Origin of the sequence: Arthrobacter silviterrae (genome assembly GCF_011045165.1) — a bacterium.
Taxonomy (GTDB): Bacteria; Actinomycetota; Actinomycetes; order Actinomycetales; family Micrococcaceae; genus Specibacter; species Specibacter silviterrae.
The window spans coordinates 169,037-225,735 of record NZ_JAAKZI010000001.1 but is presented as its reverse complement, the minus strand read 5'-3'; the positions used below and the strand labels follow the sequence as shown (position 1 = coordinate 225,735).

Genomic DNA, 56,699 nt, shown 5'->3' with positions numbered 1-56,699 from the left:
GGCCTATGACCAGTACCTGGACATTGACCCCTACAAACCGGTCGAAGGTGACTGGGAACAGGACTGGGATGAGTTCCGCAAGGACGGCGACTACCAGGCGGCCTTCGGCGAGCTGCCTGACAGGACCGTCCACCGCGCCCGGGCCGGCTATTACGGCCTGATGGCCCAGATTGACCTGCAGATCAACCGGATCAGGGAATCCCTCGCGGACTTCGGCCTCGCCGAGGACACCATCATCGCCTTTACCTCCGACCATGGCGAAATGATGGGCGACCACCACATGTTCCGCAAGGCGCTGCCCTATGAAGGCTCGGCGCGCGTCCCCTTCATCATCGCCGATGCACCGTCCGCCAAGGACTCGGCCCGGGGCGCCGTCATGGACGACGTCGTTGAGCTCCGGGACATCATGCCCACCCTGCTTGACTTGGCCGGCGTGGACATTCCGGATTCGGTGGACGGCAAGTCGCTCGCGCCGCACGTTCGCGGCGAAGCGGCCGCCGGCCCGGTCAGGGACTGGCTGCACGGCGAGCACATTTATTTTTCCCAGAACATCCACTGGCTGACGGACGGCAGGATCAAATATGTGTGGGGTTCCGCCAAGGGCGTGGAGCAGCTCTTTGACCTGACAACGGATCCCGATGAATGCCGCAACCTGGCCCATGACGAGGCCTCTTCGCCGTTGCTGGAGCTTTGGCGGGCCAGAATGGTGGAGACCCTTGACGGCCGTGAGGAGGGCTTTGTGCAGGACGGAGAGCTGGTGACAGGCCGGCCTGTTGTCTCGATTCTGGCGCGCACGCGAGAGCGGATTGCCGCCGGGAAATAGCCGCCGTCGTGCTTGGTTTAGGCCAGGGCGCCCGTGGGGTCCCATGCCGGCAGCACGATGGGATTGGCCTGCAGCGCCTCCTGCAGCTCAGCAGACAACCGTGACTTGTCCACAACCACCTCGAAGACGTACTCATCGAACCAGTTGTCAGCCATGGTGTAGAAACCCTGGTCGCCGTTCTCGTCGCCCCAGCTGTTCTCGACCCGCCAGCGCCGGGCTTCGCCGTCGAGCACGTCAACGCCCGTCAGCAGCATGGCATGAGTCATGGCCGACTCACCAAAGCGGACCCGGGTCTCCTTGTCCATGGCCAGCTCGGCGCCGTACAGGCCCGCGTAGTCGTACAGCCGGGCATCCCAGATGCCGTCCTTGCGGACCATCTGCGGTCCCACATCGCAGCCAAACCAGACCGGCTGCCCGTCAAGGATGGCCTCCTTGGCCAGCCGCTTGGCCAGGGCGATGTCCACATTGAGGTACAGCACGGGCGCGGCGCCGACCACGTTGCCCAGGTGCTCCACCGTCAGAGTGCTGCCCTTGGGGTGCTCCGCGCGGGGATCGTCCACCAGGCAGACGTAGTCGTCCAGCGTGATGGTGGTGTACTTGGCGAGGAATTCCTGCGGAGTCAGCACGCCCTCGCGGTGAAAGGCCTTCTTGTCATCGGTGTACTCCCACTCAAAGGACGACGGCGGCGTGCCCAGGTGGAGCGTGAGGATCCGGTGCACTTCGGCGATGATCCGCTCCCGGGCCTGCCCTTCCGCGGCGGTGTCGCCGGCGCTGCGGAGGGCCCGCAGCTCATGGGCACCCCGCCGCAGCAGGGAGCAGAGCACGGCGTTCATCCGGCCCGTGTTGGAGGAAGATTCGGTCTCCGGCATGGCGGCCTTGGGTACGGCGCCGTACTTGCGGAAAACGTTGACGGCCATGTCCCACTGGCCGCCGTCGCCCATCAAGGTCTGCAACAGGTAGGAGACCAGCCGGTCGTCCTCGGGGCGTTCGGCCGTGTCCAGGATGGACTGCAGGAAGTAGTTGGCCCGCTCCAGCTTGTCGAAGTACATGGCGTAGTTCTGCGAAAACTCGAACTCCTTGACGTCCAGCACTTCCTTGGCGCCTGCGCGCAGCAGGTTCAGTGCCGCAAAGAGCCAGCAGCGCCCGGACTTCTTCTGGTTCGTCACCTTCCAGTCGTCAATGCGGTTCGAGACGGTGGTGGACAGTGCCGTGGCGAGCTGGTGGTCGATGGCGAGCTCGTCAACGCTGACCCTCGCGATGGCGTTTTGGGTGCGCTTCAAGACAGGGTCGGCGGCGAACGCGCTGTTCATGCCGGCCAGCTGTTCGGCGGTCAGGGGGACAGTGGGCACTTGTGTGATGGTGGTCATGTATTCCGTTTTATCCCGAATCGGGGAGCGTGGCAAACAGTGGATAAAAATGACCCAAAACAATCACGAACACTCAGCGAGCCAGCTCTGCCATGACCTGCTGCAGGGCCTGCGCCACCAGCGTGACCGAGGCGCGCTTGAGGTTTTCCGGCCGGACCAGCAGGTCGATCCGGCGGCGGGTACTGATGCCCGTCAGGGGCCGCAGCACCACGCCCGGGTTCAGGGCAGGGCTGGCCGTATAGCGGGGGAGCAGGCCGATCACGTCACCTGTGGACACCAGCGCCGCCGCCGTCGAATAGTCGTTGATCCGGTGGACCACGTTGACGGGCCGGCTGGCGACGGCGCCGATGGCCGTCAGCACGTCCGCCGGCGAGTACCCGCTGCGGCTGGCCACCCACGGGTACGCCACCACGTCCTCGGGGGACAGGGAGGCCTTGGCTGCCAGCGGGTGGCCCGCGGCCACGGCAATGTCCAGCGGCTCGTGGGCCAGCGGGATGACGCGCACCCGAGACTCCGGCCAGGCCGGGCTGTGGTCCATGCGGTGGGCCAGGACCAGGTCGTAGCGCGCGGTCAACGCGGGGAAGTCGTGCTGGGCCACGTCCTCATCCGACAGCCGGACCCGGGGAACGCCGACGGCGGCACCCGCCCAACCCGGCCCACCCGTCAAACCGATTCCGCCCGCCAAACCCGCCGAACCCGCTAGGCCCGCGCCCAAGCCGGGACCGCCCGCCAGACCTTGCCCGCCGCCGTCGTCCGCCAGGGGCGTTTCCCGCATGCCAGCGTCGCGGCGCAGGGAAGCCAGCCGGCGGACCAGCGGGGCGAAGAGCGCCTGACCGGCGCTGTGGAAGCCGCTGACGGTGACGGTGCCGCGGGCGTCGTGCTGGTAGGCGCCGATGGCGGCCTTCGCCGTGGCCATGGCGTTGATGACCTCCGCGCCGGCATCGGCCAGCACCTGCCCGGCCTCCGTGAGCACCAGGTTCCGGCCGTCCTTGCGCGTGAGCGGGGTGTCCACCTGGCGCTGGAGCAGGGAAATCTGCTGGGACACGGCGGAGGGCGTCACGGACAGGGTTTCCGCCACTGCCTTGACGCTGCCAAGCTCGCCGAGCTCGCGCAGCATCTGCAGTTGATGTAATTCCACGCCGCCAGCGTACCATTTAGCGTTCACTAAATCGATGATGGAGCAAAATTCGATTGTGCTAAATGGTTGCCGGGGCTGTAATGGATACAGTCAACCACCAAAACAGGAAAGTCGCCCATGAAAGCTCTGTACAAGTCCGGCGCGCACGCAGGATTCGAACTCGTCGACCGCCCCGAGCCGGAAACCGGCATCCGCGAGGTCAAAATCAAGGTGGCCGCCACGGGCCTGTGCGGCACCGACCTGCACATCCTGGCATGGGACGCCTGGGCTGCAGCCAACATCGAGGCCCCGCTCATTGCAGGCCACGAATTCTACGGCGAAGTGGTGGAAGTGGGCGCGGACGTCCATGACGTCAAGGTGGGCGACAAGGTCTCCGGCGAGGGCCACGTGGTCTGCGGCATGTGCCGGAACTGCCGCGCCGGCCGCCGCCACATGTGCATCAACACCATCTCCGTCGGCGTGCAGCGGGACGGCGCCTTCGCCGAATACGTGGTGATCCCCGAATCCAACGTCTGGGTCCACCACGACCCCTCCATCACCCCCGAATTGGGCGCCATCTTCGATCCCCTCGGCAACGCCGTCCACACCGCCCTCAGCTACGGCCTGGTCGGGGAGGACGTGCTCATCACCGGAGCCGGACCCATCGGCCTCATGGCCGTGGCCGTTGCCCGCCACGCCGGCGCCCGCAAGATCGCCATCACCGACATCTCCGAGCCGCGCCTGGCCATGGCCGCCTCCATGGGCGCCGACCTGGCCGTCAACGTCGCCACCACCCGCCTCAAGGACGCCCAGCGCGAGCTCGGCATGCGCGAGGGGTTCGACGTCGGCCTGGAAATGTCCGGCCACCGCACCGCCCTGCCGGAAATGATCGACAACATGAACCACGGTGGCCGCATCGCCATGTTGGGCCTGCCGAGCGAGTCCATCGACATCAACTGGGGCAAAGTGGTCACGCACATGCTCACGCTCAAGGGCATCTACGGCCGCGAAATGTTCGAGACCTGGTACGCCATGTCCGCCATGCTCTCCTCCAACCCCGTGCTGCGCACCGCCGTGGCCTCCGTGGTCACCGACCGCCTGCCCGCCACCGAATGGGAACAGGCCTTTGAGATCGCCAAGTCCGGCCGCGGTGGCAAAGTGGTCCTTGACTGGTCCGTCTTTTCCTAGCCACCCGCCTTTCTAGCCACCCGGCGAGGACGACGGCGGAACCCGCCTTCCGCCGTCGTCCTCCTTCCGCCCCTCCCACCCACCAGGAGTCCCGATGTACACCTCCATGAAGGGCCAGCTCGCCGCCGAGCTCGCCGACATCCGCACCGCCGGGCTGTTCAAGACCGAACGCCGGATCACCTCCGCCCAGTCCAGCCACGTGACGGCCGGCCCCCTGGATGGCGCAGCGGCCCCCGTGCTGAACTTTTGCGCCAACAACTACCTGGGCCTGGCCGACCACCCCCAGATCATCGCGGCCGCCAAGTCCGCCATGGACAGCCACGGCTTCGGCATGGCCAGCGTCCGGTTCATCTGCGGCACGCAGGACCTGCACCTGGAACTGGAGGCTGCGGTCTCGATATTCCTCGGCACGGAGGACACCATCCTGTTCTCCTCCTGCTTCGACGCGAACGGCGGCGTGTTTGAATCGCTGTTCGGCGCGGAGGACGCCATCATTTCCGACGCCCTGAACCACGCCTCCATCATTGACGGCATCCGCCTGTCCAAGGCCGCGCGCTTCCGCTACGCCAACCAGGACATGGCGGACCTTGAGGTCCAGCTGCAGGCTGCCGCTGCCATGAACGACGGCGGCGGGGCCCGTCGGACCATCATCGTCACCGACGGCGTGTTCTCCATGGACGGCTTCCTGGCGCCCTTGGAAGCCATCTGCGACCTCGCCGACAAGTACGGCGCGCTGGTCATGGTCGACGACTCGCACGCAGTGGGATTCATGGGAGCCACGGGGGCCGGAACCCCGGAGCATGCCGGCGTCTCCGACCGTGTCGACATCTACACCGGCACCTTCGGCAAGGCCCTGGGCGGCGCGTCCGGCGGCTACGTCTCCGGCCGCGGCGAAATCGTTGCCATGCTGCGCCAAAAGGCACGCCCGTACCTGTTCTCCAATTCGCTGGCCCCGGCCATAGTCGCCGCCACGCTCAAGGCCCTGGAGCTGGTGGCCGGCTCCGCCGAACTGCGCACGCGCCTGTTCGAGAACGCCGCGCTGTTCCGCCGCCGCATGTCCGAGGAAGGCTTCGAGCTGCTCCCCGGAGAGCACGCCATAGTCCCCGTCATGTTCGGCGACGCCATGGAGGCAGCCCGCGTGGCCGACTCCATGCTGGCGCACGGCGTGTACGTCACGGCCTTCAGCTTCCCCGTGGTGCCGCGCGGCGCCGCCCGGATCCGGGTCCAGCTCTCCGCCGCCCACAGCGCGGACGACGTCGAAGCGTGCGTCAGCGCGTTCGTTGCCGCCCGCGGCGGGGCCAGCTAGCCGCTTCCACCGGGGCGTCGCTTGAATCCGGGGTGAATCCGGCCTGACTTCAGTTGACTTCACCTCACTCCGCCCGTGCTCCGGCTATGCGCGGGCGTCGGGAGTCCCCACCGGGCAGTTAAGCTGGAACCCATGGAGATCAGGCAGTGCACGGACAAGGACTGGCCCGCCATTTTCGGGTTCTACAGTGCCACCATGAAGGATGGCCGCAGCTACGCCTTTCCCGAGGGCCAGGGGCTCGAGGAGGCCCGGCCATGGTGGATGGAGCAACCGCCCGGGCAGACGGTGGCGGCCGTCGCCGCAGGGGAGATCGTCGGCTCGGCCAAAATGGGCCCCAACCGGCCAGGGCGCGGAGGGCACATTGCCACGGCCTCCTTCCTGGTGGATCCACGGCACCAGGACCAGGGTGTGGGACGGGCCCTGGGCGAGTATGTGCTCGGCTGGGCGCGCAGCGAGGGCTACCGTGGCATCCAGTTCAATGCCGTTGTTGAGACCAACCTGCCGGCCGTCCACTTGTGGCAGTCAATCGGCTTCCAAATCATCGGGACGGTCCCAGGCGCCTTTGACCATCCGGAACACGGACTAGTGGGCCTGCACGTGATGTTCCAGGAACTCTAGCGACGGTCCCGCCGCAAGGGAGATCGCAGTAGTTGGACGGAAATCGTCGCTTTTGCCTGGACTCGGTCCAACTGCTGCGCCATCGATCCGGGGCCCCATTTTTGTGCACGGACGCTGCTGTGCCACGATGGCGCTATGGATTGTGACGTACTCATAGTTGGCGGCGGCGTTGCCGGGCTCTCCCTTGCCTGGCGGCTGTCCCCGTCCCGTTCGGTGGTGCTGGTGGAGGCGGAGGGTTCATTGGCGTACCACACCTCATCGCGCTCGGCCCGCCAGATGCAGCCCAGCTACGGACCGGCGGCCATCCAGGAGCTGACCCGCCGGAGCATTGCCATGGTGGAGGGAATCTCCGAACGGCTCCCTGCGCCCATCATGGTGCCGCGTGCCATGCTGACGCTGGGAACCGAAACGGAGGTGGCCGCCCTGGTTGCGGCCAATGCGAACCTGGAATCGCTCACGCATAGCGAAACCATGGAGCGCAGCCCCGACCTGCGCCCCGAAACGTTTGAGGCGTCGGCGCTGGACGGCACGGCCATGGAAGTGGACGTGCCCGCGCTGCTGGAGTTTTACCGCCGGCAGGCTATCGGCACGGGCGCCATGGTGCTGACCGGTGCGCCTGTCACCGCCGTCGAAGTGGTTGCCTCCGAGCCGGCCGGGGGGACGGACGCGGAGGGCGCCGGCGCGGAAGACCTGCCCACCCGCTTCCACGTCACCGCGGGCCGGCACTCCATCACGGCCGGGACCGTGGTGGACGCCGCCGGCGCCTGGGCGGACGTGGTGGCAGCCCAGTTCGGCGCCCGCCCGCGGGGATTGCAGCCGCACCGGCGCAGCGTGGCCATCGTTTCCACGGAACACCCGGTGGACCCGTCCGGGCCCATGGTGGAGCCGGCGGACGAATCGTTCTACTACCGCCCCGACGGCACCCACCTGCTCATCTCGCCCTGCGAGTCCGTCCCCGCTGAGCCAGGTGATGCGCAGGTGGTGGATGAGGACATCGCCGAGCTCATCCACCGCATCGGCGAGGTCACCACGGTGGGGATCACCGGCGTCGAACGGTCCTGGACGGGACTGCGCACCCAGCCGGCGGACGGCCTGCCCGTGGTGGGCTTCGACGCGGACGTGCCCAACCTTTTCTGGCTGGCCGGGCAGGGCGGCTACGGCATCCAGACCTCCGCGGCCCTCGCCACGCTGGCCGCCGGGCTGCTGACCGGAACACTGCCGGACGACGACGGCTGGCTGGCCGGCGCGCTCAGCCCCCAGCGTGCGGGGCTGGGATAGCGGCAGTTCCGTTGCTTGGGTTCTGAGGGCTGTTCTCCCTGCCGTGGTGCTGATGCGCCGCGAAGACTACGCTTTGGGGCATGGGACGGTCGACGGAGTTTGGCAACTACACCGACAGGGCTGTGCGGGTTGTGGTCCTGGCTCAGGAGAATGCAAGGTTTATGTGTGACCGGTACATCGGTCCCGAGCATCTATTATTGGGGCTTTTGCACGCTGAACCGGACGCGGTGCAGACAGTGCTGGGGGTCTGGCCCGATGACGTGCGTGAGGCGATAATGCGTTTCGCCGCCCCTGGTCCGCTGGACACCTCAGCATCATTCCCGTTCACCCCCGGGGCTTTGGACGCCCTCAAGGCCGCGCAGCGCGCCTCGCGGGAGTTTCATTCGGAACACGTCGGGATCAAGCACCTGTTGTTCGGGGTGCTGAGTGTCCATGGCGACCGCCTGGATCAGGCGCTGGCCGATGCAGGTGCGGATCGGGGCAGTGCGCAAACGCGTGTAATGGCGGCGCTTACGCGGGGGCGATCGGCTGGTCAAGGCGGGGCAACAGGCAGCGATACCCCGCCGACGCCCGGCTGAGCTGATCACGATGGGCCCCGAGCTACCCGAGATGGTCGCCGCCGGCTGCGCGGCCGGCAGCCCGAACTCCAGCCCCGCTCAGCTGGCGGCACCGGAGACCATGACGCCCACGCCGAGGGCCGTGATGATGCCGCTGCTGGCCCGTTCCAGGCCGGTTTTGACCTTGGGCCGGCGCAGCCACTTCATGGCCTTGTACGCGACGGCGGCCACGGCTGCGAGGTAGGCGAAGGCGATGGCTGCCTCCAGCACGCCCAGGACCATGGCCGTGGCTAGTGTGTTTCCGCCGTGCGGGATGAACTGGGGCACCACGGCAAGGTAGAACAAGCCAACTTTGGGGTTGAGCAGGGTGGACAGGGCGCCCGCCGCAAAGCCGGCCCAGCGGCTGTAGGGGCGTTCCGGCGCAGGTGCCTCGGGCCCTTCCGCCAGGCCCGCCTTCGCGGCCTTCCGGGTTTTCAGGAAGGAGGAGACGCCCAGGTAGACCAGGTAGATGCCACCGGCAATTTTCACCCAGCGGAACACTTCGGCAGACTGCTCCACGATGGCCGCGAGCCCCACGCCCACCAGGGCGGCCCAGGCCACGGAAGCTGCTGCGGAACCCGCCGCGGCGGCGACACCCGCACTGGCACGGCCCAGGGCAATGCGCAGCACCAGGAAGGTGTCCGGCCCGGGCGTGACGGAAAGCAGCAGGCACAGGCCTGCGAACGCCAGCAGCGAAAGAATGGTCATGGGTGCAATTCTCCGGCACCCCGGGTCGCGCGTGCAACGGGGAGCAGCAAGCTGTTCGCCGCAGGGCCCGGCCGCCGGTGCGGCGCTGCCGTTGCGTCAGCATTACCCCAGCGTTGCCCCAGCGTTTCGAAGGCTCGTTGCGCTGGCTCGTTGCGCCCGTCTAGCTGGTGGCCCCGGAGGCAGCCACGCCCACGCCCAGCACTGCCAGCACGGCGCTGCTGCCGCGCTCAATGGCCTTGTTGACCTTGGGCTTGCGCAGCCACTTCATGGCCTTGTAGGACAGGATGGCAATGGTGGTCAGGTACAGCGTCCCGATAATGCACAGGGTGACGCCCAGGATCATCGCCATGCCCAGTGTGTTGCCGTTGTGCGGGATGAACTGGGGCACCACGGCCAGGTAAAACAGGCCCACCTTGGGATTGAGCAGGGTGGACAGCAGGCCCGAGCCGTAGGCTGCCCGCTTGGAATACGGCAGCGGTTCCTGACCGCCGTCGGCCGCCATGCCTTCCTTGGCGGCCTTGCGGGCCTTCAAAAATGAAGAGACGCCCAGGTACAGCAGGTAAAGCCCGCCGGCAATCTTGATCCAGCGGAACACCTCGGCGGACTGCTCCAAAATGGCGGCCAGGCCCAGGCCCACCAGGGCGGCCCAGACCAGCGTGCCCGTGCCCGAGCCAAGCCCGGCGGCGATTCCAGAGCGGACATTGCTGAGGGAAATGCGCAGTACCAAGAAGGTGTCCGGGCCGGGGATGAGGGCCAGCATGAGGCAGAGGCCAGCAAAGCCAATGAGGGAAACCAGGGTCATGGATTCCATTCTCCGGCATCGCCGGGGTGCGCGCGAACACGGGGAGCCGAGCGAAAGCTTTGTTGTCTGCGATGCCAGACGCGGCCCGCCGGACTCAAGCGCAGGCCGGCCAGCCGCCGTCGTACGCTAAGGGCATGAGCGAACTAATCACCAACATCGGCGAACTGATGACCCAGGACGGAGAACTCGGCACGCTGCGCAATGCCGCCGTGGTGCTGGAGGGGGAGCGGATCGCCTGGATTGGCGACGCCGGGAACGCGCCCGCCGCCGACACCGCCACCGACGCGCAGGGCCGGGCCGTGCTGCCGGGGTGGGTGGACTCGCACACGCACCTGATTTTTGCGGGCGACCGCACTGCCGAGTTTGAGGCGCGGATGGCCGGGGAGAGCTACAGCGCCGGCGGGATCGCGGTGTCCATGAATGCCACGCGGGCCGCGAGCGACTACGAGCTCACGCGGATGGCGCTGGGCCGGGTGTCGGAGGCGGCGTCGCAGGGCACCACCTATCTGGAGACCAAGACAGGATACGGGCTGGACGTGGAGCATGAGGCCCGCAGCGCCCGCATCGCCTCCACCGTGGCCGACGAGGTCACCTACCTCGGCGCCCACCTGGTCCCGGCCGGCATGGACGCCGGTGCCTACACGGAGCTGGTCTGCGGGGAGATGCTGGGCGCTGTGCGGCCATATGTGTCCTGGGCCGACGTTTTTTGCGAGACCGGCGCGTTCACGCCGGAGCAGTCCCGGGCCGTGCTTACGGCGTGCCGCGAGGCCGGGCTGGGCCTGCGCGTGCACGGCAACCAGCTGGGCCCTGGCGCAGGGACGGCGCTCGCCGTGGAGTTTGGCGCGGCCAGCGTGGACCACGTGAACTTTCTGGCGGACAGCGACTTTGACCTCCTGGCGCAGTCGTGGTCCGGCTGGGACGGCGGTGCGGGTGAGCGGGGGACCGTTGCCACGGTGCTGCCGGCATGCGACCTGTCCACGCGCCAGCCCCTGGCCCCCGCTCGGCGGCTGCTGGATGCCGGCGTGCAGCTGGCCATTGCCTCCAACTGCAATCCGGGCACCTCCTACACTTCGTCCGTTGCGTTCTGCGTGACCACGGCGGTGCTGCAGATGGGGCTCTCCGTGCACGAGGCTGTCCGGGCGGCGACCTGGGGCGGCGCGCTGGCCTTGGGCCGCGAAACGGGCACCGACGAGGACGGAAAGCGGGCGGTGGGGTCCATCGCCGTCGGGCACCGCGCCGACCTCCACATGCTCAACGCGCCCTCCGCCACCCATCTGGCGTACCGCCCGGGCATGCCGCTCACGCACCAGGTGTGGCGCGCCGGAGTCGTCGTCTAACCCCTTCGTTGAGATTCGAGATCACCACGCCTCCCCCCCGTTGAGATTCGAGATAACCACCGCTCATCCGCCATGGCGGAGGTGGTGATCTCCAACCTCAACGGCCGGGGAGGTGGTGATCTCCAACCTCGACGGCGAAGGCCCCGGCGGTTGGCCTGTCGAGTTCCGTAAAAACCGGGTTTCGACAAGCCAACCGCCGGGGCCTTGTGGGCTCGACGAGCGGGTCAGGCTACGGTGTGCACGCCGTGTCTGCCGGGCGCGTGGCCGGTGCGAAGCCGGTCAGCGCGGAGCCGCCGGTGCCATAGACGCGCATCTCGGCGGCCGAAGCGAACTGCAATCCGTTGAGGGCGCTGTTGGCTTGGAACTTCACAAACTTGGCCTGGACAGCCGGGAACGCGATGAACTGCATTCCCGTCGCGTCCACCAGATTGCCCGTGGCCGCCTGGGTCCACGTGGCGCCGTCCATCGAGGTGAAGATGGTGTAGTTCTTCACCTTGCCATTCTGCCCGCCGGACTGGCGGTCCTGGTAGCCGAAGCCGCTGACGGTGTATTCACCGTGGAGGTCCAGCTGCACCCAGTGCGGGTAGTTCGTGATGGTTGGATTCCATTCGGTGTGCCAGATGGTGCTGGCATCGCCGTCCAGGACGTTGGCGACGGGCCCTGCGCCAGGTCCAGTCGTCATGTTTTCCGAGTCCGCAGTCGCCGTCATACTCGATGTCGGCACCATCGCCCGGGTGGCGACGGCCAGGTTGGAATCCGAATCCACTGTCTTCGTGACGCAGTCATTGAAGTACGTTGCCGAAGGGTGGATTGCCGCCGTTGTGCCCGCGGCGCCGGCCGGCGTGGTGATGATCCACGTGGTCGTGGCCGTGGCGCCCGGCTTGACGGTGCCCACCAGGTTTCCGCCAGCGGTGGCCACCTGGGCGCTCCAGCCGGCGGGCAGCGTGCCCAGCGACATGGCGACGTTCGTGGCATCCGTGGTCTCGTTGTTGGTGAACGTTGTCACGAAGCTGTTCGTGGTGCCGGGATTCAGGTCCGCGTTGGCGGGCCCTGCCACGGAAGCGCAGGCGGCGCCGCCGCTGACGGCGCCGAGGTCCGTGACGGTGAAGTCGTCCAGGATGAAGTCGGTGCCGTTGGCCCCGCCGGTCTTGCGCAGGCCCACCCAGTTGTCGCCGCAGCCTGCCGTGAACGTCCGCGAGTACGTTGCGGTGTCCAGGGCCGGGGCCATGGTTTCGTCCTTGAGGTCCTTGGACGTCAGTTTGCCGTTGGCAACGGTGTCCGCGCCCGTGACCCACTGCCACTGCCCGGCCACGTTCGTCTGGTACTTGAACGATACCGTATAGGAATGCCCGGCCGTGAACGGCACCGTGGCCGGCACCGTGCGGTACACCAGGCCGGTGTTTTCCTCGTGCGCCTTCAGCGAGTGGTCCCCGTTCAGCACGTCATCGACGGCCTGCCCGTTCAGTGAACCGGAGTTGTACGGGCTGTACGTGTTCTTCCAGGTCTTCTGCGTGTACGGTGCATGGAGGTCGCTGATGCTGGTGCGCGGGTCTGTCGATCCGCCGGCGTCGCCCTTCACAAACGGGCCCCAGCCGGGCTGGTTGCCCTCAAAGTTGGCGCTGGCCACCAGCGTGCCCGGGCTGCCCGGAGGCACGGCCACCGGCGTGGTGGTGTCCTCCATGATGCGCACGTCGTCCAAGGTCACGGCCGCGGCACCGGCCACGGCGCTGATGGACACGTCCACCTTGTGGTTGACGGGTGCGGTGAACTGCACCGAGGCCCGCTGCGAGTACGTGCCCTGCTTGGCATCGGCCGCCACCATGTTCTGCTGCGGGGTGATGTCAAAGGTGTTGGCGGCGCTCAGGCCGGTCCCGGCCACCCCCAGCGTGACGGCGCGGCGGCTGCCCGCGGCGATCTCCACGTTGGCGCTCAGCGTGTACTTCTTGCCCGCCTCCAGCTTCTTCACGGACTGGGAGATGGACGACGCCGAGTTCCCCAGCACCGCAACATTGTCACCTGTCGCTGTGCGTGCGGTGGCGGCGCCGCCGGTCGGGTTCCAGGCATCGAGGTTGCCGGCGTTGAAGCCCGGGTCAACCAGCAGGGAGCCGTCGCCGTAGTTGGCGGTCTTGTTCACGGGCTGGTCGCCGTTCGGGGCAAGGATGTACGGGACGCCCTTGTCTCCGGTGAGCGTCACGGTGCCGTTGCTGTTGATGACGTCGGCCACCTTGGTGCGGCCCTGGTCGGTGAGCTTGTACAGCGTGAAGTTGCGCTTGTTCGCGAACTGGCTGGTCAGCGTGAACGTGGTGGTGCCGCCGGCTGCCGAGTAGAAGTACATCTTGTCGGCGTGCAGTGGCGAGGTGGTCTGGCTGTTGTCCACGGCGTCCTGCCACGGCAGCAGGTAGGTGCCGCCGTCGAGCACCACGGCGTTGCCCATGGTGATCTGGCGCTGGCCGTTGACCATCTTGATGGCGACCCCGTCAGTGAGCGTGGCGGACTTGCCAAAGTCCCAGTTGGTCACGTCAAAGTGCTGGATGAACTTGGTGGGCAGGTTGTTCACAAAGATGTTGTTGTAGAAGTTGTTCCAGTTGTCCTGGCCCGTCCAGCCCTCAAAGTCCTTCAGCTGCGCGCCGCCCAGCAGCGGGTCCGTGTTCCAGACATCGCGCTGGGTGTTGGCAATGAAGCGGACAATGTTGGAGTTGATGCCCTTGTTCGTGGCACCGCCGTAGTTCTTGTCATTGGCCCAGTGCGACCAGATGGAGTTGCCCTCGAACTTGTACGCCCATTCCGTGGCCACCTCGAAGCCCATCTTGTGCAGCTGCGTGGCGAGCTGGTCAGAGAGCCATCCGCTGGAGTAGTAGGCGTCAATGTAGACGGTCTTGATGCCGGGGGCTTCCTTGCGGAGCTCGGCGAAGCGGTCCAGGATGGCGCCCGTGCCAAGGTCGTTGCGCTGGTCGATGTGGTACGACTGGTTCAGCCAGTCCCAGCCGTTGACCTGGCCGGAAATCATGCCGGAGCTGAAGCTCTTGGCCTGCGGGTACGCTTCCGTGACGTTAACGTGCACGGCCATGTCGGCGTTGTACGCGGCGCCGGAGGAGGCGAGCGTGTTCAGGTCCGCGAGGCCGCCGGCCCGGGTGTTGTAGTCTCCGCCGTAGTCCGGGTGGCCGGAGTCGTGGCCTTCATTGGCGTAGCCCTTTTCCAGGACCCACTGGCCCAGGTCGTCGGTGGACTGGGAAATCCGCTTGACGTTGTCCAGGGTCTTCAGGAAGGGGTTGGTGGCCTGCGAGGCAAAGTTGAACGGGATGTGCTGGACCACGCGCTCGGGGACGCGGGCGGCGCCGGCCGGTGCGGTCATCGCGTTGCGGTAGGCAATGGCGCCGTCCTCCCACGTGACATTGCCGTCATTGTTGGCATCCGCGGAAAGCACCACTGTGGTCTTGGGCAGCGTGTAGAACTGCACGCGCGGATCGGTGGCGCCCTTGGCTGCGTAGGTGTAGTTACCCACGGAGAGTTCGGCCCGCTTGGCGCCGTTGCCGGCGTCGATAATCCGTGACTGCAGGCGGGTGTTCCAGTTGGTGCCGGAATCCTGGGCGGCATCGTCCGTGGCGTTCGTCATCAGTCCGGCGGAGAGCTGGGAGTTGCTGACAAAGCCGTAGGGGGTGCCGACGTCGGACTTGTCCGCCTTGGTGGCGGCGGTGACGGCGGTGAACTGGTCGGCCGTGGTGGTGGAGTCGGTGGAGATCTTCGTCCGGGCCAGCTGGGAGTGCGGGTCGCCGGAGTCCACGGACACGAGCGACTGGTTGGGGATGGCGAGCTGGTCCACGGTGGCCGCGGCGCTGCCGGAAATCTTGGTGACAGCGAATTCCACGGTGTTCGCCGCGGTGGCGGTCAGCGAGGACTCAATGGTCAGGTTGGGGAAGTCAGCAAACGTTGAACTGTACGTGGCCGTGGCCCCGCTGGCCGTCATGGTGGTGGTGGCCGCGTAGTTCTTGCCGTTCAGGGAAAAATTGCTGAGCTTGTCCGCCTGGCCGGCCAGCGACTTCCCGTCCAGCGAGTAGGAGATGACCTGGGGGAATTCCTTCCCGACGGCGACGTCCAGCCCCTTGCCATTGCTGATGGTGACGGGCGTGGCCGGATCCGCGGGCGGGGCCGGGGGCACAGGCGCAGGGGTGGTGTCCCCCGTGGCCCTGACGCGCAGCTCCGAGGCGGAGACATTGTTGCTGCCGTTGATGGTGCTGTCCGCCTCAAACTTTACGTAGCGGGCCTTGACCGGGCTGTCGAAGAGGATGGTCTGGACCTGGGTGTTGGAGGTGGGCTGGACCAGGGAGCCCTTGGCCACGGGAGCGCCCCAGTTGCCGGCCGGGTTGTTGGCCACGGCGGCGTCATTCGTGGCGAAGACCTGGTAGTTCTTGACGGGGCCGTTGGACTGGTTCTTGACGGAGTAGTCGAGGCCCGTCAGGGTGAAGGAGCCGCCCACGTCCCAGGAGATCCAGTGGGGCAGCGGGGCGGCCACGCCCACGCCGTTGACCACCGTGTAGGCCACCGTCCACTGCGAGGAGTAGTCGTTGTCGAACGCGCCGGCGGCGGTCCCGTCCAGTGCCGGCGGGGCCGGGTAGGCGGGGGACTGGGAATCAGCGCCGATCAGCGTGTACTGGGAGGGGGAAATGGGCACGCCGGAGCTGTCCGGGGCGGCCTGGGCGGCGGCCCCAATGCCGACGCTCAGGGAAGCCAGCAGTGCCAGCGTGGCCGCGGCGGCGGTGGCGCGGTGCAGCGTCAGGCGAAGATGCGGCGGCGGGGCCGTCGTCTTGCAGGGTTGCGGGGATTTCACGTGGTTGTCCTTTGCGGGAAGGTAATTGCAAGGGTGCCCCGGACTGCTGCCTGGGACGGGGTGCCCGGGCTGCCATCCTGGCCGGGGTTGCCGGTCCGGGTGGCAGCCCGAAGCATTGTTATGCATAACAGCGTCGAGTATTCCACGGTTGTGGCGTGGATTACAAGATCGGGATTTTCGCGCCGTGACGCTTGCGGGGCAGTGTTTCCTCACGATCCCATGGCGTTAACATGATTGTTTATCTATTGTTTTAATCATCAATGATCATTTCATGGTAGGCTGGGGAGCATACAATGCATCTAGCGGGCAAGTCCGGGGCCGCCCATTGCCTCCGGGGCCCGCCACTTCAAGGAGTACGCAGAACATGAGTGAAAACACCGCCCTTGGCCCGTTCATGGAAGCCGAACTGACCAGCCAGCCGGAGGTTTGGGTCAGGGCCATCGCGCAGGCCCAGACGGAAACGCTGCTGCCCGCGGACGGCGAGCGCGTTGCCGTGATTGGCTGCGGCACCTCCTGGTTTATGGCACAAAGTTACGCTGCCGCCCGGGAAACTGCCGGCAAGGGCGTCACGGATGCCTTCGCCGCCTCGGAGGCCTTCCTCGGTGAAGCCCGCGGCTACGACGCCGTCATTGCGATCACCCGCTCCGGCACCACCACCGAGGTGCTGGAAATCCTGACGGCCATCAAGGGCACCATCCGCACCGTGGCACTGGTGGGCGACACCACCTCGCCGATCATGACGCTGGCCGACGCCGTCGTCGAGCTTCCCTACGCCGATGAGAAGTCCGTGGTGCAGACCCGCTTCGCCACCACCGCCCTGGCCTACCTGCTCACCAGCGTCGGCGTGGACCTCACCGCCGCCATCGAGGACGCCAAGACGGCCGTAACGGCCCCCGTGGAGCAGGAGCTCATCGACGCCGAGCAGTTCACCTTCCTCGGCACCAACTGGACTGTGGGCCTGGCCCATGAGGCCGGTCTGAAAATGCGGGAGGCTGTGCAGGGCTGGACGGAATCCTACCCCGCCAAGGAATACCGCCACGGACCCATCTCCATTGCCGCCCCGAACCGTGTCACCTGGATGTTTGGAGAGCAGCCCGAGGGCCTGGATGCGGACATGGCCAAGACCGGTGCGCTGTACCTCAACCGCAGCGTGCACCCGCTGGCGGAGCTGGCCCGCGTGCACCGCGTCACCCTGGAACGTGCCCGTGCCCGCGGCATGAACCCCGACCTGCCGCGCAACCTGACCCGCTCCGTCATCCTGTCCGGGCAGGCCTAAGGCCTTGGTGCGGGGACCGGGGGCCGGGGGCCGGGCGGGTACCGTCCCGGCCAGCGCCGTGCTGGCCTTTGACGTGGGCGGCACTGACATGAAGGTGGGCCTGGTGCGCGGGGAACCGGGCATCTCCAACCACGACGTCGAAGACCTCCAGCGCCACCCCACCCCGCTCGACGGCGGCCGGTCAGGTGAGACCGTGTGCGCCCGGATCGTGGAACTGGTGGGCCAGTATCGGGCGGCCCATCCGGAAACGGCCATCGCTGCCGTGGGCGTCACGGTGCCCGGCATCGTGGATGAGGCAGCGGGCGTGGGGGTGTATTCAGCCAACCTCGGCTGGCGGGACTTCCCGTTCACGGCCACCCTCACGGCTGCGCTTGGTCTGCCCGTGGCCTTTGGCCACGACGTGGGCATGGCCGGGGAAGCCGAATTCCGGATCGGTGCCGCCGCCGGCAAGGCCAACGTGGCCGTGCTGGTCATCGGAACAGGCATTGCGGGTGCGTTTTCCTGCGACGGACGCCGCATCCAGGGCGCCGGCTACGCCGGGGAAATTGGCCATGCCCTGGTCCCCGCCGCCGACGGCACCCTGCGGATCCTCGAATCCCAGGCCTCGGCCGGCGCCATCGCCCGCCGCTACACGGAGGCCACTTCCACCCCCGTGGATGGCGCCCGCGAGGTGCTCAAGCGCGCCGGCGCCGGGGATGAAACAGCGCGCCGCATCTGGAGCGAGGCGGTGGACGCCCTGGCGTTCAGCGTGGCCCAGTGCGTGGCCATGCTGGGCACCGACACCGTGGTGCTGGGCGGCGGGCTGTCCATGGCAGGGGATGCCCTGTTCACGCCGCTGGCCAGCAAGGTGGATGCACTGCTCACCTTCCAACCCCGCCCCGCCTACCTGCACGCAGCCCTGGGCGAGAACGCCGGCCTCATCGGCTCCGCACTCAAGGCCCGCACCCTGCTGACGGCGGGGGAGCGATGAACGCCCCCGGCCTGGACAGCCCCGGCCTCAACGCCCCCGGCCCGCTGGTGCTGACAGTCACACCCAATGCCGCCGTCGACCTCACGTACACCGTTGCGGGCGTGGAACTCGGCGCCTCGCACCGCGTCCCCGCGCCCCTCCACCGCGCGGGCGGCAAAGGCCTGAACGTGTCCCGCGTGGCACACCAGCTGGGCTTTCCCACCCTCGCCATCGCCACCGCCGGCGGCGCCACGGGGGCGCAACTCCGGGCAGATCTCGACGCTTCGGGCATCGCACACCACCTGGTCCCCGTGGTAGCGGAAACCCGGCGCACCATTGCCCTGGTGGACACTGCGGCCGGGCAGACCAGCATCTTCAACGAGGCCGGCCCCGCACTGACGGAGGCGGAATGGCAAGCCCTGAGCGCCGCCGTCGTCCGTCAGCTGGCAGGCGCCCTGCCGGACGGGAGTGGCAAGGCCGGCTTTCACCCGGACGACGCCGGTGCCCGCCCGGGCGTGCTGGTGGGCTCAGGCTCCCTCCCGGAGCAGGCGCCGGAGGATTTCTACCCGGGGCTGGTGGCGCTGGCACACAACGCAGGCGTCCCCGCCATCATTGACACCTCCGGCGCCGGGATCCTCGCCGCGGCGCGGGCAGGTGCGGACCTGCTCAAGCCCAACAACCACGAGCTCATGGACGCCGTGGGTGAGACGGACCTGGTGGCGGCCGCCCGCAAGCTCATGGACCTGGGCGCCCGGCGCGTCCTGGTCAGCGTGGGGGAGGAGGGCATGCTCGCCTTCGAAGCCGGCCGGCCCGGCTACCTGCAGGCCAGGCTGCCTGCACCCCTATCCGGGAACCCCACGGGGGCCGGGGACGCGGCGGTGAGCGCGGCCGCCGTCGCACTCGCCAACGGCGTCACGGAACTGCGGGAGATCCTGGCCCGCGCCACGGCCTGGAGCGCCGCCGCCGTGCTCATGCCCGGTGCCGGGGAAATTTCCCCCCGGCACGCCGAGCTGGCCGCACAACTCATCATCACCGACCACTGACGCGCAAGGACTTATTTCATGGCATTGACCAACACGCGCACCATCATGGACCAGGCCGCCGCGGCAGGTTCCGGGCAGGGCGCCTTCAACGTCATCCACCTCGAGACGCTCGAGGGGCTGATTGGCGGCGCCGAGGCTGCCGGGCTGCCGGTGATTTTGCAGATTTCCGAAAACTGCGCCACGTTCCACGGCGGGCTGGAGCCCGTGGCGCTGGCCTCCCTGGCCGCCGCCCGCAAGGCGTCCGTGCCCGTGGCCGTGCACCTGGACCACGCCGAATCCGAGACGCTGGCCATGCAGGCCGTGGACCTGGGCTTCGGGTCCATCATGTACGACGGCGCCCACCTGGAGTACGGTGCCAACGTCGAGTCCACGGCGCGGGTGGCCGCCTACGCACACGAACGAGGCGTATACGTTGAGGCCGAGCTCGGCAAGGTGGGCGGCAAGGACGGCGCCCACGCACCCGGCGTGCTGACCGACCCGGCCGAAGCAGCCGCTTTCGTGGCCGCCACCGGAGTGGACGCGCTCGCCGTGGCGGTGGGGTCCTCCCACGCCATGACGGAGCGCTCCGCCGCGCTGAATTTGGATCGGATTGCGGAGCTTTCGGCGGCGCTGGACGTGCCCCTGGTGCTGCACGGCTCCTCCGGGGTGTCGGATGCGAACATCGTCGCCGCCATTGCCGCGGGCATGACGAAGATCAACGTCTCCACGCACCTGAACGGCTTCTTCACCCGTGCCGTGCGCGAGTACCTGGACGCCAATCCGGCCGTGGTGGACTCGCGCAAATACCTGGGCGCCGGCCGTGCCGCATTGGTGCCCGAAGTGGCCCGACTGCTAGCTTTGTTTGCGGGCGCCGCGCGGCACTAGCCTGGCGCAACTCCAGCCGGCTGGAACCGGCCGCGGCCGCCCGGCCAGGCACCGCCGTCGTCCGCGGCCTTTGTTTTTCCAGGCATTCTCCAAGGGAGGCGTTTCATGAACCGCACCGAACGGCTGACAGCAATCCTGGACATCCTCGCTGCCGACGGACAGGTGGAAGTCGACGAGATTGTGGGCAAGCTCGGCGTTTCCCCGGCCACGGCCCGGCGGGACCTGGACTCGCTGGCCAACGAGCGCCTGCTGACCCGGACCCGCGGGGGAGCGACCTCCGGCTCCGTCTCCTACGACCTGCCCGGCCGCTACAACAGGGACGACCACGCGGCGCAGAAGCACAGCATTGCCCTGGCCGCCAGCGCGCTGATCCAGAAGGGCGCTGTCATCGGCCTGTGCGGGGGGACCACCAGCACCGCGCTGGCCCAGGTCCTCTCGACCCGCGAGGACCTCATGGAGCAGTCCAACCGGCCCACGCTGACGGTGGTCACGAACGCCATCAACATCGCCGCGCAGCTGGCCATCCGGCCCAACTTCAAGATCATGGTCACCGGAGGCGTCCTCAACCCCCGCTCCTACGAACTGGTGGGCCCGTACGCCGATTCCATCCTGCAAAAGGTGGCCCTGGACATTGCGTTCATCGGCGTGAACGGCATTGAACCCGGCACCGGTCCCACCATCAACGACGAAGGCGAGGCGTCGGTGAATTCGCGCATGGCCCGCCGCGCGTCGGTGGCCTACATGCTGGCGGATTCGTCCAAGATCGGCCAGCGCGCCTTTGCCACCATGGAGGACCACCGCTTCCACAAGCTCATCACCGACTCCGGCATCACGGACGCGCAGCTGGCGGCCTTCCAGGATGCGGGCACTGAAGTCATCGTGGGTCCGGACGCGTAAGTTGGTGCGCTGGCGGCCGGGCCGGCCGGGGATTAGAGCGAGTCCAGCACCGTGGTGCCTGGTTCGGCCGTGGTCCACTGCTCAAAAGGCGTGTCCAGCAGGTAGCTGCCGCCGCTGCCGACCAGGGCCCGCACCTCGGCATTGCCCGGGTTGTTCAGCGACTCGAAATACTCCACGGACCAGTGGAACCAGCGCATGCAAAACAGCCGCATGGTGAGCCCGTGCGTCACCAGCAGCGTGTTGGGGGCATAGTCCGGCTTGGACCAGTGGCGGTACAGGGTTTCCATGAAGGAGGAGACCCTGTCGTAGACGTCCGAGCCCGATTCCCCCTCGCGGAAGCGGTAGAAGAAATGGCCGTACGCGTTGCGCAGCTCCTTCTGGTCCGCAATTTCCGCAGGATTTTGAAAGTTGGCCCAGTCCTGTTCACGCAGCCGCGGCTCCTCCATGGTGCGCTCCACCAGGTCCCCGAGCTTGAGCGCCTCCAGGGTTTGGTAGGCGCGCAGGTACGGGGAAACGTACACGCACACCTTCTGCCCGTCCAGGCGCCGGCGGATCTGTTCGCCGGCAGCGGCAGCCTCCGCCAGGCCCTGCTCGGTCAGGGGGATCCGGTAATCGGGGATCCTGTTGTAAATGGACTGGTCGAAATTGGCGGCCGACTGTCCGTGGCGGACCATGATGATCTGGCGTGGGGCGCTCATACCCCGAGCCTAGCCCGGCCGCCGAGAAATCCCGCCGCAGGCAGGGCATGATGGAGGGCATGAGTGAAAATCGGCCGGACCCGGGAGGCGTCGGCGTCGTACTGGCGAAACGGGACAGGCGCCGCCTGGTGTTTGAGGTGCTGCTGGTGCTGGGGCTCTCGCTCGGGCAGTCGGCGGTGTACTCGGTGGTGCAGCTGCTGGACAAGATGTCCCGGGCGCCCATTGCCCAGGGCACGTCCACGTTGAATGTGGTGCGCAGCAACCGCGAATTTTTTGACCTGACGTACCAGATCCTGGATATTTTCTTTGCCCTGGTGCCGGTGTTTTTGGTGTTTTATCTGCTCGCCGAGCCCGGAAAATCGGTGTTCCGCCGGATAGGGCTGGACTTTCGGCGCCCCGTCCGGGACGGGCTCGGCGCCCTGGGTTTGCTGGTGGTGATTGGCGTGCCGTCGCTGGGGCTGTACGCGGCGGGGCGGGCGCTGGGGATCACCACGGAGATCATCCCGAGTGCGCTGAACCAGTACTGGTGGACGGTGCCGGTGCTGGTGCTCTCCGCCATCCACAACGGCCTGCTGGAGGAAGTGGTCATGGTGGGCTGGCTGCTGGACCGGCTGGAGCGGATCGGCTTCACGCCCCTTGTTGCCGTCCTGGCCAGCTCCCTGATCCGCGGCAGCTACCACCTGTACCAGGGCTTCGGGCCGTTTGTGGGCAACTTTGCGATGGGGTTGCTGTTTTGCTGGCTGTACAAAAAGTATGGGCGCGTCATGCCGCTGGTGGTGGCGCACTCCCTGGTGGACATTGCCGCATTCACGCTGGGCCCGGCCCTCGGATTCGGCTGAGCGGGGCTGAAATGTCCGCAGGCGGCCCTGACTGCGGTCAGTATGCAGCGATGGCGACTTAGCCCGGGTCTTAGTCGCCATCCCTGCTGACTCGAGGGCGGGCCGTTGACGAGGGTGCGCATCTCGTCGCCGAGTGTACGGATGGGGTGGGTCGGGGCCAGGAATCCTCGCCGAGAGTACGGATGGGGTGGGTCGGGGCGGCCGCGGCCCGCCGAATATGTACACTCGGCGCCCAGGCAACATAGCGTGTCGCCGAATCTGTACACTCGGCGCCCAGGCAACATAGCGTGTCGCCGAATCTGTACACTCGGGTCCCCATGACGCACCCGCGCGGCGGTGCCCCCGGATTCGGCTGATTGCGGCTGAAACGTCCCCATGCGGCACCGACCGTCCGGCCAGTATGCAGCGATGGCGGCTTAGCGCGGGTCTAAGCCGCCATCGCTGCTGACTCGAGGGCGGGCCGTGGTCGGGACACACGAAAGCGGCACCCTCCCGCAATGGGTGGGTGCCGCCGTCGGGCCCGCCGAAATGGCTTCGTAAAGGCTAGATCGTGACCAGGCCGTGCGCCGTGTCAAAGGTGACGGACATGATGCCCGGCGTGCCGCGGGGCGCGATCCACTCCACGGCCACATCCTCCAGCGGCTGCTCCACGGGCTCGCCCAGCCACTCCGTGAGGCGTTCGGCGCTGCCCGCAATGGTCAGCGAGGACAGCCGGACAGTGGACGGGCGGGCCAGGGACGGGTGCAGGGACGGGTCGCCCTCCCACTTGAGCATGTAGGGCACCTGGGGGTCGGCAATGAGGCCCTTGATGCCGATCTGCTGCCAGACCAGTTCGCGGCCGTCGGGGAATTTGCGGTTGCCGGGGACGGCACTGCGGCCCAGGCGTTCCTCGAAGGGGGTGAGATCATCCACGGCGACGCACCAGCCCATCCAGCCGCCGCCGGCCTGGGAGCGGGCCCGGACGGCCTGGCCAAACGGCGCCTTGTCCGAGGCGGGGTGGTCAAGCACCTCCACGACCTCCAGGTAGTGGTGGTCCAGGAGGGGAATGATCATATTGCGGGTGCCGAAGCGCGGGTGGACTCCGCCACGCACTGCATCGACCCCGAGGGCGGTGGCGATTCGCTCCGTGGTGGCAGCCAATCCATCTGATTCACAGGCGTAAGAAACATGATCCATTCGCATGCGTTCATCTTGGCACTTTGTGATCGGCCGCTCGACTTAGCGTGTCCTAAGCCACATGGGATGTCTGACGGCCACGGCGCGGCCAGGGCGCGGCCACGGCGCGGACGCGGCGCGGCCACGGCGCGAACGCGGCGCGAACGCGGCCGCCGTCGTGGGGCAGAATTGGAGGGTGACTGATTCCCAAGCTCCCCTGTCCCTGCCCGACGCCGCCGCCCAGGAGGCCCGCATTGCCGCCGCGATTGCCGCCGAACTGGGCGTGCGGGCCGCGCAGGTCCGCGCCGCCGTGGCCCTGATGGACGACGGCGCCAGCGTCCCGTTCATTGCCCGGTACAGGAAGGAAGCCACGGGGACCCTGGACGACGCCCAGCTGCGCACCTTGGAGGAGCGGCTGCGGTACCTGCGGGAGCTCGAGGCCCGGCGGCGCACCGTGCTGGAGACCATTCACGGGTTGGGAAAGCTAACGCCGGAACTTCGTGTCGCCGTTGAGGCTGCTGCGAGCAAGTCCGACCTTGAGGACCTCTACCTCCCTTACAAGTCCACGCGGAAAACCAAGGCCGACGCCGCCCGCGAAGCCGGGCTGGAGCCCCTGCTGGACTCCCTGTTGGCGAACGCGGCGCTGGCCCCGGCCGTCACCGCGGACGGTTTCCTGAACGCCGGGCACGGCATTGCCACCGCCGACGACGCCCTGGCCGGCGCCCGGGCCATCCTGATCGAGCGCGCCGGGCAGGACGCCGCCCTGGTGGGTGAATTGCGCGAACGGTTGTGGAAAACCGGCCGGCTGCGCTCCTCCGTCAAGGCCGGGAAGGCGTCGGAAGGCGAAAAGTTCAAGGACTACTTTGACTTTGCCCAGCCACCGCACACGCTGCCCAGCCACCGCGTGCTGGCGCTGCTGCGCGGCGAAAAGGAGGGCGTGCTGACCCTGGACCTGGCGGAAACGGACACGCGCGACGCCGACGCTCACGCAGCCGCCCGCGCCCGTTATGAAAGTGCCGTGGCCCACTCCCTGGGCATTGCCGAATCCGGCCGTGCCGCGGACGCCTGGCTCATGACCGGTGCCCGGCTCGCCTGGCGCACCCGCATTCTGACCCGCCTTTCCGTTGACCTGCGCGTGCGCCTGTTCCAAAGCGCCGAAGAGGAATCCGTGCGCGTGTTTGCGGCGAACCTGCGGGACGTGCTGCTGGCGGCACCCGCCGGAAACAAGGCAACCCTCGGCCTGGACCCGGGCCTGCGGACAGGCACCAAGGTGGCCGTGGTGGACGGCACCGGCAAGGTCACCGCCACCGACACCGTTTACCCGCACGCCCCCGCGAAGCGCTGGAACGAGGCCCTGGCAACGCTGGCGGGCCTGGCGGAAAAGCACCAGGTGGAGCTGATCGCCATCGGCAACGGCACGGCCAGCCGGGAAACCGACAAGCTGGCGGCCGAACTAGTTGCCGAATTGAAGCGCCGGAATCCGGGGCGCAAGGTCACCAAGCTAGTGGTGTCCGAGGCCGGCGCCTCCGTCTACTCCGCGTCCGCCCTGGCCGGCGCCGAACTGCCCGGCATGGACGTCTCGCTGCGCGGCGCCGTGTCCATCGCCCGGCGCCTGCAGGACCCCCTCGCCGAGCTGGTGAAGATCGACCCGAAATCCATTGGCGTGGGCCAGTACCAGCACGACCTCACCCCGGCCAAGCTGGAACGCTCGCTGGACGCCGTCGTGGAGGACTGCGTCAACGCCGTGGGCGTGGACCTGAACACGGCGTCGCCCGCGCTCCTGGCGAGGGTGGCCGGCGTCGGGCCCCTGCTCAGTGAAAACATCGTGGCGCACCGCAATGAAAACGGGCCCTTCAGCAAGCGCTCGGAACTGAAAAAGGTGGCGCGGCTGGGCCCCAAGGCCTTTGAGCAGTGTGCCGGATTCCTGCGGATCACCGGGGGAGCGGAGCCCCTGGACGCCTCCAGCGTGCACCCCGAGGCCTACGGCGTGGCGCGCAAAATCCTTGCCGCCGTGGGCGCCGGCAAGGCCGAAATCTCCGGCGGGGTGCCCGCCGTCGCGGCCGTGAACCCGGCGGACTTCGTGGACGGCGCCTTCGGCCTGCCCACCGTGGCGGACATCGTGGCGGAGCTGCAAAAGCCCGGCCGCGACCCCCGCCCCCGCTTCGAAACTGCCACCTTTGCCGACGGCGTTGAAAAGATCACCGATTTGCGCCCCGGCATGATCCTGGAAGGGACGGTGTCCAATGTGGCGGCGTTCGGCGCGTTTGTGGACATCGGCGTGCACCAGGACGGGCTGGTCCACGTCTCCGCCATGAGCAACAGTTTCGTCTCCGACCCCCGGACCGTGGTCAAGTCCGGCCAGGTGGTCCGCGTCAAGGTCCTGGAGGTAGAACCGGAACGCAAGCGGATCTCCCTCACCCTGCGCCTGGATGACCAGCCGGGGGACGCTGCCGCCGGGAAGGGGAAGAACGACGCCGGCTCCCGGACCCCGGCGCGCACCTCGCCGGCCGCCGGGGGCGGCTCCCGCCAGGGTCGGGCAGCGGGGGCCAAGGGCGCGCCGTCACGCACTGCCCCAGCCGCCGCGGCCAAGTCAGCGGCCCCGGCCCCGGCCAACACGGCCATGGCAGAGGCGCTGCGCCGTGCGGGGCTGAAGCCGTAGCGTCATCCACTCATTCAGCGCATGGCACCATTTGCGTGATTTGTCCAGCACTTGTTCGGCATAAGTCACAAACCAGTCATATTGTTGCGCCGTGAAGCGCCGGTCTCGCACACTGGATACAGGTCATGAGCGCCAGCGACAAGCCCCGGCTCGCTGGCCGGCAACCCTCCTTCCGCGGTGGGGTGCCCCGGGTGAAGACCAGGTACCGAACCACCCGGTTTCGGTGCAAGCGCGGGCCGCACAATTCCTTCGGCCCATCACGGCGTCCCTGTGGCGCGGATGGGCCGCACTTATTGCAGGCCTCTAGTGTTTAAGGAGCTCCCATGAGCAATGGTTGGTCATTTGAAACCCGTCAGATCCACGTAGGCCAGGAGCCGGACGCCACCACAGGTGCACGCGCCCTCCCCATCTACCAGACCACGTCCTTCGTGTTCCCGTCCACGGAAAGCGCCGCAGCCCGCTTTGCGCTGGCCGAGCTGGAGCCCATCTACACCCGCATCGGCAACCCCACAACCGACGCCGTCGAGCAGCGCGTTGCCAGCCTGGAAGGCGGCGTTGCCGCCCTGCTGCTGTCCTCGGGCCAGGCGGCCACCACCTTCGCCATCCTCAACTTGGCCCAGGCCGGGGACCACATCGTCTCCAGCCCCAGCGTCTACGGCGGCACGTTCAACCTGCTGGCCCACTCGCTGAAGAAGCTCGGCATCGAGGTCACCTTTGTCTCCGACCCCGACAACCTGGACGAATGGCGTGCGGCCGTCAAGCCCAACACCAAGGCCTTCTTCGGCGAGACCGTCTCCAACCCCCGCCAGGACGTGCTGAACCTCGAGGAGATCAGCACCATCGCCCACGAGGCTGGCGTGCCTCTGATCGTGGACAACACGCTCGCCACCCCGTACCTGATCCGCCCCCTCGAGTGGGGTGCCGACATCGTCATCCATTCCGCCACCAAGTACCTCGGCGGCCACGGCACGGCCATCGGCGGCGTGATTGTCGACGGCGGCAAGTTTGACTTCGCCGCGGATCCGGAAAAGTTCCCCGGCTTCAACACCCCTGACGAGACCTACAATGGGCTGGTCTACGCCCGCGACCTCGGCGTCGGCAGCGCCCTGGGCGCCAACCTGGCCTACATCCTCAAGGCCCGCGTGCAGCTGCTGCGCGACCTCGGTTCGGCCATCTCGCCGTTCAATGCCTTCCTCATCGCCCAGGGCATCGAGACGCTGAGCCTGCGCGTGGAGCGCCACGTCAGCAACGCCGTCAAGGTCGCACAGTGGCTGGAAGCGAATGAAAACGTGGAGGCCGTTGCGTACTCAGGCATCCCGTCCAGCCCCTGGTTTGAGCGCGGACGCAAGTACGGCCCCAAGGGGACCGGCGCCATCGTCTCCTTCGACATCAAGGGCGGGCTGGAGGCCGGCAAGCGCTTCGTTGACGGCCTGGAACTGCACTCGCACGTTGCCAACCTCGGAGATGTGCGTTCGCTGGTGATCCACCCTGCCTCCACCACCCACGCCCAGCTCAGCGAGGAACAGCGGCTCGCAGCCGGCGTCCGCCCGGGGCTGGTGCGCCTGTCCGTGGGGCTGGAGGGTGTGGACGACATTATTGCCGACCTTGAAGCAGGTTTCCGCGCAGCAAAATCGTCCGTGAACTAAGTGGCCCATGTGAGTCCAGGTGCAGCGGAGCGGAACGTGTTTACCCCTGACATCGAAACCGGCGAATCCGGACCATCGGACAGTTCCTGGCAGGCCGCCGTCGGCCAGGGCGGCGGCCTCCTGCGCTCGGTCGGCATCGGTTCACTGGAACTGGAGGCCGGAGGGTCACTGCCCTCGGTCACCATGGCCTATGAATGCTGGGGGACGCTGAACGCGGCCGGCAGCAATGCGGTGCTCATCCAGCACGCGCTGACGGGCAGCACACACGTCAGCCGCGGGGATTCGGAAGAGAACGGCTGGTGGGAGGGCCTGGTCGGCCCCGGCGAGGTGATCGACACCGATCAGTATTTCGTGGTGTGCGCCAACATGCTGGGCGGCTGCTACGGCACCACCGGCCCCTCCAGCATTGCCGGCGACGGCGCCCCGTACGGCTCCCGCTTCCCGTTCGTCACCATCCGCGACTCGGTCCACGCGGAGGCCCGGCTGGCGGACCAGCTGGGCATCACCTCCTGGCACGCCGTCATTGGCGGGTCCATGGGAGGCGCCAGGGCCCTGGAGTGGGCGGTGACGTTCCCGGAACGGGTCCGGCGGTGCGCCGTGGTGGCGGCCTGTGCCGCCAGCACGGCCGAGCAAATCGCGTTCGCCCAGGCCCAGGTCCTTGCCATCCGCCAGGACCCCAACTTCGCCAACGGGGACTACTACGACGGCGCGGCGCCCACCTTGGGCCTGGGCCTGGCACGGCGCATTGCCCACATCACCTACCGTTCCGAGGCGGAGATGGGGACGCGGTTTGGCCGCAATTCCCAGGCCGGGGAAAACCCCATCAGCCACGGCCGCCTGCGCATTGACGGCGGGAGCCCGGTGCAGGAGCGGTACCAGGTGGAAAGCTACCTGGACCACCAGGCACGCAAGCTGGTGGGCCGCTTCGACGCCAACAGCTACATTGTCATCACCGAGGCACTCATGAGCCACGACGTCGGGCGCGGGCGCGGCACGCTGGAGGAGGCGCTGGCCCGGACGGCCGGCGTCGAATTCCTGGTGGCCGCCGTCAACAGCGACAGGCTGTATTTCCCGGCCCAATCCGAGGAACTGGCGGCGGCGCTGCCCGGCAGCGTTGAAGTGCGCCGGATCGACTCGGCCATTGGCCACGACGGCTTCCTCACCGAGGTGGGGGCCGTGGGCGAATTGCTGCGGGAGCAGTTCTTCACCGATTAGCGTTCCAGTGCCGCTGCGCCTCGGGGCCGTCGATCAGAAGTTGCGGAAAATGGCTTCCCGGTGGGCGGCGTACTGTTCGGCGGTCACCTGGCCGGCCCGGCGGGCGGTGTCAAGGGCGTCAAGCTGCCGCTTGAGCTCGGCCTCGGCCTTCATGCGCTCGTTGGCGAAACCGGTGGTCTGCTGGCCGTGCGCGGCGTCGTAGTTCTTCATGGGCACCCCGTTGAGCAGCGTGCCAACATAAGCGGCCGGCGCCGCCTGGTGGGCGATGCCCTGCTGCCCGGGGCGGCTAGACTGCCCGGGGCGTCCGGCCTGCGCCGGGCGGACGGGTTGGGCTGCATAGGGTGAGGCGTTCCGGGCGCGCTTCTTGCGGCTGGCAGCCTTGGCAAAATTGGCCAGCAGCACTACGGCGATGATGACGAAAACAAGGAAGGGCTGCAGGGAAAAGGATCCGGACTGCGAAGCGGCCACGTCTCCGGCCACCACTGGGTCGAGCAATGTCAGCACAACGCACCTCTTCACGAAGACAGGGCGCGGAATATTCGCGCTTCCATCCATCCTAGTCGGCTTGCCTGCCGTCATACCGGGCAATGCCGCCGAGGGTTCCCTGGCCCGGCCAGCATCACTGTCTTGGTCCGGGATGGGGCAGAGTGCGCGGCGCGGGGTGGTTTCGGGGCGGCTTCGCCGGGCGGTTCGCAAACTTGCCTGTGGGGCAGAAGCCAGGCTGAGTTTGGCCCCCGGTGCACCCGGGGCAAAACTCAGCATGGGTTCTGCCCCAGCGAGAAGTCCATCATGGCCAGTGCTGGGCGGGTGCAGCGTGGCCAGCGCAGGCGGGTGGAGCATTGCCAGTGGGGGGCGGGTGGAGCATTGCCAGTGCGGGGGGCGGTCAAGCACATCACGCGCAGAGGACTGTGCTTCGCCCGGCCCAGCACCGAGTGACGCTCCATCACCTTTCGGGGTGTTTTTGCCAACCCTCCCTCATCAACTGCGGGACGGTGCGCAGGAGGTGCCCCGGTTGGAACCGAGCGTCAGGGAAAAGACCGCAGAAAGTGATGCCGCGTCGGGGAAAAGACCGCAAAAAGTGATGGAGCGTCGGGGGAAAAAATTCAACGGGGATTCGGAGGGAGTTCGGACCCGGCACCCAACGGCACCGCTTAATGTGGCCCATGTCGCAGGTCCAGGCACCTCAGCCGGCTGGGGACAGCGTCCTGCGGTCGACCCCGCCGTTGGTGGACGCTGACCATAGTGGACCCGGCCCAACTCATGGTTGCCCTGGACTCTACCGTCGCCAACATCGCACTCCCGTCCGCCCAGCACGACCTCGGCTTTTCCAGCGGCGAACGGCAGTGGGTCATCACCGCGTACTCGCCTGCCTTCGGCAGCCCGCTGCTGCTCGGCGGCCAGCTCTCGGACGTCGTGGGTCCTAAACGCACATTCATGGCCGGGCTGCTCTTCCGGCGCCGGGGCCCGCAATCAGGCCTAAGCCCCGGCCCCGCCCGGCATTCCGGGCCCGAACACCGGGCCGGGCGTGGGCCGTTTCGGTGAGATGCCATCGCCGGATGACTGGTGGCGCAGGCGGCGCAGCACCCAGGGAACCAGGTATTCGCGGGCCCAGACCAGGTCCTCGGCACGGGCCGCCTGCCACTTTTGCGTGGGGAGGGGTTCCGGGCGCTGGGGCAGCAGCTGGTGGGGAACGTTCAGAGCGTCCAGGGCCATGATGGCGATGGTGTGATGGCCCAGCGGGGCGAAGTGAAGTCGGTCCGCGGACCACATTTGCGGGTTCGTGAGGGCCCGCAGGGACCACATGTCCGCGATCACGGCGTCGTGCCGGGCGGCGACGGTGCGCAGGTTTTCGTTATAGATGGCCACCCGGCCGCGCACCATGCCCAGTACAGGGGTGTCGCGGATGTCGGGCCCGTTGAAGAGCAGCACGGTGGCCCCGGCTGCGGACATCGCACCGACGGCGGCGTCGAGCTTTTCGGCCAGGGCGTCCGGATCGGAACCTGGCCGGATAAGGTCGTTGCCGCCGGCGGAAATGCTGATCAAATCCGGCTTGAGGGCCAGGGCCGGCTCCAGTTGTTCGGCCAGGATCTGGGTCAGGAGGCGCCCGCGAATGGCCAGGTTGGCGTAGCGGAAATCGTCCCTGTCCCGGCTCAATTCCTCCGCGAGCCTGTCCGCCCAGCCGCGATGCCCGCCGGGGCTGTGGGGCTCGGGATCGCCGATGCCCTCGGTAAAGGAGTCGCCCATGGCCACATAGCGGTTCCAGGGGTGGCGGGCGATGACTGCCGTGCCCGCAGCTTCGATATTTTCAGATGCCGTTGAATCACTCACCCTCCCATCCTGCACTTTGACCACGTGGTTGCGCCACCTTGCGCCACCTTGCGGTTCCGCCAAGCCGGTTCGAAAGGGGCCGGGCCGGCATGGAAAGATGGGGCGCATGATTGATTCCCCCACCGTCATTTGGTCCCGCCTCGCCGATCAGCGCGCCGGAACGCCCCTCCTTGTCATGTTTCACGGCTACGGCGCCGATGAGGAGGACCTTTTTGGCCTGTCCGCCCAGCTTCCGGCAGAATTCACGGTGGCCTCCGTCCGCGCCACGCAGCAGGCCGGACCGGGCTACGCCTGGTTCCCGCTGAGCAATGACCTCTCCTACACCCTGGACGGCGTCACCGAAGCGGCTGCGGAGGTCGAGCAGTGGCTGGATTCGGTGCGCCAGGAGCATTCCTCCGTCACCCTGCTGGGCTTTTCGCAGGGCATGTGCATGGCCACCAGCCTCCTGCGGCACCGGCCCGCAGACTACGCCGCCGTCGTCGGGCTTTCTGGTTTTGTAGTGGAAGCGGACGGGAATCCGTGGTTTGACGATGCCGCCACGGCTGCTGCCAGGCCCGAGATCTTTTGGGGGCGCGACCAGGCCGACCCCGTCATTCCGCAGACGTCCGTTGAATACACCAACACGTGGCTGCGCGCCCACACCAAGCTCACAAAGGTGCTCTACACGGGGATTTGGCACGGCATCAACGCCCAGGAAATGGCGCACGTGGGCGAGTTCCTCCAGCTGAAGGTGCTCAACGCCGGGTAAGCACGACGCCGGCACCCGGCCTGCGCGCTCGGCTTCCCTTGCGCTGTGGCAGGGTTGGGCGGGACGGGTTGCTCAGGCCCCGGTAGTGATGCGGACGGTTTCGCCGTTGACGCTCACGGTGTCTCCGTGGTGCAGCTGGCGCCCGCGGCGCTCATCGATCTCGCCGTTGACCTTGACCAGGCCGTTCTTGATGAGCTCGGCTGCCTCCACGCCGTCCTCCACCAGGCTGGCCAGCTTGAGGAGCTGTCCCAGGCGGATCATGTCGTCGCGGATGGGGATGTCAATGATCTCGTGTGAACTCATGGGTCAATTGTGCCGCACTGACTGGCTGCCGCAGACACGGCCGGAACCGAGCCAGACCATCGGCCAAATTCCGGCAGGGTTTTGGAACGTCGAGGGGCGCAATCAAGTGCTGCGGCGCTACGGTTGAAAGCAAGACAGCAGCGACATTAATACCCGAGGAGTGCCACCCATGCCGACAACCGGCGCATTGATTGTCAGCGGCTACACCGAGGCGGGCTACGGAGCCGGGCCCGGCGTGCAGCGCTTTGCCCTGCAGGACGACGGTACCGTGGGGGAGCGGACCGCGGAGGCAGCCGGAGTCCGCAATGCGTCATTCCTGGCCGGCGCCGGCGGGGTGCTGCTTGCCGTCGAGGAGCTGAAAGACGGCACGGTCGCCGCCCTTGATCCCGAAACGCTTGCGGTCCTGGGGCGGGCATCCACCGGTGGGGCCGACCCCTGCCACGTGATCCACCTGGGCGGGAGTGTCTGGGTGGCCAACTATTCGTCCGGGACGGCTGCGGTGCTGCCGCTGGCCGCGGTGCTGGAAGGGGCCCAGCCAGGCACTGAGCCCGGCAGTGAGGCCGGCACCGCACGGCCGGAGCTGCTCAGCCACCCTGGTTCCGGGCCCGTCACCGGACGGCAGGGGGAGTCCCACGCGCACCAGGTGACGGCCACGCCGTGGGGCACAGTGCTCGTGTCGGACCTGGGGGCCGACAGGGTGGACGTCTACTTTGCGGATTCGCGCGTGCTGGCTGACTCTGCGGAACTGCCGCCGGGCACGGGGCCCCGCCACGTGTCGCTGAAGCGCGGATTCATGTTCGTGGCGGGTGAACTGGACGGACACCTGCACGTGCTCCGACGTGCGGAAATGGCACCGGGCAAGGGGACGGGACACTTCTGGCGGTGGCTGTTCAAGGTGCCCCTTGCGCCGACCGAAGGGGAGATTGGGCTGGCCAAGGAGTTCTTCCCTTCCCACATCCAGCTCTCGGAGGACGGCACCAAGCTCTACGCCGCCGTCCGCGGGCCCAACACGCTGGTGGTGCTGGACGTTTCGGGCGTGGAAGGGGATTCGCCCCGGCCGCCGGTATTTCTCAACCTCGTGCCCTCAGGCGGCAACTGGCCCCGTCACTTCGCCGTGGCGAACCACAAGATCTACGTGGCCAACCAGCTCTCCAACAATGTTGCCGTCTTCGACCTCGACGAAAACGGCCTGCCCGGTACCGAACCGGTCCAAACAGTGGCATTCGGCAGCCCTACCTGCGTCGTGCTTGCCTGACCCCTGCCCAAGGTGAGCAGGCGGCGCAAGCCGGGGGCCGGCGTCGTACATCATCCGCCGGCCAACTTCTCTGTGGGGCAAAACCCGCGGTGGGTTGTGCCCCGGGTGCACCGGGGGCAAAACTCGGGCTGGGTTTGGCCCCAGGGAGAAGTGCAGGCGCGGGACTCAAGCCGGGTTCACCGCCCGCCGGAGCAATTCCTGCCCCGCGCCACGGACCGGTAGGCTAGTCCACGGACGGACCGCACCCAGCGGCCTCGTAATTATTAGGAGTACTCTGTGGCCCCCCAATCCAAGCTTGACCAGGTCATTTCCCTCGCGAAGCGCCGCGGCTTTGTGTTCCAGGCCGGTGAGATTTACGGTGGATCGCGGTCGGCCTGGGATTACGGCCCCCTCGGCGTGGAGCTGAAGGAAAACATCAAGCGCGAATGGTGGCAGTCGTTTGTGCGGGGCCGCGAGGACATGGTGGGCCTGGACTCCTCCATCATCCTGCCCAAGGCCGTGTGGGAGGCATCCGGCCACGTGGAAACCTTCACCGACCCGCTGGTGGAGTGCACCCAGTGCCACAAGCGCCACCGCCAGGACCACCTCATCGAGGCGTATGAGGCAAAGAAGAAGCGCCCGCCCGAGAACGGCATGGATGACATTGTGTGCCCCGACTGCGGCACCAAGGGCCAGTGGACCGAACCCCAGCTGTTCTCCGGCCTGGTCAAGACGTACCTTGGCCCGGTGGATGCCGCCGCAGGGCTGTTCTACCTGCGGCCGGAAACCGCCCAGGGCATTTTCGTGAACTTCAACAACGTGCTCACCACCTCCCGGAAGAAGCCGCCGTTCGGGATCGGCCAGATCGGCAAGGCGTTCCGGAACGAGATCACCCCCGGGAACTTCATCTTCCGCACGCGTGAATTTGAGCAGATGGAAATTGAGTTCTTTGTGCCCGGCGAGGACGCTGATAAGTGGTTCAAGGAATGGGTCGAGCTGTGCTGGGACTGGTTCGTGGACCTGGGGATCAACCCGGAAAACATGCGCCGCTTCGACGTCCCCGAGGACGAGCGCGCCCACTACTCCGCCGGCACCATTGACTTTGAATACCAGTTCGGCTTCAAGGGCTCCGGCTGGGGCGAGCTCATGGGTGTTGCAAACCGCACCGACTATGACCTGAGCTCCCACACGAAGGGTTCCGGCACCGAGCTGAACTACTTCAACCAGGCCACGGGCGAACGTTTCACTCCCTACGTCATTGAGCCTTCCTTCGGCCTCACCCGCTCCATGATGGCCTTCCTGGTGGATGCCTATGTTGAGGACGAGGCCCCCAATGCCAAGGGTGGCGTGGACAAGCGCACCGTGCTCAAGCTGGACCCGCGCCTGGCCCCCGTCAAGGCCGCAGTGCTCCCGCTCTCCCGCAACGAGGAGCTCTCACCCAAGGCCAAGGACCTCGCCAACCAGCTGCGCAAGCACTGGAACATCGAGTTTGACGACGCCGGCGCCATCGGCCGCCGCTACCGCCGCCAGGACGAGATCGGCACGCCGTTCTGTATCACCGTTGACTTCGACACGCTCGAAGACAACGCCGTGACCATCCGCGAGCGCGACACCATGAGCCAGGAGCGTGTCTCCCTCGACAAGGTCCAGGCGTACCTCGCTTCCCGCCTCCTGGGTGCCTAGGAATGGCTGAACTTTCCTTCCGGCCGTGGCGCGACGGCGACGACCTGGCCCTGCGGGAAATCTGGGGCGACGCCGAGTCCGCTGCGGCCGGGGCGTTCCGCGCCGCGCTGGCACCGGAATCCGACCGTGGCCCGTGGCGGCGCACCATTGTGGCCGAGGACCAGGGCATCCCGGTTGCGGCAGCGGTGGTGTATTCCACCACGCTGCACCCGGCGCGCCTGTGGGCCTACGTGGAAGTTGCCACGGACCACCGCCGCGCCGGCGTGGGCGCCACCCTGCTGACCATGCTGCGCGCTGAAGCGGCCGCCGCTGTTGCCTCCGGCCTGGCAGGCACGACGGCGTTGCGCACCAAGGTTGCCCCCGGCACCTCAGGCGCCGGCTTTGCGTCGGCGATGGGGTTGGCTGTGCTGCAGCGGAACAGGGTGGTGGAGGTGGGCCCCGGCGCGCTGAAGCTGCCGGTGTTCGGCTCCGGCACCGAAGAGGAGGCCACCGCACGAGTGCAGGATTTGGCCACCGGTTCGGTGGAGCTGACCGACATTGTGGGCCGCTACTACGAGGCAGTGAACCAGTGGGACCCCACCGGCACGCTGTCCCCGGGCACGGTGCAGCGGATGTTCCTGGACGACCTCACGGGCGCCCACGGGGCCCTGGTGCTCCGCGCCGAACCGGCCAGCGCGTTCGGTTCCGATGTGCAGCCCAGCAGGAAGGGGCGCATCGAGGCGTTTGCCGTCAGCTACTCCCAGGGGCATGTGGTGCCCGGGGAGCCTGATGCACCGGCCCAGGCGTCCGAGGTTTTTCTCGGCGTGGAGCCCTCGCTGGGTCATGACGCTGCAGTCCAGGCCGTCTACGACCTGCTGGCGCTGATCACCCACCAGTACCCGGTACTGCTGGAGCTGGACGACTCCATGGAGGCACTGGCCGCCGTGGTCAACCCCATGATCGAGGTGGGAGCAGCCAAGGTTCGCGGTGACGAAACGTTCGTCGTCGGGGAGTAGCCCGCCCCCGTTGAGGAGTGATAACACTACCTCCCCCTGCCTAGCCGAAGGATCTTGACAGCCATGGGCCACACCCATTCGCACGGTGACGACTCCCTGTTGAACCGCTCCGAGCTGCGGCGGCGCCAGGTGGTCCGCCGTCGGGCCGTAGTGCTGCTGGGGTGGATCCTCATCCCGCTGGCAGTCCTGACAGTGGCCGCAATGGTGATGCTGTGGCCCGGCGGCGGCACCTCCGCGCCCTCGGCAGGAAATCCTTATGCGGCGGCGCCCGGCGCCTCGTTCGCCACCGGCACGGTGCAGCGGACCGTTGCGGAAGACTGCCCGGGCGCAGCGGGCCAAAAGTGCCTGACGGCGTACGCGGCCGTCAAGGGCGGTGCCGCGGTCCCCGTCATGGTCACCCCGGACATTGTCCAAGCCCGCGGCGTGAAGGCGGGCGAGGACATCCGGTACCTCAAGCTGCCCCAAGCCTCTGCGGGCGTGGCGCCCATGGGCCCGCAATATGTGTTCATCGACTTTGTCCGCACGGTGCCACTGGGCCTGCTGGCCTTCCTCTACGCCGTGGTGGTGGTGGCTGTGGCCAGGTGGCGGGGGCTCCGGGCCATGCTGGGGCTGGGCGGCGCCTTTGCCGTGCTGGCGTGGTTCATCCTGCCGGCCCTGGCTGAAGGGAAACCTCCCCTCCTGATTGCAGTGGTCGGGTCGTCCGCGATCATGTTTGGCGTGCTGTACTTCGCCCACGGCTTTTCCGCCCGCACGTCCACGGCCCTTTTGGGCACCCTATTCGGTTTAGGGGCGACGGCGGCACTGGCCGGCTGGGCCGTTGATGCGGCCGCGCTGACCGGAACCAAGGGCGACAACGCCTACCAGCTGTTGAGCCTGACGAACGGCATGTCGCTCTCGGGAATGATCCTGTGCGGGCTCATCATCTCGGGGCTGGGCGTGCTCAACGACGTCACCATCACCCAGTCGTCCGCAGTGTGGGAACTGTACGAACTGGCCCCACGGACTGGCGCGCGGGAATTGTTCACCTCCGCCATGCGCATTGGCCGGGACCACATCGCCTCCACCGTCTACACCATCGCGTTTGCCTATGCGGGCGGGGCGCTGCCGGTGCTGCTGATTGTTTCCCTGTATGACCGCCCGCTCATCGACACACTCACCAGTGCGGAACTGGCCGAGGAAGTGGTCCGCATCCTGGTCGGTTCCATTGGCCTGGTCCTGGCCATTCCGGTCACGACGGCGGTGGCGGTCGCCGTCGTCAAGGCCACTGGCAGAAGCACCGAACCCCACCCCGCTTAAACCGACGCTCGGTTGCAATCGGGGCACTTTTACGGAACGCTTCCGCACAATTGCAACCGAGGGTCGGGGAAAACACCCCTGTTTGCAACCGAGGGTCGGAGAAAACACCCCCGTTTGGAACCGAGGGTCGGTGGGAGGGGCCGGTGGTTGGGGGCTGCTGGCGCCGCCGGGCACTCCTCGCCTCGCTGGGCATATTCCGGGTATTCCCTGTGAAAATCCTGGAATGGCGTCTGAGGCCGGAACGGGCATGGGACGATCGAATCCTGGCCCCCTTGCGTCCGGGGCCCTGAGGAGACTTGCATGGAACCCAACAAGAACATCGATGCCGCACGCCAAAAGGCCGCGGGAGTACTTGCCGCACAGAAGGCCAGGGAACGGCGCAACCGCATCCTGACCTGGTCCGGTGTTGGAGTTGGCGTGATCGCGGTGGCCGTTGTGGTGGGGGTCGTGGCCGGCACCAGCGGCGGTGGAAATGCCCAGGCAGCCGCCAGCAAGAGCGCAACCACGGCCGTTTCAGCGGCCCAGGGATCCACACAGGCACCGCCGTGGGCCGCTCCGGCCGACGCCTCGGCCCGGGCCCAGGCGGCCGGGCTGTCCATGCTGACGGCCGAAGGCACGGCCGAACACATCCACACCCATCTCAGCATCACCGCCGACGGCAAGGCAGTCACGGTGCCGGCCGACATCGGCATAGACCTCAACGCCCAACTGATCTCGCCCCTCCACACACACGACACCACCGGCATCATCCACGTGGAATCGCCCGTGGTGAAGCCCTTCAACCTGGGCGAAGTGTTCACGGAATGGAATGTGGCGCTCTCCGCCGGCCAGGTGGGCTCCTACGGCACCTCCGGCGGCTACACCATCACCACGTTCGTGAACGGCAAGCAGCGCGCGGGCGACCCCGCCTCGATCCAACTCGCCAACCACGAGGATGTTGACATCGTCATCACCAAGGGAACAGCCACGGCCTCCGCGCCCGCCGCGTTCACCTGGCCCGCCGGGTACTGACCCCGACGGCCCCCGTCCGCCAGCCGAAGCCCCGCCGCCTACTGCATGGTGAAACGGCGGGCCACGGCGTTGTTCAGCCCGGGATTCCGCAGAGCCCAGGCCACGGCCGCGTTGCGCACTGACAGGAACGACGCCGGCTGGGGGCGTCCCAGCGCCATGTTCAGTCCCGCCAGGCGCGAGGCCCGCCGCGCAGCGGCCATCCTGCCCTGCTGGTACCTTTCCAACAGGCGGCCCGTGGGCCGGCCGGCCAGGGCAGCCGCCATGATCGGCGCGAGGGCAGCAGCGTCCAGCCAGCCCAGGTTCATGCCCTGGCCCCCGATGGGGCTGATCTGGTGCGCGGCGTCGCCCACCAGCACCACCCTGCCCTGCACCAGCCGAACGGCCAGCCGGGACCGCACACCAAACGCACTGAGCATGCTATTGGCGCCCGGATCCACGGCAACGCCCGTCCGCCGGAACACATGCCCGGCCAGGCAGTCCGCGGTGGCGCCGTCAAGGAGAACATCCGTGTGCACCACCCACCGGCGCAGCCCGCCCGGCAGCGGGAAGGACTCCACAATTCCTGCCGGCTCCAAATAAAGTACGGCCGTGGCGCCGTCCGCGCCCGAGTCGGGGAAGTCGCCCATGAGGTACGTGTCGGGGTAGTCGCGGCCCCTGGTGGGGATGCCCAGTTCCCGGCGGACGGTGGAGTGCGCGCCGTCGGCCCCCACCGCCAGCCGGGCCCGCGTGACTCCGCAGTCACCCGCACCGCTGCCAACCGCATGGCTGCCACCCGCCTCTCCCGCCCCGGCGGAAGGCGAGGTGTGCAGCGTGACGTGACTTCCGGCGTCGTGCACGGAATCGACCCGGACACCGCGCCGGAGGGCGCCGGGGGCCAGGCTGCGGAGACGCGCCTCGAGAATGGCCTCCGTGCGGGCCTGCTTGAGGGTCAGGATGAACGGGCTCGACGGCGACGCCGCGGCGAAGGACACTCCCTGGACCAGGCGTCCCCGGCTCCGCGCAATGCCGTTGCGGATGGGCAGGCCCTCGGCCGTCAGCGCCCCCGCCACGCCGGCCTCCCGGAGTGCGGAGAGCGCCGGCGGGTGGATCCCGATGGCGCGGGAATGCGGACTCGGGCTGCTGCGCTGTTCCAGGATGGTCACGTCCAGGCCCTGCTGAAGCAGCAGAATCCCCAGGTACAGGCCCACGGGCCCTGCTCCGACAATGGCGACGTCGGCCATGGCAGCTCCCGCAGGGCCCCGGGCGTCAGCCATGAGCGCCGCCGGGACGGAAGGTCAGCAGGTTGCGGTACGGGCGTTCGGGCTGCACGTCCCAGCCAGGCCGGGCGGCGGCGAGCAACTCGGCGCCCGTGTAGCTGCGCCGAATGGAGGCGAGGCCGTCGCGGCGGATGAACGATCCCGGGAAGAATGGCAGCGTCCCGGCCCAAAACAGGGCGTACGCGGCGGGGCTGCGGGCAATATCGCAGTGGATTGCGGCCCGCCGGGCCAGCATTTCGGAATCTGCCAGCAGGCCCTGGAGTTCGGCGGGCGAGAGGTGGTGGAGCATGTGGTTGGAAATCACCAGGTCAAAGGTGGCCCCTTCGCGGACCAGCCCGGAGCTGTACGCCTTTCGGTACGTGACCCCGGTGCCTGGCTGCGCTGTGGCAAAGTCCAGGGCACGCTGGTCCGGGTCGATCGCTGTGACCTCGAGCAGCAGCGCATCGCGTTCCGCCCATCCGGCCAGCTTCCGGGCGATGTCCCCGCCGCCGCAGCCAATGTCCAGGATCGTGGTGGGCGCATCGGGGGACAGGAGTGGGCGGATCCGGTGCCGGTACACGCCGTGCCAGCCGGACACCACAGCATTGACCAGCTTGAACTGTGCGTAGGTGCGTGCCAGCCGGACAGGGTCGCAGTCCGGCCGGTCCATTTCCTCCACGGCGTCCGGGTCCCGCTCCGACAGGAAGCGCAAGGCGTCAGGCCCGGGCGGCGCTGCGGGCCGCCGCGCCAGCCGCCGCGCCAGCCGCCGCGCCAGCCGCCGCGCTGGCTGTCTCGGCGCCCAGCCCGGGGGACACCTTGGTGAACAGCCCCGTTTCCACCGTAAGCCCCGGGCCAAAGGCCATGGCGCAGATGCTTTCCGACTCGGCGGTGGCGGCCTGGTCCAGGATGTGCTTGAGGACGAACATCACGGTGGCGCTGCTCATGTTGCCGTAGTTGCGCAACGTTTCCCGCGAGGGCACCAGCTGATCGGGGGTGAGCTGCAGCTTGGCCTCCACCTTGTCCAGGATGCTGCGCCCGCCGGGATGGATGGCCCAGTGCCGGATCTCGCTGTACGGCAAGGCCGCCAGGCCGGGCTCATGGGCCAGCAGGGGTTCCAGCGCCCCCACAATGTGCTCATCAATGATGCGCGGCACGTAACTGTCCAGGACCATCTCAAAACCCTGGTCGCCAATGTTCCACGCCATGGAATCCTCACCCACCGGCGTAAGCACGGTCTCAAAGTGGTCCAGCACCACCACCGGCCGTGTGGCCGGAAGCTCGCGTGCCGTCACGACGGCGGCCGCCGCCCCGTCGGCAAACAGCGACGAGCCCATGATGGTGTCCGGGTTGTTGGAGGTCCGCACGTGCAGGGAACACAGTTCGGCCGACACCACCAGCACCACGGCACGGGGATCCGCCTCGCAAAACGCCTTGGCCGCCCGCAGGGCCGGGAATGCCGCGTAGCATCCCATGAACCCGAGGTGGTAGCGCTGCACCGAAGCGTCAAGACCCAGCGCACGGACGATCTTGTAATCCGGCCCCGGGTTGAAAAAGCCTGTGCAGGAGACGGTGATGACATGCGTGACATCGGCCGGGGACACGCCGTCGCACTTTTCCACGGCCCGGGATGCGGCCTCGATGAACAACGCGGTGGCCTCCACGGTGAACAGCTCGTTGCGCTCCCTGGTACTGGGGGTGAGCAGGAGTCCTTGGCCGGCGTCGAAGAACACGGGCGCGCCGTCCCCCTGGTAATCCAGCGACATTTCGGCGACGGCCGTGTGCCGGGTGTCGATGGCGGCCGAGTCAAAGCAGGTCCGCACCAGCCGCTGGCCCAGCCGGGTCAGGCCGGGCTGGGCGGCAAACACGTCGCGGGCTTCAGGCTGGAGCAGGATGGTGGGCGGGACTGCGGTTTCCAGGGACCTCAACGTGACCGTCATGGTCCATTCTTAGGCGCTGCGGGTGAAGAACACAATGCCTGCCTCCCCGACGGCGGGCGGTCATGACAAATGTCATGGGGAGCCCGTGACAGCCGTGTGGGGGCTCCCTGGCCTTCGGCCGGAAGAATTATTCCAATGGCCCCGTCGGGCCGAACCCAACACAGCAAGAGGCAGCGCATCATGACCCAGCAACTCCCATACCTTGCCCTGGCGGCGGCAGCATTGGCATGGATTCTCTACCGCCAACTCAGTGTCCGGCCCGTCCGGGAAAACCGGCCCTACCTGCTCATGCTGGTGCTGGGCGTGGTGGGCATCGGCCAGATTGCGGCCGTGGCGGGGCATGCCGCGATTCCGGCGGCCGCGTACCTGGCCATGGGCGCCGGACTCGTCTCGGCTGCCGCCGTCGGCTGGTGGAGGGGCAGCCTGATCCGCGTCTGGCGCGACGGCGGCACGCTGCTCCGGCAGGGCAACTGGACCACCGTGGCACTGTGGATCGCGGGCCTCGCCATCCACCTGGGCCTGGACCAGGTGGGGGTTTTCCTGGCCCCGGCCGCCGAGCGGGCTGGAGCACAGGCCCTCGGGACCACCTCCATCATGCTCTACCTCAGCATTGCACTGGCGGCCCAGCGCTTCGGCACGCTGTCCCGGGCCCGGGCCGCCGCGCCAGCCGCTACGGCCGCCCTGACGTCCGCCGCCCAGCCGGCCGCACGCATCCATCATTGACCGATCCTGAAGGAGACTCACCATGACCGTTCCCGCCACGCAGGCGCACAACCGACAGGGCAGCACCCTGCCACGGGGCGCTGCGCCCGATCCCACCGGCCCGCTCGCCGTGGACGCCACAGGTTTGCACAAGTCCTTCGGAACCCACTCGAAGACCGTCCACGCCGTCAACGGCATCGACCTGCAGATCCGCCCGGGCGAGGTGGTGGCGTTCCTTGGCCCCAACGGCGCGGGCAAAACCACCACCATCGACATGCTGCTGGGCCTTTCCAAGCCCGACGCCGGCAGCCTCGCCATCTTCGGCATGGCGCCCCGGGCAGCCATCGCCCACGGCCTGGTCAGCGCCGTCATGCAAACCGGCGGGCTCCTGAAGGACCTCACGGTGCGTGAAACGGCAGCCCTCACGGCGTCGCTCTTTGCCCAGCACCAGCCCGTGGACGAAGTCCTGGACCGCGCGGGCATCCTCGACGTCGCGGGCCGGCGGGTGGAAAAGTGCTCGGGCGGCCAGCAGCAGCGGCTGCGCTTCGCCATGGCCCTGCTCTCCGATCCGGGCCTGCTGATCCTGGACGAGCCCACCACCGGCATGGACGTGGAGGGGCGGCGGGACTTTTGGCAGGCCATCCGTGCCGACACCGCACGGGGCCGCACCGTCATCTTTGCCACCCACTACCTGGAGGAGGCGGATGCCTACGCGGACAGGATTGTGCTGGTGCGCCGCGGGAAGATCGTGGCGGACGGGACGGCGGCTGAAATCAAGAACCTCGCCTCAGGACGCACCGTGCTCGCCACGGCGGACAATGCAGACGCAGCCGCGCTCGCCGCCCTGCCAGGCGTGGACTCGGTGCAAGTCCAAGGCGAAAGGCTGGCCATCCGCACCAAGGATTCCGACGCCGTGGCGAGGTACCTGCTCAACTCCACGAACGCCGTCGACCTTGAAATCACCTCCCACAACCTTGAGGACGCCTTCGTGGCCCTCACCGGGGACGCGGACGCCGCAGCCGAAATAACAGGGACAGAAAGCAAAGGAAAGTAACCGCCATGACCACAGCACTGCCCGCAACAGGGCACGCCCGCAACGTCCCGCCCTTCGGCGGCCTCAACCCCACCCTGCTCGGCATCGAGATCAAGCGGCGCTTCCGCAACCGCCGCACCCTGTTCTTTACCGTCGCCTTTCCCATCGTCATGTTCCTGGCCTTTGGGCTGCAATTCCGGGACACGTCCATCGAAACCGGCCGCACCGTGGCCCAGGGCGCACCGTCCGTGGTCGCGTTCATCATGATTTCCATGGCCGTCTATGGAGCCATGATGGCCTCCACCTCAGCCGGCGGGGCCGTGGCCATTGAACGCCAGCTCGGCTGGAGCCGGCAGCTGCGCCTCACCCCGCTGCATCCCGTGGCGAACATCTTCGTAAAAATCCTCGGCGGGCTTTCCATCGGCCTGCTGGCCGTGCTGGCCACCTTTGCCACGGGCCTGGCCATCGGCGTGCGGCTGCCCCTGCACGTGTGGATTGTGGCCGGGACTGCCGCGTGGCTGGGATCCCTCGTCTTCACCGCCATGGGCCTGATGGTGGGCTACCTCGTCCCCAGCGAAAACGTCATGCAGTTCATGGGCCCGGCGCTGGCATTCCTGGCCTTCTTCGGCGGCCTGTTCCAGCCCCTGGACACCATGGCCAAGCCCCTGCAGGACATCGGCGTGTGGACCCCCACCTACGGGCTCGGTGAAATTGCCCGGTCCCCGCTGACAGGGGATGCCTTCAACTGGCTCGCCGTGGGCAATGTCATCCTCTGGCTGGCCGTCTTCGGGATCGGCGCCGCACTCGCCTTCCGCCGCGACACCCAGCGGGTGTGAGTGCGGGAGCAGCCCCGCCCCGGCCGGGAAAGCATACAGTGGGCCTTATGGCATCAATGGCAAGCAACGGACCCGGGGAATCGGGCTGGTTCCCTGCCACGGACCACGTCCCCTCCATCCGGGAGCTGGCGGCCGGGCGCGGGCCCCGCCGCTGGTTCATTGCCGCGGGCATCTCCGGCCTGATCCTGCTGCTCAGCAGCGGTTGGGGCGCCGCGGCCGGGGAGCGCAACCCTTGGGTCAACGCCCTGCTCTGGGTCCACATGCTGGTGTTCGTGGCCGTTTTCATGGTGGGGCCGCCCATGGGGTGGTACCGCAGCCAACGGTTCAAGGCCTTCCTCGCCCTGGGCTTCTTCGGCATCAGCGTGGCATTTTTCGCCTACCCGGACGCTGCGGTCGGCACCACGTGGCTGTGGACGTTCGTGTCGGTGTTCGTCGGCAGCCAGGGCCACCCCCGCACCCTTGCCTTGGCCGCCATTATCGCCTTGTCGGGGGGATCCTTCGCCATCAATGCAGCGGCCGGCGCGGAGCCTGCCAATGCCTTCTCCCAGGCGGCCACCATCGGCTCACTGGGCCTGATGATGATGGCCTTCTCCCGGCAGCTGGCCACCATCCGGGAACTGCGCCAGACCCAGCATGAACTGGCCGCGCTGGCCGTCCGGGAGGAACGCAGCCGCGTGGCCCGGGACATGCACGACATCCTGGGGCACTCCCTGACTGTCATCGCCGTCAAGGCTGAACTGGCCGGGCGGCTGCTGCCCACCGCCCCCGACAAGGCCGCAGCGGAAATTGCCGACCTTGAAGACCTGGCCCGCGGCGCCCTGGAGGATGTGCGCGCCACCGTGGGCGGGTACCGCGGCGTCAACGTCCTCACCGAGCTGGCCAGTGCCCGCACCGCGCTGGCCGCGGCCGGGATCGAGGCCGAACTGCCCGGGGCCGCCGATTCCGTGCCCGCCACCTCACGCGAACTCTTTGGCTGGGCCCTCCGCGAAGGCATCACCAACGTCATCAGGCATGCCGGCGCCAGCTGCTGCAGGGTCACCCTGTCCGCGCGCTTCCTCCAGATTGACGACGACGGCGCCGGCCCCTCCGCGGAACCCGGCACCTTGGGTGCCGCCCCGGCAGGGGACGGGCGGGTGGCCGGAGACGGCCGCCCCGCCGGCAGCGGACTCAACGGCCTGGCGGAGCGGGCTGCCGCGGCCGGCGCCACGCTTGAGTTGGGCCGCTCCGCCCTGGGCGGCTTCCGGCTGAGGCTGAGCCTGTGATCCGGCTGGTGATAGCTGACGACCAGGCCCTGGTCCGGGGCGCGCTGGCCGCGCTCCTGGGCCTGGAAGCGGACATCGAGGTGGTCGCAGAGGTGGGCCGGGGGGATGAGGTGGGCGCCGCCGTCGTCCTTCACCGGGCCGACGTGGCACTGCTGGACGTGGAAATGCCGGGGCTGGACGGGATTGCCGCAGCGGCCAAGCTGCGCCTCGACGCGCCGGACTGCCGCGTGCTGATGGTCACCACCTTTGGCCGGCCGGGGTACCTGCGCCGTGCCATGCAGGCAGGGGCCAGCGGGTTCGTGGTCAAGGACACCCCGGCAAGGCAGCTGGCGGACGCGGTGCGGAAGGTCGCCGCAGGGCTGCGAGTGGTGGATCCGGCGCTGGCAGTGGAGAGCATGACCTCCGGCGACAGCCCGTTGACGGAACGGGAAACCGACGTGCTCCGGGCGGCAGGCGGCGGCGGAACGGTGGAGGACATTGCCGCGGCCACCTTTCTGACCGAAGGGACGGTGCGCAACTATCTTTCCAGCGCCATGGGCAAGACGGGCGCCCGGACCCGTGCGGAAGCAGTGCACATTGCGCAGGAAAACGGCTGGCTGCTCTGACCTCTGCGGAACCCGCCGTGATTGGTGGTTCACAGGCGCCCCGGCCTAGGATGGGGGGACGCCCTCCTGTGCCGCAACCGCTTGCAACTTATCCCCTGGTCGCAGCGGACCATTGCAGCAAAACCTTTGTCGCGGACACGGTCGACGGGCCCGGAATGGATGGAGGTGGGAGGCACGCATGGACGACGGACCTAGTCGAACTACCGCCCCGCGCGAGCCACACCTGTACCCAGGGGACGCCAGCTGACGGCAGATTTGCCCGTCACGGTGGGCTGCGCGGCTGCGCGCACCAGACCACCCACCCCTTTTGCACACCGCCTTTGCAGCCACCGCGACTGCAGCCACTACGGCTACCGCCACCCCGGCTACCGCCGCGGCAGGCCGGCGTGTGCCCCCCACCGGAGGGAACCGGACCATGATCAAGTCCCCAACGCAGACCTTTGACGCCAGCGCCGAGCTCCTGGGCAGGGCCCTGGGAGCCAATGATGTTGCCGGCGTTTCCCGCGTGCTGCAGGCCCTGGACCTGGCTGAAACGCTGGAGCAGCTGGAACGCCTGAGCACCATCCAGCGGGCCCTGGCCTACCGTACCCTGTCCAAGGACCGGGCGCTGGAGGTCTTTGAACGCCTCGACGCGGCACTGCGGGCCGACCTCGTTTCCGGCCTGCAGGAAGCAGACGTTGCCGAGGTTTTTGCGCAACTGAGCCCGGATGACCGCGTGGCCCTGCTCGATGAGCTGCCGGCCTCCGTGGCGCACCGCCTCATCTCCGGTCTGGATGAAAGGGAGCGCGCGCTCACCAGCACCGTCCTGGGTTATCCGCAGCGTTCCGTGGGCCGATTCATGAGCCCGGAATTCGTCACGACCCATCCCATGCTGACGGTGCGGGAAACGTTCGCCCGCGTCCGCGCCCACCTCGACGACGCAGAGAGCGTCTACACGATTCCAGTGACCGACGGCGGCCGCCACCTGGTGGGGGTCGTGTCCCTGCGTGACGTGCTCCGGGCTGAAGAGTCGCAGCTGGTTGCCGACATCATGAAGACGCCGATGAGCGTGCCGGCCACCTTGGACGCGGAGCACGCCGCGCGGTACTGCGCCGATGCCAAGGTGCTGGTGCTGCCCATTGTCGACGCCGAGGACCGCCTGGTCGGGATCCTCACGGTAGACGACGCACTGGTGATCCTGGAAGAGGCGGAAAGCGAGGACGCGGCGCGCTCCGGAGGCACCGAGCCGCTCCGCCGCCCATACCTGGCCACCCCTGTCGGCAGCATTGTCCGGGCCCGAGTGGTGTGGCTGCTGGTGCTGGCCCTGGGCGCCACGCTGACCGTCCAGGTCATTGGCGCGTTTGAGGCCACGCTGGAACAGCAGGTGGTCCTCTCCCTGTTCATCCCGCTGCTGATCGGCACCGGCGGCAACACGGGCAACCAGGCCGCCACCACCATCACCCGTGCGCTGGCGCTGGGGGACGTGCGCCCCCGCGACGTGTTCAAGGTCTTTGCCCGTGAAGTGCGCGTGGGGGCCTTCCTGGGCCTGCTCCTGGGCGCCCTTGGGTTCGCGATTGCCTCCATCGCGTTCACGGTGCCCATCGGCCTGGTCATTGGGCTGACGCTGCTGGGCGTGTGCACCATGGCGGCCAGCATCGGCGGACTCATGCCGCTGCTGGGCAAGGCAGTCAAGGCCGATCCGGCAGTGTTCTCCAACCCGTTCATTTCCACGTTTGTGGACGCCACCGGGCTGGTGATCTACTTCCTCATCGCCACCAGCATCCTCGGCCTCTGACCCCCGCACCGACCCTCCCTCACCTTTTGCGCCCTCCCCACCGACCCTCCCTCATGTCTCGCGGGGATTCCTGCGACCCTCCCTCATCATGCGGCAGCGGAGTGGCCGGAGGGGCGCTGAACCGGCGAGCAGGTGTCGCCTTCGTCGTGCCTTTGCTCAGGGCACGACGGCGACGGAGCGGGGCATGGCGGCGGCAGCGGCCAGCCCCAGGATTCCACAGGCCAGCACGGCCAGGAACACGCCGCGGGCGGAGGCGATGATGGTGGCGGGATCGGTGGGGCCCAGTCCCGTGGACGCCACGATGGAATTGGCCACCGCCCCAAAGATTGCCACGCCCACGGAGCTGCCGATGGCCCGGGCCAGCATGTTTGAGCCCGTCACCACGCCGCGCTGGCCCCAGCCCACGGATGATTGAGCGGCCACGATGGCCGGGGTGGAGGCAAAGCCGAGGCCGGCGCCAATGAGCAGGCAGCAGCACGCCACCACCCACACGTTTGGCCGGGCTGAGGCAATGACCAGGGCCAGCGCACCGGCCACGATGACGGCCATGCCAAGCATCGACGTGCTGCGGAAGCCGTGGCGCATGTAGACGCGGCCGGAGAAGCTGGAGGCGATGGGCCACCCGATCGACTGGGCCGCCACGGCCAGCCCCGCCAGCAAGGGCACCGTGCCGATCGATCCCTCCAGAAACGTCGGGACGTAGGAGCTCAGCCCGATCAGCACGGCACCCACGCCCAGCGAGACCAGTGTCGTGGTCAGCAGCAGCCTGCGGGAGAGGACCCAGAGCGGAAGAACGGGGTCCGCCGTCCTCCGCTCAACCACCACGAAGCCGGCGATGCAGGCTGCCCCGATGGTGAAGCCGCCAATGCTGGGCGGCGAGTCCCAGCCCCAGGCCTGCCCGCCCTCAAGCACGGCCAGGATGAGCAGCGACATGCCGCCGGCCAGCAGCACCGCCCCGGGGTAGTCAATGTGGACGCGGCGGCGTTCCACGTTTTCGTGGTAGGACCTGGCCAGCAGCAACATGGCCACAATGCAGATGGGGACATTGACGAAGAAGATCCAACGCCACGAGGCGAACTGGGAAAACAGTCCGCCAAGGGCCGGGCCCAGCACGGCGGCCACCGCCCACACCCCGGAAAGGTAGCCTTGGGCCCGGGCGCGTTCTTCGACCGTGTAAATGTCCCCGGCAATGGTGGCGGTGGCCGGCTGGATGGCCCCCGCACCGAGGCCCTGGATGAGTCGGCATGCGATCAGCACCGGCATGCTCCAGGCCAGCCCGGCCAAGACCGAGCCCGCCAGAAAGATGCTGATCCCGGCCAGCATCACTGGCTTGCGGCCCAGGGTGTCGGAAAGCTTGGCGTAGACAGGCACAGTCACCGCCTGGGCGAGGAGGTAGACGGAAAACAGCCACGGGAAGGAGGAGAATCCGCCCAGGCTGTCCACGATGGACGGCACCGCCGTGGCCAGCACGGTCGCATCGAGTGCCACGAGCGCCATGCTGACCATGAGCGAGATCAGCACCGGGCCGCGTTCGGAACGGAACCCGACCCCGGCCGCAGCGGACATCAGGAGCCGGTCCGGCCCGCGGTCACCGCCGTCTTGACCGCCGCGGCAACAGCGGCCGCACCACGCCCGCCCATCACGATGGTGTAGTGGTTGACGTCCGGCACCTCGGACACGGCAAGGCCCGGCAACCGGGCACGCCACGCCGCCAGTGCCTCTGCCGAGTAGAGGGGATCCGCATCCAGCAGCCCGCGCGGGGCGGTCAGCAACGGCGTCCCCGCAGGCAGGGCCGACAGGGCCGCCTCGATGGCGTCCATGCCAAAAAGGTCCGCCGAGTCCAGTGCCATGGACTCGTAGCTGGCGCTGGAGTGCAGCCGCGGCGGTTCGCCCACCAGGTCGTAGTCCACATATGCCTCAATGTCCCCGTTCCAGGCGCCGGCGAGGGCGGGGTGGCCCTTCCACAGCTGGCGGTAGGCGGCACGGTCCGCAAACTCCATCGTGAGCCGCTGCGCCGCAGGCCCCAACGTGTCATTGACGGTGAGCCCGGGCGGCAGCACCAACGGCAGGCCGCCGTCGACCAGCACGGTGGCGGCCGTCCGGCCGGGGTGCCGCAGCCCGAAGACCAGGGCGGCGAAGGCGCCCATGGAATGGCCGACGACGGCAGCAGTCGCCACGCCCACATGGTCCAGCAGGGCGGCGAGGTCGGCCGCGTGGGCCTCCATGCCATACGGCCCGCCGAGCCCGCGGCTGCCCCCGCGCCCGCGCAGGTCCGGGGCAATGACGTGGAACTCCGGCAGGGCCCGGGCGACGGCGGCCCAGGCCAGGTGGTTGGCGGTGATGCCGTGGACGGCCAGCACGGCGGGGGCGCCGGGATCACCCCATTCGCCGAAGGCCAGCGAGCCGGGCACACTGGAGAGCCTGTACGTCATGGTGCACCTTTCCCGCGCCGGGCCGCTTCTTCCAATCTGCCCTAAAGTGGGGCATATCACAAGCAGTCACCAGCAGCGTGAAAAGGGGTCCCGCAGTGCCACTCTTTGACGGCATCACCGCCACCACCATCCACACCGGCCGCCTGGCCGCCAACGTGCTCACCCGCACCGGGCAGCGCACGGACGGCCCCGCCGCCGTATTCATCCACGGCAACGTCTCTTCCTCCCTGTTCTGGCAGCCGGCCATGCTGGCCCTGCCGGAGGACATCGCCGCCTACGCCGTGGACCTCCGCGGCTTTGGCGACAGCGAGAGGGCCCCTGTCGATGCCACCCGCGGTGTGCGGGACTTCAGCGACGACGTCCACGCCGTGGTGCGCGAGCTCGGGCTGGGCCCCGTTCACGTGGTGGGCTGGAGCATGGGCGGCGGCGTCGCGCTGCAATACGCCCTGGACCACCCCGCCGCCAGCATCACGCTGCAGGCGCCGGTATCGCCTTATGGCTTTGGCGGGACGCGCCTGGACGGCACCCGCCTCACCGAGGACGACGCCGGCACTGGGGGTGGAGGGGCCAACCCGGGCTTCGTGTCCGCTCTCCAGGCGGGCGACACCAGCCGAGAGAACGCCCTCGGGCCGTGGGCCGTCTACAAAAGCTCCTATGTTTCGCCCGGCTTCGCCTCCGATGACGAGGACACCTGGGTCGAATCAATGCTCACCACCGCGACGGGCGAGGACAACTACCCGGGGGATTCCGTGGCATCGGCGAACTGGCCGGGCTTTGCCGCCGGCACCCGCGGGGTGCTCAACACCATGGCGCCGGGCCATTTTGACGTCTCGGGAATTGTTGCGCTCGCCGTCAAGCCGCCCATCCTGTGGGTGCGCGGCGATGCAGACGCCATCGTCTCCGATTCCTCCGCCTTCGACCTGAACTTCCTGGGCCAGGCCGGCGTGATCCCCGGCTGGCCTGGCGCGGATGTGGCACCCGCCCAGCAGATGCTGGCCCAGACCCGGGCCGTCCTGGAGCGCTACGCCGCCAACGGGGGCCGCTACTCCGAAGACGTGTTTGCCGGAGCCGGCCACGCACCCTCCCTGGAGCAGCCGGAAAAGTTCGCGGAGCTGCTCGCCGCACATGTCCGCGGCGCCGCCTGACGGCGAGGCTCAGGCGGAAGCCGGGGACCCGGCGTCGAGCTTTCCGGAAAAGGTGAAGACAATGGCCGCGGCGACCTCGGCAACCGGCGTGCCAGGGCTGAACAGCAGCCATTCCAGGCCGCCCATCAGGGTGGCGCCAAAGATGCCGCCGGCCATGAGGCGGCGCGAACCCTCCGGGGTTCCTGCCGGGGTCAGCGGCTCCAGCGCGGCCTCGATTTCAGACAGTGCCTCGCGGCGCAGGGCGGCCATCGACTCCTGCCAGGCCCGGTCAGTGCGGAAGATTTCCGCTGCCATCAGCTTGGCGAGGGCGCGGTTGTCGGCGATGAGGGCCAGCATCTGCGTCACCATGGCCTCAATGGAGGCGAAACCGCTGGCGGACAGGCGGGCCCCGCGCAGGGTTTCCGCCAAGGTGCTGACCCCGGAAGTGATCAGCTCGCCGAACAGCTGGTCCTTGGAGGAGAAGTTGTAGTAGACGCTGCCCTTGGCCACGCCGGCGCGCTCGGCCACCTCGTCCATGGTGGTGCCGGAGATCCCGTGCAGCGCGCCCAGCTCCAGTGCAGCGGCAAGGATGGCCTGTTTGGTGGCTGAAATGCGTGGCATGGGTGCGTCCTTTGGTGCAGGTCTGTGGGCGTGGTGGGGCGTGGTGTGGCTGTGCGCGTGGCGTGGTGGTCCACCAGCGTGAGTCTATTCCACCGGTGCGCAACGGACCGCTTGGGCTGCAACCCGGGCGGAGGGCGCGGCCCCCAGCCCACGGACGCTTAATTTGGACCGATTTGAGAGAATTGGAGCGTGACTGTTACAGACTTCCCCTCCAGCGACACCAAGTTGGACCTCCCGCCCCTGAAACTTGGCAACATTACCGTGGACACGCCCGTGGTGCTGGCACCCATGGCAGGCATCACGAATACGGCGTTCCGCCGGCTGTGCCGCGAACACGGGGGCGGCGTGTTCGTCTCTGAAATGGTCACCTCGCGGGCGCTGGTGGAGCGGACGCCGGAGTCCATGCGGCTGATTAGCCACGACGACGACGAGAAAATCCGCTCGGTGCAGCTGTACGGCGTCGATCCGGAAACAGTGGGCCGCGCCGTGCGGATGCTGGTCGAGGAAGACCATGCCGACCACATTGACCTGAACTTCGGCTGCCCCGTGGCCAAGGTGACCAGGCGTGGCGGGGGAGCGGCCCTGCCGTGGAAGCTGGACCTGTTCACGGCAATCGTGAACACGGCCGTGAAGGAAGCGGGCAAGGGCGGGCTCCCGCTGACCATCAAAATGCGCAAGGGCATTGATGACGACCACCTGACCTACCTTGAGGCCGGCCGCATTGCCCGCGATGCAGGCGTGGCCGCCGTGGCCCTCCATGGCCGCACCGCCAGCCAGTTCTACTCAGGGCACGCCGACTGGGATGCCATCGCCCGCCTCCGCGAGGCCCTGCCGGACATCCCGGTCCTGGGCAACGGGGACATCTGGAGCGCCGAGGACGCCATCGCCATGGTGCGCCAGACCGGCGTCGACGGCGTGGTGGTGGGCCGCGGCTGCCAGGGCCGCCCATGGCTCTTTGGCGACTTGATGGCCGCCTTCGAAGGCAGCGACAAGCGGCACAAGCCGGGGCTGGCCGAGGTGGCTGCCGCCGTCTACCGCCACGCCGAACTGCTCGTTGACACCTTCGACGACGAAAACAAGGCCCTGCGCGACATCCGCAAGCACATGGCCTGGTACTTCAAGGGCTATGTGGTGGGCGGCGAACTGCGCGCCCAGCTTGCCGCGGTCCCCACCCTGGAAGTCCTGCGCGGCCTGCTGGACCAGCTCGACATGGACTCGCCCTACCCCGGGGCCGACGCCGAAGGCCCCCGCGGGCGCGCCGGCACCCCGAAACGCACGGCACTGCCGGACGGCTGGCTGAACGAGCGCACGCTCAGCGGCAGCCAGCAGGTGGACCTGGCGGGCGCCGAGCTCGACGTCTCCGGAGGATAGTGATGACAGCGGCGGATACCGGCAGCGGGCCGGAGCAGCAAATGTGCTGGTGTTGCGGGCGGACCTTCCCCGAGTCGGGAATCATCCGGCTCGGCAGCAGGCCGGAGGCCGGAGTGTGCCTGAACTGCACCATTTCCCTGCGGCAGCGGGCCCGGGTCCGTGCGGCCGAGGGCCGCGGGGGCCTCGCCCACTGGGGTGCCCAGGCCGTGAACCGCGGCCGGCAGGGTGTCATGGCGCGCAATTGGCACCGGCTCCCCGCAGTGGGGCCCGCGCTGCGCTGGATCAACCGGCACCTGCCGTAGGCGGAGCGGGCGTCCGGGTGGCGCCGGACCATTGGGCCGCCGCGATGGCCCTAAACTAAGGGATATGTCTACCTCAGCGCAGCCAGAGTACTCCTCCACCGACGTGGAGCGCTGGGTCCAGGAGGCCCACAAGAGCAGCTTCCGGACCGTTTTTGAGCGCGACCGTGCACGCGTGCTGCACTCCTCGGCGCTGCGGCGGCTCGGCGCCAAGACCCAGGTGGTGGCCCCGGACACTGACGACTTTGTCCGCACCCGCCTCACGCACAGCCTGGAAGTGGCACAGATCGGCCGGGAACTGGGCCGCACGCTGGGCTGCGACCCGGACGTGGTGGACACCGCCTGCCTGGCCCACGACCTCGGCCACCCGCCCTTCGGCCACAACGGCGAGTCCGTGCTCAATGACCTGTCCCACGACATTGGCGGCTTCGAGGGAAACGCCCAGACGCTGCGCCTGCTGACCCGCCTGGAATCCAAGGTCATGACGCCCGACGGCGGCTCGGCCGGCTTGAACCTGACCCGCGCCTCCCTCGATGCCTCCTCAAAATACCCGTGGCTGGCCGCCGACGCGCCGCTGATCGACGGGCGCCGCACCAGCAAGTTTGGCGCCTACACCGACGACCTCCCCGTTTTTGAGTGGCTGCGCAGCAACGCCCCGGCCGGAAAAACCTGCGTCGAGGCGCAGGTCATGGACCTGGCCGACGACATTTCCTATTCCGTCCACGACGTGGAGGACGCCATCGTGGCCGGCCATGTGCAGCTGAAGTGGCTGGCCAACTCGGACCAGCGCAACCGGGTGCTGGGCTACACGCAGCAGTGGTACCTCCCGTCCGTGGACACGGCAGAGATCGATGCAGCGCTCACCCGGCTGGAATCGGCGGATGTCTGGGTCCGCCACGCGGACGGCAGTCGTGCCTCGATGGCAGCCCTGAAGGACATGACCAGCCAGCTGATCGGCCGGTTCTGCCAGAGCGCCGTCGCCGCGACCAGGGAAATCTACGGCCCCGAACGGCTCACCCGCTACGCTGCCGACGTCGTCGTTCCTGTTGAAACCGCCTATGAAATCGCGGTCATGAAGGGCCTGGCCACCACCTTTGTCATGACCACCGACCACCGCCAGCCCATCTACCAGCGCCAGCAGGACATCCTCAGCGAGCTGGTCGCGGTGCTCAACGCCACCGGGGACGCCCACCTGGAGACCATGTTCGCCGCGGACTGGCGGGACGCGGACGACGACGACGCCCGGCTTAGGGTTGTCATCGACCAGATCGCGTCCCTTACGGATGTGTCGGCGCTGGCCCTCCACGAGCGACTGGTGGGGATGGAACGCACGCTGCTGTAGAGCGGGGGTCCGCTAGCGCATGTCCTGCACGAGGGTTCCCTCGTTCTCAGCGGTCCTGGAACGCTACTTCGTTGCATAGCTTTCGAGGACGGCGGCGGCGGTGCCTGGGTCGTCGACCGTGACGACGATTGAACGGCCGTCGCGGCGGAAGACTTCGAGGCCAGGGCCCCGGCGGGTTACGAAACCCCAGCGCCCCTTTCGGCTGGGGCCGATCACCCATCGGAAGCCCCAGCCGCCAAAGTCGGCCAGCGGGTCGACCGCAACAACGGCTGCCTTCGCGAGGCTCGCCGGGGGAATGTGGAGCCGTGGCCAGCCGATGGCGGATCGGACGATGAATCCGTGCGGGCCGGCGGTGACGACGACATGCGCCGTGTCGAGCAGAACGAGCAGCAGAAGGAGCGGCGAGAGGAAGATCGGCCACAGGCGAGGACCAACGGTCAACAGCAGGGACACACCGAGCACGATCAGCACCGCGGCTGCGGCGGCGATGAGCGCCATGAACCAGGCCGGGAGCTCAACCCTCCCCGTCCAGCCTGCGACCTCGCTGGATCGTACCGGGAGCGCGTCAACCGCCTGAGCGCTTTCCGCTGTCAGGGCCTCGCGCGGAAGCAGCCACCAGGTGAGTAACCCTGCGGCGGCCGCGAGAATGGCGCCGCCGGCGAGGGGAAGCGCCGGTGCGAGTGGCGAGGCGTTGAGTACGACCGAACCAACGCCCATGCCGATCGCGTGGAAAACTGTAATTCCCATCGCGATGGCCGGCATCCAGGCGTTCATCCCCGCCATTCGTGTCGCACGGACCATGAAGAAGCCGATGAATGCGATCACTGGGAAGCCAATCGCCGCGACGAGGATCGCGTAGGTCCACCACGGCCCTGTGCGGTCGGAACCTGCGCCCCAGTGGGTGATGAGCTGCGGGCTGCCGGTGGCACCCACGCCGACTATGACAATTTCTGCGGCAACGACGATCGCAAGTGGTACCCAGATCGTCGCGATGAGTGCGGCTCGCCGGGCGGCCCGGTGGTCAACGATGCGGCCGCTCATGACTCGTATTCCTTCCGGACGAGCGCCAGCAGGGTCCCGATCGGGATGCCCGCGGACTTCGCTTCGGCAGCCGCCCGAGCCACGGCGACGCGGACCCCGTTTGCTGTTGGTGCACCGATGACCACGGCGCCGCGGCCTCGTCGAAGTTCGATCTGACCGTCGTTGCGCAGCTCCTGGTAGGCGCGCAAGACCGTGTGAAAGTTGACGCCGATTGACTCGGCCAGCACTTTGGCCGCCGGCAGGCGCTCGCCGGTGGCGATCGTCCCCGTCGCGATCTGGGT

The 56,699-nt window shown here is 68.0% G+C and carries 51 protein-coding genes and 1 riboswitch (2 of these 52 running past the window's edge); of the genes, 33 read left to right on the top strand and 18 right to left on the bottom strand.

The annotated features are described in order from the left end of the window. Positions 1-823 carry the 3' portion of an arylsulfatase gene (locus G6N77_RS01085; RefSeq protein WP_165180140.1) on the top strand. Its footprint begins 659 nt before the window's first position, so 823 of the gene's 1,482 nt are visible here — the last part of the coding sequence; its start codon lies off the left edge, out of view; the stop codon is at positions 821-823. Between the two features lie 17 nt (positions 824-840). On the opposite strand, the gene G6N77_RS01080 is transcribed toward G6N77_RS01085, so the two are convergent. Together G6N77_RS01080 and G6N77_RS01075 are read right to left on the bottom strand one after the other, a co-directional pair. After that, positions 841-2,190 (bottom strand): C1 family peptidase, encoded by a 1,350-nt coding sequence (locus tag G6N77_RS01080; protein ID WP_165180139.1) that lies wholly within the window; start codon positions 2,188-2,190, stop codon positions 841-843. A 73-nt stretch (positions 2,191-2,263) separates the two neighbouring features. After that, a complete protein-coding gene (locus G6N77_RS01075; RefSeq protein WP_165180138.1) occupies positions 2,264-3,328 on the bottom strand; it encodes a LysR family transcriptional regulator in 1,065 nt (354 codons plus the stop codon). 117 nt (positions 3,329-3,445) lie between these two features. On the opposite strand from G6N77_RS01075, the gene tdh reads away from it, so the two are divergent. The 5 genes from tdh to G6N77_RS01050 all read left to right on the top strand — a co-directional run bounded on the left by tdh (position 3,446) and on the right by G6N77_RS01050 (position 8,275). Next, complete coding sequence (gene tdh / locus G6N77_RS01070) at positions 3,446-4,495, top strand: L-threonine 3-dehydrogenase (RefSeq protein WP_165180137.1); 1,050 nt, start codon at positions 3,446-3,448, stop codon at positions 4,493-4,495. A 94-nt stretch (positions 4,496-4,589) separates the two neighbouring features. Beyond that, positions 4,590-5,801, top strand: a complete 1,212-nt coding sequence (locus G6N77_RS01065; protein ID WP_165180136.1) for a glycine C-acetyltransferase — start codon at positions 4,590-4,592, stop codon at positions 5,799-5,801. A gap of 132 nt (positions 5,802-5,933) precedes the next feature. Beyond that, positions 5,934-6,419: a GNAT family N-acetyltransferase gene (locus tag G6N77_RS01060; protein ID WP_165180135.1), complete on the top strand. Its 486-nt coding sequence runs from the start codon at positions 5,934-5,936 to the stop codon at positions 6,417-6,419. Positions 6,420-6,554: 135 nt separating this feature from the next. After that, complete coding sequence (locus tag G6N77_RS01055) at positions 6,555-7,697, top strand: NAD(P)/FAD-dependent oxidoreductase (RefSeq protein ID WP_165180134.1); 1,143 nt, start codon at positions 6,555-6,557, stop codon at positions 7,695-7,697. Positions 7,698-7,777: 80 nt separating this feature from the next. Then, entirely contained in the window at positions 7,778-8,275 is a 498-nt protein-coding gene (locus tag G6N77_RS01050) for a Clp protease N-terminal domain-containing protein (protein ID WP_165180133.1), read from the top strand. A 78-nt stretch (positions 8,276-8,353) separates the two neighbouring features. Here the strand turns inward: G6N77_RS01050 and G6N77_RS01045 are convergent, their stop codons facing one another. Further along, positions 8,354-9,001 carry a LysE family translocator gene (locus G6N77_RS01045; protein WP_165180132.1) on the bottom strand — a complete coding sequence of 216 codons (648 nt, stop codon included), beginning with the start codon at positions 8,999-9,001 and terminating at the stop codon, positions 8,354-8,356. Positions 9,002-9,161: 160 nt separating this feature from the next. Further along, positions 9,162-9,803 (bottom strand): LysE family translocator, encoded by a 642-nt coding sequence (locus tag G6N77_RS01040; RefSeq protein ID WP_165180131.1) that lies wholly within the window; start codon positions 9,801-9,803, stop codon positions 9,162-9,164. A 134-nt stretch (positions 9,804-9,937) separates the two neighbouring features. On the opposite strand from G6N77_RS01040, the gene hutI reads away from it, so the two are divergent. Further along, positions 9,938-11,140: an imidazolonepropionase gene (gene hutI / locus G6N77_RS01035; protein WP_165180130.1), complete on the top strand. Its 1,203-nt coding sequence runs from the start codon at positions 9,938-9,940 to the stop codon at positions 11,138-11,140. 229 nt (positions 11,141-11,369) lie between these two features. On the opposite strand, the gene G6N77_RS01030 is transcribed toward hutI, so the two are convergent. Continuing rightward, entirely contained in the window at positions 11,370-15,965 is a 4,596-nt protein-coding gene (locus G6N77_RS01030) for an endo-alpha-N-acetylgalactosaminidase family protein (protein WP_205677867.1), read from the bottom strand. Positions 15,966-16,329: 364 nt separating this feature from the next. Between G6N77_RS01030 and G6N77_RS01025 the strand changes: the two genes are divergently transcribed. From G6N77_RS01025 to G6N77_RS01005, 5 genes are all read left to right on the top strand, one after another. Continuing rightward, the gene (locus G6N77_RS01025; RefSeq protein ID WP_165180128.1) at positions 16,330-17,241 is read left to right on the top strand and encodes an SIS domain-containing protein; all 912 of its coding nucleotides are present in this window, start codon (positions 16,330-16,332) and stop codon (positions 17,239-17,241) included. Positions 17,242-17,248: 7 nt separating this feature from the next. Further along, on the top strand, positions 17,249-18,211 hold the full coding sequence (locus G6N77_RS01020; protein WP_306987567.1) for an ROK family protein: 963 nt from the start codon (positions 17,249-17,251) through the stop codon (positions 18,209-18,211). Beyond that, positions 18,208-19,233 carry a 1-phosphofructokinase family hexose kinase gene (locus G6N77_RS01015; protein ID WP_165180127.1) on the top strand — a complete coding sequence of 342 codons (1,026 nt, stop codon included), beginning with the start codon at positions 18,208-18,210 and terminating at the stop codon, positions 19,231-19,233. The genes G6N77_RS01020 and G6N77_RS01015 overlap by 4 nt, the downstream gene beginning before the upstream one ends. A gap of 18 nt (positions 19,234-19,251) precedes the next feature. After that, positions 19,252-20,097 (top strand): class II fructose-bisphosphate aldolase, encoded by an 846-nt coding sequence (locus tag G6N77_RS01010; protein ID WP_165180126.1) that lies wholly within the window; start codon positions 19,252-19,254, stop codon positions 20,095-20,097. Between the two features lie 105 nt (positions 20,098-20,202). Further along, positions 20,203-20,994 carry a DeoR/GlpR family DNA-binding transcription regulator gene (locus G6N77_RS01005; RefSeq protein WP_165180125.1) on the top strand — a complete coding sequence of 264 codons (792 nt, stop codon included), beginning with the start codon at positions 20,203-20,205 and terminating at the stop codon, positions 20,992-20,994. Positions 20,995-21,026: 32 nt separating this feature from the next. Here the strand turns inward: G6N77_RS01005 and G6N77_RS01000 are convergent, their stop codons facing one another. Then, positions 21,027-21,692 (bottom strand): histidine phosphatase family protein, encoded by a 666-nt coding sequence (locus tag G6N77_RS01000; RefSeq protein ID WP_240901565.1) that lies wholly within the window; start codon positions 21,690-21,692, stop codon positions 21,027-21,029. A gap of 59 nt (positions 21,693-21,751) precedes the next feature. Here G6N77_RS01000 and G6N77_RS00995 point away from each other — a divergent pair, with 59 nt between their 5' ends. Next, positions 21,752-22,531 (top strand): CPBP family intramembrane glutamic endopeptidase, encoded by a 780-nt coding sequence (locus tag G6N77_RS00995; RefSeq protein ID WP_165180124.1) that lies wholly within the window; start codon positions 21,752-21,754, stop codon positions 22,529-22,531. Positions 22,532-23,074: 543 nt separating this feature from the next. Here the strand turns inward: G6N77_RS00995 and G6N77_RS00990 are convergent. Continuing rightward, positions 23,075-23,713, bottom strand: coding sequence for a VOC family protein (locus tag G6N77_RS00990; protein WP_165180123.1), 639 nt, complete (start codon positions 23,711-23,713; stop codon positions 23,075-23,077). 169 nt (positions 23,714-23,882) lie between these two features. Between G6N77_RS00990 and G6N77_RS00985 the strand changes: the two genes are divergently transcribed. From G6N77_RS00985 to metX, 3 genes are all read left to right on the top strand, one after another. Continuing rightward, entirely contained in the window at positions 23,883-26,345 is a 2,463-nt protein-coding gene (locus tag G6N77_RS00985) for a Tex family protein (RefSeq protein WP_306987441.1), read from the top strand. A gap of 121 nt (positions 26,346-26,466) precedes the next feature. Further along, a riboswitch (SAM riboswitch) is annotated at positions 26,467-26,583 on the top strand. 85 nt (positions 26,584-26,668) lie between these two features. After that, a complete protein-coding gene (locus G6N77_RS00980; RefSeq protein ID WP_165180121.1) occupies positions 26,669-27,991 on the top strand; it encodes a bifunctional o-acetylhomoserine/o-acetylserine sulfhydrylase in 1,323 nt (440 codons plus the stop codon). A gap of 120 nt (positions 27,992-28,111) precedes the next feature. Next, positions 28,112-29,206 (top strand): homoserine O-acetyltransferase MetX, encoded by a 1,095-nt coding sequence (gene metX, locus G6N77_RS00975; protein ID WP_205677892.1) that lies wholly within the window; start codon positions 28,112-28,114, stop codon positions 29,204-29,206. 33 nt (positions 29,207-29,239) lie between these two features. Here metX and G6N77_RS00970 read toward each other — a convergent pair whose 3' ends face one another. Further along, a complete protein-coding gene (locus G6N77_RS00970) occupies positions 29,240-29,725 on the bottom strand; it encodes a hypothetical protein (protein ID WP_165180120.1) in 486 nt (161 codons plus the stop codon). Positions 29,726-30,448: 723 nt separating this feature from the next. Here G6N77_RS00970 and G6N77_RS00965 point away from each other — a divergent pair. Beyond that, positions 30,449-30,748, top strand: coding sequence for an MFS transporter (locus tag G6N77_RS00965; RefSeq protein WP_165180119.1), 300 nt, complete (start codon positions 30,449-30,451; stop codon positions 30,746-30,748). Here the strand turns inward: G6N77_RS00965 and G6N77_RS00960 are convergent. Next, a complete protein-coding gene (locus G6N77_RS00960; protein WP_262454680.1) occupies positions 30,683-31,534 on the bottom strand; it encodes an SGNH/GDSL hydrolase family protein in 852 nt (283 codons plus the stop codon). The two genes, G6N77_RS00965 and G6N77_RS00960, sit on opposite strands and share 66 nt — an antisense overlap. Positions 31,535-31,640: 106 nt before the next feature. On the opposite strand from G6N77_RS00960, the gene G6N77_RS00955 reads away from it, so the two are divergent. Then, positions 31,641-32,282: an alpha/beta hydrolase gene (locus G6N77_RS00955; RefSeq protein WP_240901563.1), complete on the top strand. Its 642-nt coding sequence runs from the start codon at positions 31,641-31,643 to the stop codon at positions 32,280-32,282. 72 nt (positions 32,283-32,354) lie between these two features. On the opposite strand, the gene G6N77_RS00950 is transcribed toward G6N77_RS00955, so the two are convergent. Continuing rightward, a complete protein-coding gene (locus tag G6N77_RS00950; RefSeq protein ID WP_165180117.1) occupies positions 32,355-32,585 on the bottom strand; it encodes an RNA-binding S4 domain-containing protein in 231 nt (76 codons plus the stop codon). Positions 32,586-32,754: 169 nt separating this feature from the next. Between G6N77_RS00950 and G6N77_RS00945 the strand changes: the two genes are divergently transcribed. The 5 genes from G6N77_RS00945 (at position 32,755) to G6N77_RS00925 (ending at position 38,804) form a co-directional block, all read left to right on the top strand. Next, positions 32,755-33,840, top strand: a complete 1,086-nt coding sequence (locus tag G6N77_RS00945) for a lactonase family protein (RefSeq protein WP_165180116.1) — start codon at positions 32,755-32,757, stop codon at positions 33,838-33,840. A gap of 276 nt (positions 33,841-34,116) precedes the next feature. Continuing rightward, a complete protein-coding gene (locus G6N77_RS00940; RefSeq protein ID WP_165180115.1) occupies positions 34,117-35,502 on the top strand; it encodes a glycine--tRNA ligase in 1,386 nt (461 codons plus the stop codon). 2 nt (positions 35,503-35,504) lie between these two features. After that, positions 35,505-36,497 (top strand): GNAT family N-acetyltransferase, encoded by a 993-nt coding sequence (locus G6N77_RS00935; RefSeq protein WP_165180114.1) that lies wholly within the window; start codon positions 35,505-35,507, stop codon positions 36,495-36,497. Positions 36,498-36,560: 63 nt separating this feature from the next. Further along, entirely contained in the window at positions 36,561-37,793 is a 1,233-nt protein-coding gene (locus G6N77_RS00930) for a YibE/F family protein (RefSeq protein WP_165180113.1), read from the top strand. Positions 37,794-38,093: 300 nt separating this feature from the next. Continuing rightward, complete coding sequence (locus G6N77_RS00925) at positions 38,094-38,804, top strand: hypothetical protein (protein WP_165180112.1); 711 nt, start codon at positions 38,094-38,096, stop codon at positions 38,802-38,804. Positions 38,805-38,842: 38 nt separating this feature from the next. On the opposite strand, the gene G6N77_RS00920 is transcribed toward G6N77_RS00925, so the two are convergent. The 3 genes from G6N77_RS00920 to G6N77_RS00910 are packed head-to-tail and all read right to left on the bottom strand — an operon-like array spanning position 38,843 to position 41,976. Beyond that, complete coding sequence (locus G6N77_RS00920) at positions 38,843-40,057, bottom strand: FAD-dependent oxidoreductase (RefSeq protein WP_240901562.1); 1,215 nt, start codon at positions 40,055-40,057, stop codon at positions 38,843-38,845. Then, the gene (locus G6N77_RS00915; RefSeq protein WP_165180111.1) at positions 40,050-40,751 is read right to left on the bottom strand and encodes a class I SAM-dependent methyltransferase; all 702 of its coding nucleotides are present in this window, start codon (positions 40,749-40,751) and stop codon (positions 40,050-40,052) included. Before G6N77_RS00915 ends, G6N77_RS00920 begins: the two co-directional genes overlap by 8 nt. A 4-nt stretch (positions 40,752-40,755) precedes the next feature. Then, a complete protein-coding gene (locus G6N77_RS00910) occupies positions 40,756-41,976 on the bottom strand; it encodes a type III polyketide synthase (protein WP_165180110.1) in 1,221 nt (406 codons plus the stop codon). A gap of 180 nt (positions 41,977-42,156) precedes the next feature. Here G6N77_RS00910 and G6N77_RS00905 point away from each other — a divergent pair, with 180 nt between their 5' ends. The 6 genes from G6N77_RS00905 to mgtE all read left to right on the top strand — a co-directional run bounded on the left by G6N77_RS00905 (position 42,157) and on the right by mgtE (position 48,188). Beyond that, the gene (locus G6N77_RS00905; protein WP_165180109.1) at positions 42,157-42,699 is read left to right on the top strand and encodes a hypothetical protein; all 543 of its coding nucleotides are present in this window, start codon (positions 42,157-42,159) and stop codon (positions 42,697-42,699) included. Positions 42,700-42,721: 22 nt separating this feature from the next. Beyond that, positions 42,722-43,732 carry an ABC transporter ATP-binding protein gene (locus G6N77_RS00900; protein WP_165180108.1) on the top strand — a complete coding sequence of 337 codons (1,011 nt, stop codon included), beginning with the start codon at positions 42,722-42,724 and terminating at the stop codon, positions 43,730-43,732. 5 nt (positions 43,733-43,737) lie between these two features. Beyond that, the gene (locus G6N77_RS00895) at positions 43,738-44,547 is read left to right on the top strand and encodes an ABC transporter permease (protein WP_165180107.1); all 810 of its coding nucleotides are present in this window, start codon (positions 43,738-43,740) and stop codon (positions 44,545-44,547) included. 47 nt (positions 44,548-44,594) lie between these two features. Then, positions 44,595-45,809, top strand: a complete 1,215-nt coding sequence (locus G6N77_RS00890) for a sensor histidine kinase (RefSeq protein WP_165180106.1) — start codon at positions 44,595-44,597, stop codon at positions 45,807-45,809. Then, positions 45,806-46,414: a response regulator transcription factor gene (locus G6N77_RS00885; RefSeq protein WP_165180105.1), complete on the top strand. Its 609-nt coding sequence runs from the start codon at positions 45,806-45,808 to the stop codon at positions 46,412-46,414. Before G6N77_RS00890 ends, G6N77_RS00885 begins: the two co-directional genes overlap by 4 nt. Positions 46,415-46,829: 415 nt before the next feature. Next, positions 46,830-48,188 carry a magnesium transporter gene (gene mgtE, locus G6N77_RS00880; RefSeq protein WP_165180104.1) on the top strand — a complete coding sequence of 453 codons (1,359 nt, stop codon included), beginning with the start codon at positions 46,830-46,832 and terminating at the stop codon, positions 48,186-48,188. A gap of 156 nt (positions 48,189-48,344) precedes the next feature. On the opposite strand, the gene G6N77_RS00875 is transcribed toward mgtE, so the two are convergent. Together G6N77_RS00875 and G6N77_RS00870 are read right to left on the bottom strand one after the other, a co-directional pair. After that, the gene (locus G6N77_RS00875; protein ID WP_165180103.1) at positions 48,345-49,754 is read right to left on the bottom strand and encodes an MFS transporter; all 1,410 of its coding nucleotides are present in this window, start codon (positions 49,752-49,754) and stop codon (positions 48,345-48,347) included. After that, entirely contained in the window at positions 49,754-50,620 is an 867-nt protein-coding gene (locus G6N77_RS00870) for an alpha/beta hydrolase (protein WP_165180102.1), read from the bottom strand. Before G6N77_RS00870 ends, G6N77_RS00875 begins: the two co-directional genes overlap by 1 nt. A gap of 95 nt (positions 50,621-50,715) precedes the next feature. Here G6N77_RS00870 and G6N77_RS00865 point away from each other — a divergent pair, with 95 nt between their 5' ends. Further along, positions 50,716-51,765, top strand: a complete 1,050-nt coding sequence (locus G6N77_RS00865; RefSeq protein WP_165180101.1) for an alpha/beta hydrolase — start codon at positions 50,716-50,718, stop codon at positions 51,763-51,765. 9 nt (positions 51,766-51,774) lie between these two features. Here the strand turns inward: G6N77_RS00865 and G6N77_RS00860 are convergent, their stop codons facing one another. Beyond that, positions 51,775-52,365, bottom strand: a complete 591-nt coding sequence (locus G6N77_RS00860; protein ID WP_165180100.1) for a TetR/AcrR family transcriptional regulator — start codon at positions 52,363-52,365, stop codon at positions 51,775-51,777. Between the two features lie 189 nt (positions 52,366-52,554). Here G6N77_RS00860 and dusB point away from each other — a divergent pair, with 189 nt between their 5' ends. The 3 genes from dusB (at position 52,555) to G6N77_RS00845 (ending at position 55,377) form a co-directional block, all read left to right on the top strand. After that, positions 52,555-53,736 (top strand): tRNA dihydrouridine synthase DusB, encoded by a 1,182-nt coding sequence (dusB, locus tag G6N77_RS00855; RefSeq protein ID WP_165180099.1) that lies wholly within the window; start codon positions 52,555-52,557, stop codon positions 53,734-53,736. A 2-nt stretch (positions 53,737-53,738) separates the two neighbouring features. Next, on the top strand, positions 53,739-54,038 hold the full coding sequence (locus tag G6N77_RS00850; RefSeq protein WP_165180098.1) for a hypothetical protein: 300 nt from the start codon (positions 53,739-53,741) through the stop codon (positions 54,036-54,038). 64 nt (positions 54,039-54,102) lie between these two features. Continuing rightward, entirely contained in the window at positions 54,103-55,377 is a 1,275-nt protein-coding gene (locus G6N77_RS00845) for a deoxyguanosinetriphosphate triphosphohydrolase (protein ID WP_165180097.1), read from the top strand. Between the two features lie 63 nt (positions 55,378-55,440). Here G6N77_RS00845 and G6N77_RS00840 read toward each other — a convergent pair whose 3' ends face one another. Beyond that, positions 55,441-56,418, bottom strand: a complete 978-nt coding sequence (locus tag G6N77_RS00840; RefSeq protein WP_165180096.1) for a hypothetical protein — start codon at positions 56,416-56,418, stop codon at positions 55,441-55,443. Then, positions 56,415-56,699 carry the 3' portion of a GntR family transcriptional regulator gene (locus G6N77_RS00835; protein WP_165180095.1) on the bottom strand. It continues 66 nt past the right edge of the window, so only the last 285 of its 351 coding nucleotides appear in the window; its start codon lies off the right edge, out of view; the stop codon is at positions 56,415-56,417. The genes G6N77_RS00840 and G6N77_RS00835 overlap by 4 nt, the downstream gene beginning before the upstream one ends.

What these genes read in the sequence shown, in the direction of transcription:
- G6N77_RS01065 (WP_165180136.1), top strand. Translation starts at nt 4,590, where the DNA reads ATGTACACCTCCATGAAGGGCCAGCTCGCCGCCGAGCTCGCCGACATC.
- G6N77_RS00910 (WP_165180110.1), bottom strand. Translation starts at nt 41,976, where the DNA reads ATGACGGTCACGTTGAGGTCCCTGGAAACCGCAGTCCCGCCCACCATC.
- G6N77_RS00990 (WP_165180123.1), bottom strand. Translation starts at nt 23,713, where the DNA reads ATGCGAATGGATCATGTTTCTTACGCCTGTGAATCAGATGGATTGGCT.
- G6N77_RS00870 (WP_165180102.1), bottom strand. Translation starts at nt 50,620, where the DNA reads ATGACGTACAGGCTCTCCAGTGTGCCCGGCTCGCTGGCCTTCGGCGAA.
- G6N77_RS01045 (WP_165180132.1), bottom strand. Translation starts at nt 9,001, where the DNA reads ATGACCATTCTTTCGCTGCTGGCGTTCGCAGGCCTGTGCCTGCTGCTT.
- G6N77_RS00930 (WP_165180113.1), top strand. Translation starts at nt 36,561, where the DNA reads ATGGGCCACACCCATTCGCACGGTGACGACTCCCTGTTGAACCGCTCC.
- G6N77_RS01040 (WP_165180131.1), bottom strand. Translation starts at nt 9,803, where the DNA reads ATGACCCTGGTTTCCCTCATTGGCTTTGCTGGCCTCTGCCTCATGCTG.
- G6N77_RS00920 (WP_240901562.1), bottom strand. Translation starts at nt 40,057, where the DNA reads ATGGCTGACGCCCGGGGCCCTGCGGGAGCTGCCATGGCCGACGTCGCC.
- G6N77_RS01025 (WP_165180128.1), top strand. Translation starts at nt 16,330, where the DNA reads ATGAGTGAAAACACCGCCCTTGGCCCGTTCATGGAAGCCGAACTGACC.
- G6N77_RS00895 (WP_165180107.1), top strand. Translation starts at nt 43,738, where the DNA reads ATGACCACAGCACTGCCCGCAACAGGGCACGCCCGCAACGTCCCGCCC.
- G6N77_RS00900 (WP_165180108.1), top strand. Translation starts at nt 42,722, where the DNA reads ATGACCGTTCCCGCCACGCAGGCGCACAACCGACAGGGCAGCACCCTG.
- G6N77_RS00850 (WP_165180098.1), top strand. Translation starts at nt 53,739, where the DNA reads ATGACAGCGGCGGATACCGGCAGCGGGCCGGAGCAGCAAATGTGCTGG.
- G6N77_RS00925 (WP_165180112.1), top strand. Translation starts at nt 38,094, where the DNA reads ATGGAACCCAACAAGAACATCGATGCCGCACGCCAAAAGGCCGCGGGA.
- G6N77_RS01050 (WP_165180133.1), top strand. Translation starts at nt 7,778, where the DNA reads ATGGGACGGTCGACGGAGTTTGGCAACTACACCGACAGGGCTGTGCGG.
- G6N77_RS00945 (WP_165180116.1), top strand. Translation starts at nt 32,755, where the DNA reads ATGCCGACAACCGGCGCATTGATTGTCAGCGGCTACACCGAGGCGGGC.
- G6N77_RS00995 (WP_165180124.1), top strand. Translation starts at nt 21,752, where the DNA reads ATGAGTGAAAATCGGCCGGACCCGGGAGGCGTCGGCGTCGTACTGGCG.
- G6N77_RS01010 (WP_165180126.1), top strand. Translation starts at nt 19,252, where the DNA reads ATGGCATTGACCAACACGCGCACCATCATGGACCAGGCCGCCGCGGCA.
- G6N77_RS00980 (WP_165180121.1), top strand. Translation starts at nt 26,669, where the DNA reads ATGAGCAATGGTTGGTCATTTGAAACCCGTCAGATCCACGTAGGCCAG.
- G6N77_RS00845 (WP_165180097.1), top strand. Translation starts at nt 54,103, where the DNA reads ATGTCTACCTCAGCGCAGCCAGAGTACTCCTCCACCGACGTGGAGCGC.
- G6N77_RS00905 (WP_165180109.1), top strand. Translation starts at nt 42,157, where the DNA reads ATGACCCAGCAACTCCCATACCTTGCCCTGGCGGCGGCAGCATTGGCA.
- G6N77_RS01055 (WP_165180134.1), top strand. Translation starts at nt 6,555, where the DNA reads ATGGATTGTGACGTACTCATAGTTGGCGGCGGCGTTGCCGGGCTCTCC.
- G6N77_RS01060 (WP_165180135.1), top strand. Translation starts at nt 5,934, where the DNA reads ATGGAGATCAGGCAGTGCACGGACAAGGACTGGCCCGCCATTTTCGGG.
- G6N77_RS01000 (WP_240901565.1), bottom strand. Translation starts at nt 21,692, where the DNA reads ATGAGCGCCCCACGCCAGATCATCATGGTCCGCCACGGACAGTCGGCC.
- mgtE (WP_165180104.1), top strand. Translation starts at nt 46,830, where the DNA reads ATGATCAAGTCCCCAACGCAGACCTTTGACGCCAGCGCCGAGCTCCTG.
- G6N77_RS00890 (WP_165180106.1), top strand. Translation starts at nt 44,595, where the DNA reads ATGGCATCAATGGCAAGCAACGGACCCGGGGAATCGGGCTGGTTCCCT.
- G6N77_RS00860 (WP_165180100.1), bottom strand. Translation starts at nt 52,365, where the DNA reads ATGCCACGCATTTCAGCCACCAAACAGGCCATCCTTGCCGCTGCACTG.
- G6N77_RS00875 (WP_165180103.1), bottom strand. Translation starts at nt 49,754, where the DNA reads ATGTCCGCTGCGGCCGGGGTCGGGTTCCGTTCCGAACGCGGCCCGGTG.
- tdh (WP_165180137.1), top strand. Translation starts at nt 3,446, where the DNA reads ATGAAAGCTCTGTACAAGTCCGGCGCGCACGCAGGATTCGAACTCGTC.
- G6N77_RS01015 (WP_165180127.1), top strand. Translation starts at nt 18,208, where the DNA reads ATGAACGCCCCCGGCCTGGACAGCCCCGGCCTCAACGCCCCCGGCCCG.
- hutI (WP_165180130.1), top strand. Translation starts at nt 9,938, where the DNA reads ATGAGCGAACTAATCACCAACATCGGCGAACTGATGACCCAGGACGGA.
- G6N77_RS01080 (WP_165180139.1), bottom strand. Translation starts at nt 2,190, where the DNA reads ATGACCACCATCACACAAGTGCCCACTGTCCCCCTGACCGCCGAACAG.
- G6N77_RS00840 (WP_165180096.1), bottom strand. Translation starts at nt 56,418, where the DNA reads ATGAGCGGCCGCATCGTTGACCACCGGGCCGCCCGGCGAGCCGCACTC.
- G6N77_RS00935 (WP_165180114.1), top strand. Translation starts at nt 35,505, where the DNA reads ATGGCTGAACTTTCCTTCCGGCCGTGGCGCGACGGCGACGACCTGGCC.
- G6N77_RS01005 (WP_165180125.1), top strand. Translation starts at nt 20,203, where the DNA reads ATGAACCGCACCGAACGGCTGACAGCAATCCTGGACATCCTCGCTGCC.
- G6N77_RS00950 (WP_165180117.1), bottom strand. Translation starts at nt 32,585, where the DNA reads ATGAGTTCACACGAGATCATTGACATCCCCATCCGCGACGACATGATC.
- G6N77_RS00955 (WP_240901563.1), top strand. Translation starts at nt 31,641, where the DNA reads ATGATTGATTCCCCCACCGTCATTTGGTCCCGCCTCGCCGATCAGCGC.